A 49,040-nucleotide genomic window follows, 5' to 3' on the forward strand; every position below is an offset into this window, starting at 1 on the left:
CGATGAATATCCTGAAAACCAATGGACGCAGCAAACTTGTTCGTCTGTAATGTTTCGATAGTTACATCGACATCGATTGATATCCGGACATCATCCGGGGATGCATCCCACTCTTACCAGGGCCAAAAAACTCCCATGACTTTCATCAAACGCCTCGGCCTGATCACCACCACTGCTTTCCTGGCCTGTAGCGCGGCGCCGCTGCTCGGCGCCACTCCGAAACCGGCAGAACAATCCGCGCATCCGGCAAAGAGCGCGACGGCGACGCGACAGATGGAGAAGCTGGCCGCCGACTATTACCTCTTCAACGCCCGGTTCGAACCGCTCTATGCAACCTACGCTGGGGATAACCGTTTCGATGACGAGCTTGGACTGGGCATCGCGCCTTCCGAGCGGGCCCGGCGGCTTTCCGCTTATCGTGGTTTTGCCAGGCGGCTCAAGGCCATTGCGCCATCCCGGCTCGGCGCAGCCGACCGGATCAGCTACGACATCATGGCTTACGAACTCCGGACGGCACTGGACATGGCGTCGTTTCCAGATCACCTGATGCCGGTAAACCAGATGGGCTCGATTCCGATGGATCTTGCCGTGGTGGCGGACGGGAAGGGCGCGCTTCCGTTGTCTACACCAAAGCACTACGACAATCTGTTGCGCCGCCTGGTTCAGCTCACGCCATGGATCGATCAGGCCATTGCCAATATGCGCGAAGGAATCGGGGCCGGTGTCGTCCTGCCGAAGTCGCTGATCGTACCGGCACTGCCGCAGTACCGCGACCTGGCCACGACCGACCTTGAAAAAAATCCGTTCTATGCCGGCATCAAGAACCTGCCGGAAAACTTTTCGGACGCCGACAAGGCCAGGATCACCAAGGCGTACCAAAGCGAGATCACCAGCCGGCTCCAGCCGGCACTCGCCAGGCTGGCAGCTTTCCTGGAGAAGGAATACATGCCGGCAGGGCGTGCCACATCCGGCCTCGCCGATCTGCCGGATGGCGCAAAGTGGTACCAGCAAAATATCGTCTATGCGACCACGACGCAGCTGACGCCGGAAGCGATCCATGCGATGGGACTGGCCGAGGTGGCGCGCATCCAGCAGCAGTTCGCCGTGGTGGGTCCAAAGATGGGTTACCAGGGACCCGCTGCCGAATTGCCGAAATGGGTGGCGAGGCAGTCCCGATACATGCCGTTCAAGGACGATCGGGAAGTACTCGAGGTGTATCGCAAGCTCGACGTGGCGGTCGCATCCAAGTTGCCTGCCTTGTTCACGCTGGTTCCGAAGTCGCCGCTGGAGCAGCGCCTGGAACCGGAACTGACGCGGGCGACGGCGTCGGACCATTACACCGGACCCAGCACCGATGGGAAACGTCCGGGCATTTTCTGGTCTGTCGTGAACGACGCGACGGCGTACGACCGTACCAAGATGACCAGCCTTTACCTGCACGAGGGCAGGCCTGGCCACCACTTCCAGATCGCCCTCCAGGTGGAGAAATCCCTGCCGGACTTCCGCCGCTTCGGCGGCAATAACGCTTTCATCGAAGGCTGGGCGCTGTACGCGGAAACCCTGGGTAGCGAGATGGGCCTGTACGAAGAGCCCGACCAGTATTTCGGGCACCTCAACAGTGAGCTGCTGCGCGCGGCGCGCCTCGTGGTCGACACCGGTTTGCACGCGAAAGGCTGGACCCGCGAACGGGCGATCGACTACCTCAAGGAAGTGAACGGTTACACCGACCAGGTTGCAACGAGTGCCATCGAACGCTACATGGCATGGCCCGCGCAGGCGCTCGGCTACAAGGTGGGTGCGCTGAAGATCCAGGAACTGCGCAAGCGGGCCGAGGCAGCCTTTGGCCAGCGCTTCTCGCTGCCGGCCTTCCATGCCGTCGTGATTGGCGACGGTTCGCTTCCTCTTGCCGTGCTGGAGCGTAAAGTGGACCGCTGGATTACAGAGGCCAAGTGAAGCATCCTCAACCACGCCGTCTTGGACGCCGCCGTGGGTAAGGTACGCCGGCCGGTCAGTTGATCAGGCTGTACGAATCCGGATTCGTGGCGCGGTAGGCAGCGAGTTCGGCACGTACCTCGGCGCGGGTCTTGCCTTGTGCACCGTTGTCGATAGGCTGCGCCGGATACTGCTCACCATCGACCAGCTCGCCACGCTGCCGGGCGAGCAACACCTCCGCTTTCACCTGTTCGCGCGTCTTGGTCGAGACCGTCTCGAAATACGTGCCTGCATACAGTTCGCCGTATGGCGAGTTGCCTGCCGCGGCATTGCGCTCGGCTACGACGTGCACATGGGGGATGCTCGCGCCTTCGTGGGCCGACACGGCGGCGGAAGCGGACAAGGCGGCGATAGCGAGGATGGTGGCGATGGTTTTCATGGTGAGGCTCCTTGAATGGTTGATGCAGGTTTGTCTTCGGTGCCGTTTGAGTAGATAGCTACTAAATAGCGCACTACTTATTTACTGCTTGCCGGGCTGTCTGAAGACCGATGAACGTACTTTACATCGTGCGCGATCAAATAGCTAGCTAAATATTACTATGGATGCGATAGCGTTTTCGCAAGGGAGACGCTGTGTCGCGCTGGGATATTTGCTCAGGGAGACGGCATCGGTCGATGCCGTGGGAGGGAAGTGCCTGATGTGAGACAAAGGCGGGTGAAGTGGCGGCGCTTGCACGAACTTCTGGCAAGCGCCGCTTGTCAGCGAAAAACCGGCTCTTATTCCACCGTCACCGATTTCGCCAGGTTCCTCGGCTTGTCCACGTCCGTGCCACGCGCCAGCGCCGTGTGATACGCCAGCAATTGCAGCGACACCACGTGCAGGATCGGCGACAGGCAGCCGTAGTGTTCCGGCATGCGGATCACGTGCACGCCTTCGCCGGAGGTGATGCGCGAGTCGACGTCGGCGAACACGTACAGCTGGCCGCCGCGGGCGCGCACTTCCTGCATGTTCGACTTCAGCTTTTCGATCAGCGCATCGTTCGGCGCGATCGTCACGACCGGCATTTCTTCCGTCACCAGCGCCAGCGGGCCGTGCTTCAGTTCACCGGCCGGGTAGGCCTCGGCGTGGATGTACGAGATTTCCTTCAGCTTCAGCGCGCCTTCGAGGGCGATCGGGTAGTGCATGCCGCGGCCCAGGAACAGCGCATTTTCCTTGCGGGCGAAATCCTCGGCCCAGGCCATGATCTGCGGTTCCAGCGCCAGCACGGCGGAGATCGCGGAAGGCAGGTGGCGCATGTCTTTCAGGTGCGCGGCTTCTTCTTCTTCCGTCAGGCGGCCGTTGACCTGCGCCAGCGACAGCGTCAGCAGGAACAGCGCGGACAGCTGCGTGGTGAAGGCCTTGGTGGACGCCACGCCCACTTCGACGCCGGCGCGGGTGATGTACGCCAGCTTGCATTCGCGCACCATCGCGCTGGTGGCCACGTTGCAGATCGTCAGCGTGTTTTCCATGCCCAGCGAGCGGGCATGCTTCAGTGCGGCGATCGTGTCGGCCGTTTCGCCGGACTGGGAAATCGTCACCACCAGCGTGGACGGATTCGGCACGCTGTCGCGGTAGCGGTATTCGCTGGCGATTTCCACGCTGACCGGCACCTTGGCGATCGATTCGATCCAGTACTTGGCCGTCAGGCCCGAGTAGTAGCTGGTGCCGCAGGCCAGGATCAGCACGCGATCGATTTCCTTGAAGACCTTGTAGGCTTCATCGCCGAACAGCTCGGGCATGATGCCGGTGACGCCTTCGAGCGTGTCGCCGACGACGCGCGGCTGTTCGAAGATTTCCTTCTGCATGTAATGGCGGTACGGGCCCAGTTCGGCGGCGCCGGTGTGCGCGTGCACGGTTTTCACTTCGCGCTCGACCTGCTTGCCGTTCACGTCGACGATCCAGGCGCGGCCCAGCTGCAGGTCGACCACGTCGCCTTCTTCCAGGTAGATGATCTGGTCGGTGGTGCCGGCCAGCGCCATCGCGTCGGACGCCACGAAGTTCTCGCCTTTGCCCAGGCCGACGATCAGCGGCGAGCCCTGGCGCGCAGCCACCACGCGGTGCGGTTCTTCGCGCGAGAACACGGCGATCGCATAGGCGCCATGCAGGCGCTTGACGGCTTGCTGCACGGTCTCGAACAGGTCGCCGGTGTACAGGTGATCGACCAGGTGGGCGATGACTTCGGTGTCGGTCTGGCTCTGGAACACGTAGCCCAGCGCGATCAGTTCGGCACGCAGTTCGTCGTGGTTTTCGATGATGCCGTTGTGCACCAGTGCGATGCGGGCGTTATCCGAGCTCGGCGAGAAGTGCGGGTGGGCATTGTGCGAAGCGGGCGCGCCGTGCGTGGCCCAGCGGGTGTGGGCGATGCCCGTAAAGCCTTGCAGGCCGACTTCCTGCATCTGCTTTTCCAGTTCCGCCACGCGCGACGTGCTGCGCGAACGCTGCAGGCGGCCATCCGTGTGCAGGGCCACGCCGCACGAATCGTAGCCGCGGTATTCCAGGCGTTTCAGACCTTCGATCAGGATCGGGGTGATATTACGTTGCGCTACTGCTCCGACGATACCGCACATGGTGACCTCTACAGTGAATGTTGATGTGACGACATCATAGTTTACCGGTTTAGAAATAAGCTTACTTATTATGCCTGTTTGTGAAACAATATTTCGTCACGTATTCGTCATGATTTTTTAATTCATTTCGTCTTTAAATGTGTATTTTTATTTCAACGTAGGTGAGAAGGGACTGATGGATATTCCGCTGGACGAACTGGACAGGCGCATCCTGAACGCGCTGCAGGAAAATGCCGACATCACGAACGCGGAACTGGCCCAGCTCGTGCATGTTTCCGCGCCCACGTGCCTGCGGCGCGTGAAAGCGTTGCGCGAAGCCGGCATCATCGAACGCCAGGTGGCCATCGTGGCACCGGACAAGGTGGGCTCAAGGCTGACAGCGATCGCGGAGATCACGCTGGACGTGCAGGCGGCCGACAGGATGGCCGAGTTCGAAGCGCTGGTGGCACGGGAATCTGCTGTACTGCAGTGCTACCGCGTATCGCCGGGGCCGGATTTCGTGCTGGTGGTCCAGGTGGAAGACATGCCTGCCTATCACGCGCTGGCGCACCGCCTGTTCACGAGCCATGCGAATGTGCGCAACGTGAAGGCGTATTTCTCCACGTTTCGCAGCAAGTTCGAGACCCGTATCGCCATCTGAGCGGATAGTTATCCACACTCGTCCACAGGCTATGCACCGGCTTGTGCACGGGCTTTTCCACTGCTGATTGGCGGGTTATCTCCAGCTTATACCGGCTTATGCAGAGGGTTATACGGGTTTGATCACAGGCTTTTCCACAAAGTTTTCCACAGCCCCGCAGACCCGTATCGTGCTTGCAAGGCAGCGGCACAGGGTGTTGCTGCAACGGCATGCATGGGAACTCCACATCATGGCATCGGCACTTTTACGCTGTGTACAAATAGGGTGCTTATTCACAGACACTCGCACGGGCTCGCACACACACTCGCACAGACACTTCGCCCTAGCAGGATGCCCCGGCACGGCGCCTTACGGTGCCATGGTCTGTGCCGGCGCGCCGCCGCGGCCCGGCGTGTCCAACGAACGGGCAAGAAGACTGGCACGAGTACGCCAAGGCCGGTTGCCAACACGTTTTACCAAGGCTTTTCCACATAGTTATCCAACGCAGCAGGAACGCTGAAAACGGCGATTTTGACGCTATACAGGGCTATGCACGGCTTATCCATGTCTTATACCCGGAGTTGACCACAACCTTATCCCCAATCGGCCATCAATACGATGCAAGCCGGCGATTCCAGCCCGCGTTTCGAGTTACGCACGTTGTACCCACCGGCTTTACCCAGGCTTGTGCACACGCTTGTCCACAGCGGAGCTTCGCCGGCTGGGGCTAGAATGGCGCATGAACTACCTGGCCCACGTGTACCTGGCCCGGCATACCGACGCGGCGATGGTCGGCGCAATGCTGGGCGATTTCGTCAAGGCGAACGACGTTGCCGCGTATCCGCCGGACATCGCGCGCGAAATCACGCTGCATCGTCATATCGACAGCTATACGGACAGCCATCCGGCCGTGCTGGCGTCGAAGGCCTTGTTCGGCGAAGGCCGGCGCCGCTACGCCGGCATCGTGCTGGACGTGTTTTATGACCATGAATTGAGCCGGCACTGGCACCACTGGTGCGACGTGCCGCGCGCGGCGCTGATCGCCCGCTTCTACGATGCGCTGGCGGCGCACGAACCGATACTGCCGCCGCGCCTGCGCGAGATGCTGCCTTACCTGGTAAAGCAGGACTGGCTGGGTGGCTATGCGACGTTCGAGGGCGTGGAGGGGACGATCGCGCGGGTGTCGCGCCGCCTGAGCCGCAATGGGGAGTTGCTGCGCGACGGCGTGCAGGACCTGGTACGGCACCGCGACGCCATCGCCGAAGGCTTCGAGCGCTTCTTCCCGGACCTGGTGCGGTTCGCGGAAGAACGCCGGATGGAACTGCTCGGGAAGCGCTGATAATTCAGCGCTTCCTCGCTGCTGTCCTTACTTCTTTGCCTTGATCGGGCGCTGCCAGCCTTCGATCGTCACCTGCTTCGGACGGGAAATCGTCAGCTTGCCGGCCGGCGCGTTCTTCGTCAGCGTGGTGCCGGCGCCGAGCGTGGCGCCCGCACCCACCGTGACCGGCGCCACCAGCTGGCTGTCGCTGCCGATGAAGGCGTCGTCCTCGATCGTGGTGCGGAACTTGTTGGCGCCGTCGTAATTGCAGGTGATGACGCCGGCGCCGATGTTGACGCGCGAGCCGACGTCCGTGTCGCCCACGTAGGCCAGGTGGTTGGCCTTGCTGTGCGCGGCCACGTTGCTGTTCTTGATCTCGACGAAGTTGCCGACGTGGACATCCTCGCCCAGCGTGGTGCCCGGGCGCAGCCGCGCGTAGGGACCGATCAGCGATTTCGGGCCGACGACCGCTTCCTCGATGTGGCAGAACGGCTTGATCTGCGCGCCCGCTTCGATCGACGCGTTGACGATCACGCTGTGGGCACCGACGGTGACGCCATCGGCCAGCGTGACTTTGCCTTCGAAGACGCAACCGACGTCGATCGTCACATCGCGGCCGCATACCAGTTCGCCGCGGATATCGATGCGGGCCGGGTCCAGCACCGTCACGCCTTTTTCCAGCAGCGCCTGGGCCAGGTTGTTCTGGTGGATACGTTCCAGCTGCGCCAGCTGCACCTTGCTGTTCACGCCCAGCACTTCCCATTCCGCACCAGGATGCGCGGACACGACTTCGACACCGTCGGCCACGGCGCGTGCCACGATGTCCGTCAGGTAGTACTCGCCTTGCGCATTCTTGTTTTCCAGCGACGCCAGCCACTTCTTCAGGTGGCCGGTGGGGATGCACATGATGCCGGAGTTGATTTCCTTGATCGCGCGCTCTTCTGCCGTTGCATCCTTTTCCTCGACGATGCGCACGATGCGACCGTCTTCGCGAACGATGCGGCCCAGACCGAACGGATCTTCCTGCACCACGGTGAGGATCCCCAGCTTGCCGCTACCGGCCGCATCGACCAGGCGTTGCAGCGAGGCGGTGGTGGTCAGGGGCACGTCGCCATACAGCACCAGCGTGGGCACCGCTTCGTCCAGCACGGGCAGCGCCTGCATCACGGCATGGCCGGTACCCAGTTGCGGTTCCTGCAGCGCGGCCGAGATCTCGACGCCGCCGCGCGCCTTTTGTGCTTCGAGAGCCGACAGCACCGTGGCGCCGCCGTGCCCGTAAATCACACATAATTTGGCCGGAGCAAGGCCACGCGCGGTATCGATCACATGCGACAACAGGGGCTTGCCGGCCAGCGGGTGCAGTACCTTGGGCAGGGCGGATTGCATGCGCTTGCCCATGCCGGCAGCGAGAATGACAACGTTCATAAGCTGAATTCGTTCAGTTAATAATAAGTAAAAGTTTAACATGCATACATCGCCTCTCCGAACCTGGTTTTTCCTCGCCCTGCTGGTGCTGGTCACCGCTTGCAGCTCGCTGAAGCTGGCCTATAACAATGGCGACACGCTCTTGTACTGGTGGCTGGACAACTATGTCGACTTCGACGACGAACAGAGCGACCAGGTCAAGAAGGACATCAACGATCTGTTCCGCTGGCACCGCAAGACCCAGCTGCAGGATTACGTGCACGTGCTGCAGCGCGCGCAGCAGCAACTGCGCGGCAATCCCACGCCCGCCGACCTGCGCGCCGATTACGACGATATCCGTGCCCGCACCCAGGCGCTGCTGCTGAAGGCCGCGCCGGACATCGCCGACCTGGCGCTGTCGCTGAAGCCCGAGCAGCTGGCGCAGATGGAAAAGAAGTTCGCCAAGAATAATGACAAGTTCCGCCGCGAGAACATGAAGGGCGACCGCGAAGACCAGAACGAATTCCGCTACAAGAAATCGATGGAGCAGTTCGAACTGTGGTTCGGCAGTTTTTCGCGCGAGCAGAAGGACATCATCCGCAAGGCCTCCGATGCGCGGCCGCTCGATAACGCGATCTGGCTGGACGAACGGATGCGCCGCCAGCGCAACGTGCTGGCGCTGGCGCGCCGGCTGATGCAGGAAAAGCCGCCGCGCGAACAGGCGGTGGCGCAGATCCAGAGCCTGATCCGGGAAAGCTTCGCGCGCCTGGACAACTCCGAGCGCAAGGCCTTCTATGAAGCCAATACCACGGCATCGATCGGCCTGGTGCACACCGTGATCGGCATCGCCACGCCGGAACAGAAGGCGCACGCGCAAAAGCGCATGCAGGGCTGGATCAGCGATTTCAATACGCTGGCGGCGGAAACGAAGTAGCGCCGGGCGCCTATAGCACCCGGATGCCCAGGTCGCGGCAGGGCGTAGCAATAATCGGCAAGAAAAGATAGGCTGATGCCATTTTTTCTGGAGCTGCCCATGACTACCGACCTGTCCCTGCCGTCTTCCGATCCCGCTACAGCCGCCAACGCGCCGCAAGATGGCATGTGGCTCGGTATCGCGCAGCGCCTGCAGGCGCTGGCGCAGGCCGGGCTGGCCTACGATCCGCACGTGTTCGACGCCGAGCGCTACCAGGAAGTGCTGGCGCTGAGCCAGCAGATGCTGAGTCACCTGACGGGGCAGCCCGTCGCCCGGTTGCAGGATGCCATCGCGCTCGAACGCGGTTACCCGACGCCGAAAGTCGACATCCGCGCCGTGCTGTTCAACGGCACCGACCAGGTGCTGATGGCGCGTGAGAAGCACGATGGCGGGCGCTGGTCGCTGCCGGGCGGCTGGGCCGACGTGGGCTGCACGCCGTTCGAGGTGGCCGTCAAGGAAGTGCGCGAGGAAACCGGCCTGGACAGCGAAGCCGTACGGTTGCTGGCACTGTGGGACAAGCGCGTCCACCCGCATCCGCCGCAGGCGTGGTACGTGTACAAGGCGTTCGTGCTGTGCCGCCCCACCGGCGGCGCGCTTCTGGCGGACACTCCTGAGACAAGCGAGGTGCGCTGGGTGCCGCGGCACGAACTATCGACGCTGGACCTCTCCACCGACCGCGTCACGCTGTCGCAGCTGGAAACGCTGTTCTCTTTCGCCGAAAACCCGGATTTGCCGACCTTGTGCGACTGAATATTCCGGAAACAGCAACGAAAAACGGCTTCATCCCATAAATTACGGCAATATTTCCTAAAACCGGGGTCTGACCCCGGTTTTAGGCAACTATTTCACGTGCTATAGTGCCCGCCTCATTTCCGTACTGCCTTCCCATGCAAAAGAAAAAGCCCGCCGCCAAAGTTCCCGTTCACGGTCCGCAGCACGCCAAGCAGGTACGCATCATCGGCGGGAGCTGGAAGCGCACGCCGCTGCCGGTGCTCGAGGCGCTGGGGCTGCGGCCGACGCCGGACCGGGTGCGCGAGACGGTGTTCAACTGGCTGAATCACCTGCGCGGCGACTGGGGCAACCTGCGCGTGCTCGACCTGTTCGCGGGCAGTGGCGCGCTCGGCTTCGAAGCGGCCAGCCGCGGGGCGCAGCAGGTGACGATGGTGGACGCGAACGCGGTCATCGTGCGCCAGTTGCAGGCGATCCAGGAAAAACTGAACGCGACCAATATCGTGGTACAGCGCGCCGATGCGCTGGCGCTGGCGCAATCGCTGGCGCAGCGGGGCCAGAAGTTCGACGTGATCTTCCTCGATCCGCCGTACCAGGAGGACTTCCTGTCGCGCGCATTGCCGCTGTGCGACAAGCTGGTAACCGAAGGCGGACTCGTCTACGCCGAGTCCGGCCTGCCCCTCGTGTCCGACGACGGCGAGTCCCCGGACTGGCTGGAAAACTGGGAAGTGGTGCGCCAGGACAAGGCCGGCATGGTGCACTTCCACCTGTTGCAGCGCCGGGCGGTATAGCGGCTGCGGCGGGCCCCTGCGGTGAAGAGGGCCACCGTTTCAGGCATAATGCGCGTCTGATTCGTGCAAAAAACAGGGACCCACAATGGTTATAGCCGTTTATCCGGGAACGTTCGATCCGCTGACCCGTGGTCACGAAGACCTGGTGCGCCGCGCATCGGGCCTGTTCGACACGCTGGTGGTCGGCGTGGCCGACAGCAAGAACAAGCACCCGTTCTTCACAGTCGAAGAGCGCCTGGAAATCGCCAACGAAGTACTGGGCCATTATCCGAACGTCAAGGTGGAGAGCTTTTCCGGCTTGCTGAAGGATTTCGTGCGCCAGCACGATGCCCGCGTGATCGTGCGTGGCCTGCGTGCCGTGTCCGACTTCGAGTACGAATTTCAAATGGCGGGCATGAACCGCTACCTGCTGCCGGATGTCGAGACGCTGTTCCTGACGCCGTCGGACCAGTACCAATTCATTTCGGGCACGATCGTGCGCGAGATTGCCCAGCTGGGTGGCGACGTGTCGAAGTTCGTGTTCCCGTCCGTCGACCGCTGGCTGCGCAAGAAAATCGCGGCAAACGAGGCCGCATAGAGGTTTTATCATGGCTTTGATGATCACCGACGACTGCATCAATTGCGACGTTTGCGAGCCCGAGTGCCCGAACGAAGCGATCTACATGGGTCCGGAAATTTACGAAATCGATCCCGACAAGTGCACCGAATGCGTCGGCCACTTTTCGGAACCGCAGTGCCAGCAGGTGTGCCCGGTCGCCTGCATTCCGTTCAACCCGGAATGGCGCGAAACGGAAGAGCAGTTGCGGGCGAAGTACGAACGCCTGGAAGCGGCCAAGGCCGCCTGAAGCGGCTGCCCGAACGAAAGCCTGGAATGGCCAGGCTTCGGTTTCTGGAAACATTTCAAAATAACCGGTGTCTGTCACCGGTTTTCTGGAAACATTTCAAAATAACTGGTGTCTGTCACCGGTTTTCTGGCTGTCTGAAGCGGCGCCGCGACAGAAAAGCATGATCGTGCGTGAACCGGGCAGGGCGGTGGTATAGTGCAACGGCACTTCCACAACACCGATCCGGAGACTCCATGAATCCTTCCCGCAGACTGGTTTTGCACGGCGCCTGTGCGCTGCTGCTTGCCGCCGCCTTGCCTTCCCTGCCAGCCTTTGCCGCGAACGACGTGGCCGGCGTGAAGTTCGACGACACCGCCACCGTCCATGGCCAGCCATTGAAGCTGAACGGCGCTGGCCTGCGCACGAAAGTCATCTTCAAGGTGTATGCGCTGGGCTTGTACCTGCCGGAGAAGAAGACATCGGTCGCCGATATCCTGGCGGTGCAGGGACCGCGCCGCATCCAGATCGTCAGCCTGCGCGACCTGACGTCGCAGGATTTCGGCGATGCGTTCATGAAGGGCCTGAATGCGAACACGGACGCCGCCGAACGCACGCGCCTGCTGCCGCAGACCAAGACGTTCGGTGAAATGTTCGCCGCCATTCCCGGCCTGAAGAAGGGCGACGTGCTGCTGGTGGACTGGATCCCCGGCACCGGCACGGTGTGCACGCTGAACGGCAGGAAGATCGGCGAGACGGTGCCGGACGTGGCGTTCTACAACGCGATCCTGCGCATCTGGATCGGCAACGATCCGGCCGATACGGACCTGAAGCCGAAGCTGCTGGGCGGCTGACGGAACGTCCGCTTTACGGTGACGCTGGCGATAAAAAAACCCGGGACTGCGGCAGGCCGCCGTCCCGGGTTTTTTCATGCCTGGCCGCCTGGAACAGCGTGCCAAGCTCAGGCGTGCAAATCAGGCCCGCGAAGCCAGCGCCTGCAGTTCGGCCGCTTCGCTGGGGGAGGCCCTGTGCGAATTCATCATTCGCTTGAGCATGGCGGCATCGCGCATCTGGCGGCGCTGCAGGCGTTGTTCCTTCGTCAGCTTCGGTTTCACCACCAGCACGGCGGCCAGCGCCAGCCCGCGCAGCAGCGGCTTGAACAGCACCAGGAACCCCACCACCAGCGCACAGGCCAGCAGCACTTGCAGCGCATCGCCTACACTGAGCGGCAAGAATTGGGTTGCGGAAACGAAATTGAACATGTTTTTCTCGGTTTACGTATAGAATCTATCGTAACTATAGTGCAGCGCAACATATCAATCCAATTTCGTTTCCCAATATTAATCATCACTTATCTGAATGACTGAATCATGAGCTTCCTGACACTCGATTTGAACCTGCTGCGTGTTTTCGATGCCGTGATGACGGAGCAAAACCTGACCCGGGCCGCGGGCCACCTGGCGATGACGCAACCGGCGGTATCGAACGCCATCAAGCGCCTGCGCGAAAGCCTGGGAGACGAACTGCTGATCCGCACGGCGTACGGCGTGAAGCCCACGCCGCGTGCGGAAGCGCTGTGGCCGTCGGTGCGCAGCGCGCTGGCATCGCTGGAAGCGGCGGTGGCGCCGGGCTCGTTCGACGTGTCGAAAGCGCACGCGACGTTCCGCCTCGCCATGGCCGATGCGACCGCGGCCTTCTTCCTGCCATCGCTGATGCGCTCGATCGAGGCGGAAGCGCCCGGTATCAATGTGCGCATGGTGCCGCTGACCACCCGCGAACCACGCCCGATGCTGCTGCGCGGCGACATCGACCTGGCGGTCGGCTTCTTCCCCGGCGTGGCGGCACAGCTGTCGTATGAAACGGCATCGCCGATCCGCCATGAGCGGCTGTATTCCGGTATCTACGTGTGCGTGATGCGGCGCAACCACCCGCTGGCCAAGGAAGAGCTGACACTGGACAACTACTGCGAAGCCAATCACCTGCTGGTGAGCTTTTCCGGCCGCGCCCATGGCCTGGTCGACGAGGCGCTGGCGCAGCTGCAGCGCGAACGCCGCATCCTGCTGACGGTCAACCAGTTCTTCACGGCCGGCCGCGTGGTGGCCAATTCGGACCTGATCACGGTGCTGCCGAAACACCTGATCGCCTCGACCGGCATGACCGATGCGCTGGTGTACAAGGAATTGCCGTTTACGCTGCCCGCCGTGCACCTGGACATGCTGTGGCACGAACGCGATGCCCGCAGCCCCGCCCACAAGTGGCTGCGCGCGCAGCTGGAGAGCATGCAGCAGGTGGCCCAGCGCATCGCGCCGGGCACGCTGCCGAAGGCGGATACGCACTGATCACCGCTGCGTTGCCTTAAAAACAGGGGCCACAGGGACTTCGCGGAGCATGCTCCGCGCCTGCCAAGCGGGAATGGCATGCATGCCATTACTCCTTCCCGTCCCTGTTTTTTTTGGCCATCAACAGCACCGGTGCCGCACCCCGGCACCGCTGTCGCTGGCTCCGTTACTTATCTCCCGCCGACTTGTAGCCGATCCGGAATCCGCCCCAGTGCTTGCCATGCACGAGGATCGGCGCCGACAGGTCGTGCATCACTTCGCCCGTATCCCGTTTATAGGTCTGCAACAGGAAGGGCCGCGTGTTGCTGCCGCAGCGCTGGCCGGTCCGGTCGGTGAAGATGCGCTTCGTGCGGTTGTTGACGATGTCCACGTCGTAGTTGCCGGTCAGCGGCTGCGCGTACTTCTTGTTGTGCGTCGGGAAATAACCACCGGCGTCGACGGCCCCGGCGTAGGCCAGCTGCGGCATCGCGGCCAATAATCCTTCCTGCAGTGCCGGCAGTACCCGGTCGGTGAAGGCGTCGAAGCGCGTCGTGTACTTGGCCGGGTTGGTGCCGGGAATCGGTTGGTAGCGCCGGTCGAACAACGCTTCGCGCGTGATCTGGCCCTTGGCGATCGCTTCTTCGAAGATGCGTCCCACTTCGGCCGCCGCGTGCTGCGCTGCGGCGCGCACCGCATCGTGCGATGTCGGCACGTCCGCGTCGGCCAGCGCGCCGGCAATGATCTCGGCGCGGTCGGCCAGCGCCATCGCCGATGCCGCCACGCGCGGCAGCTCGCGGTCGGTGGCCAGCATGCCGTCGCGGATGCGCGCGATCGCGTCGGCGATCACCTGGGCCGTCGCCACCTGCTCGCGCGATGCGCGGGCGATTTCATCGATTTCCTGTTCCGCGCTGCCGGACGATTGCTCGATCGTCGCCAGCAGTCCGTGCACCGTGCGCACATTGCCGGCGGCCGCGGTGACGGCGTCGGCCAGCGACGTCATGCCGGTGCTGGCCCGGTCCGCCTCGTCGTTGATGGCGCGCACCATCTGGCTGATCTCGTCGGTGGCGGCTTTCGTGCGCTGGGCCAGCTGGCGCACTTCGCCGGCGACGACGGCAAAACCGCGCCCCTGTTCGCCGGCGCGCGCCGCTTCGATCGCGGCATTCAGCGCCAGCAGGTTGGTGCGTGCGGAAATCTCGGAAATCGCGTCCGTGAAACCGGCAATGCGGCCAGCCTTCTGGCGCAGCGCGGCCATCGTGTCCGCGGCCGTCCGCGCGGCCGTGCTGGCGCCGGAAATGCGTGCCAGGCCATCGTCCGCCTCGGCGCGGCCGGCCACGGTTTCCTCGCGCACGCGGTGCGCCACCACGGCGGCGCGCTCGGCATTGGCGGCGATCTGCCCCGTGGTGGCGGTATTCTGGTGGGTGGCGGCGGCGATGCTGCCGGCCGTGTCGACATCGTCGCCGATCTTTTTCTTGATGGAGTCGACGAAGTAGGAAGTTTCGGCCGCGCCGATCATGATGGCATCGATCTCGTTGCCGACGGTGGCGGCGAAGCGCCGTGGGCCGTCATCCCGGCCGCGGGCTCCCGCCAGGCGTGCCAGCTGGGGGGCGACTGCCGCGATCAGCGCCGCCAGCAAGGCTGGCCACACTCCCGCCGCGCCGAAAACCAGCCAGGCCGATACGACGCCGGCTGCGATGGCGCCAATGGTCCACGCCGCTTGTTGCAATATTGCGCGCTGCATCTCGTCTCCTCCGGCGCGGCGCCGCGGAGACGGACCGTGCTCATTTGATGGGCAACTTGCTGGTGTTCTTGACTTCTTCCATTACCGCATAAGTATGGGTCTCGCGCACGCCTTTTTGCAACAATGTTTTCCCCAGGAACTCACGGTAGGCCGCCATGTCCTTCACGCGCGCCTTCACCAGGTAATCGAAGCCGCCCGCCACCATATGGCATTCGAGCACCTCGGGAATCAGTTGTACACTATGCTTGAAGGCGTCGAAGACTTCCGGCGTGGTGCGGTCCAGCACCACTTCGATGAACACCAGCAGCGAGACGTCCAGCAATTGCGGGTTCAGTTGGGCTGTGTAGCCCAGGATATAGCCTGAATCGTGCAGCTTGCGCACCCGCTCCAGGCAGGCCGCCGGCGACAGGTTGACCCGCGCCGCCAGCTCCACGTTGCTGATGCGGCCGTCGCTCTGCAGTTCCATCAGGATCTTCTTACTGATCTTGTCCAGCATCGTATATCCCCACCTTAAATTTTATTTGGTTAAATTCTCTCATCAAAAATGTTGTATGGCTAGCCCCCAGCATTACCAGAATTAATCCAGAAGAATCCCGCATACAATCGAATCATTGGCAACAGCCACCAAAACCGACCAGCGCACGCTCCGCAGACATCGTTTGCCGGGCGTGTTTTGTTAGGTGGCCTCCTCAACCTTTGATAGAGATTCCCTCATGAATGCCCCAGTTCCTTTCAGCGCCCTGCAGGCGGAAATCCTGCGCGACCCCACTCCGCTGCGTGCGGCGATCACGGCGGCCTATCGCCGCGACGAGCGCACGGCCGTGCAATGGCTGCTGGCGCAGGTGCGCGACCGTGGCGCCGAGGTGACACGGGAGGCGCAAGCGCTGGCACGCCGGCTGGTGACGGCGGTGCGTGAAAAGCGCACCCGTGCCTCAGGCGTGGATGCGCTGATGCACCAGTTTTCGCTGTCGTCCGACGAAGGAGTGGCGCTGATGTGCCTGGCCGAGGCGCTGCTGCGCATTCCCGACCAGGCCACGGCCGACCGCCTGATCGCGGACAAGATCAGCAAGGGCGACTGGCGCAGGCACCTGGGCGAATCGCCGTCGCTGTTCGTCAATGCCGCCACCTGGGGCCTGCTCGTCACGGGCAAGCTGGTCAATTCGTCGAGCGAGGAAAAGCTCGGTTCGGCCATCACGCGCCTGATCGCCAAGGGCGGCGAACCGCTGATCCGCAAGGGCGTGGACCTGGCGATGCGCATGCTGGGCAACCAGTTCGTGACGGGGCAGACGATCGGCGAGGCGATCAGGAACGGCCGCGACAACGAAGCGCGCGGCTACCGTTATTCGTACGACATGCTGGGCGAAGCCGCGCTGACGGAGGCCGATGCGGCCAACTATTACGCCAGCTATGAACAGGCGATCCATGCGATCGGCCGCGCCGCGAACGGCCGCGGCATCCGCAACGGCCCGGGCATTTCCGTCAAACTGTCGGCACTGCATCCGCGCTACAGCCGGGCGCAGCGCGACCGCGTGATGACGGAACTGCTGCCGCGCCTGCGCGCGCTGGTGCTGCTCGCCAAGGGCTACGACATCGGCCTGAACATCGATGCGGAAGAGGCCGACCGGCTGGAGCTGTCGCTGGACCTGATGGAAGCGCTGGCGTACGACCCGGAGCTGGCCGGCTTCGACGGCATCGGCTTCGTCGTCCAGGCGTACCAGAAGCGCTGCCCGTTCGTCATCGACTTCCTGGCCGACCTGGCGCGCCGCAGCGGCCGCAAGTTCATGGTACGGCTGGTGAAGGGCGCCTACTGGGATGCCGAAGTCAAGCGCGCCCAGGTGGAGGGCATGCCCGGCTACCCGGTCTACACGCGCAAGGTGTACACGGACGTGTCGTACCTGGCCTGCGCGCAGCGCCTGCTGGCCGCCACCGACGTGATCTACCCGCAGTTCGCCACGCACAATGCGCAGACGCTGTCGACCATCTACACGTGGGCGAAGCGCGACGGCATCGACGATTACGAATTCCAGTGCCTGCACGGCATGGGCGAAACGCTGTACGACCAGGTCGTGGGCAAGGACAAGCTCGGCAAGGCCTGCCGCATCTACGCGCCGGTCGGCACCCATGAAACGCTGCTGGCCTACCTGGTGCGCCGGCTGCTGGAAAACGGCGCCAATTCGTCCTTCGTCAGCCAGATCGTCGACGAGAGCATTCCCGTCGATACGCTGATCCAGGATCCGCTCGACATCGCGCGCCGCCAGGGCGGAGCGCCGCATCCGGCGATCGCGCTGCCGCGCGACATGTTCGGTACCGAGCGCAGCAATTCCGAAGGCATCGACCTGTCGAACGAGGATGTGCTGCGCGACGTGTCACAGGCGCTGGCCCAGCCGCGCACGTGGACGGCAGCCCCGCTGCTGGCCGGCCCGGCGCAGGCGGAGCAACCGGCCCAGCAGGTACGCAATCCGGCGCAGCACGGCGATATCGTCGGCCAGGTGACCGAAGCCACCGCCGCCGACGTGGAACAGGCGCTGGCCAGCGCCAGCGCCGCGGCGATGGACTGGCAGGCGGTGGCACCCTCGGTGCGCGCCGACGCGCTGATGCGCGCGGCGGACCTGTATGAAAGCCACAAGCTCGAATTGATGGCGCTGGCGATCCGCGAGGCCGGCAAGTCGCTGCCGAACGCCATTGCCGAGGTGCGCGAGGCGGTCGATTTCCTGCGCTACTACGCGCAGCAGGTGCGCCATGAGCGCAATGTGCTGGCGCTGGGTCCCGTCACCTGCATCAGCCCGTGGAACTTCCCGTTGGCGATCTTTACGGGGCAGGTGGCAGCCGCGCTGGCGGCCGGCAACGTGGTACTGGCCAAGCCGGCCGAGCAGACGCCGCTGATTGCGCACCGCGCCGTCGAATTGCTGCATGAAGCCGGCATTCCCCGCGCGGCGCTGCAATGCCTGCCGGGCCGCGGCGACGTGGTCGGCGCCGGCCTGTGCAACGATCCCCGTGTCAAAGGCGTGATCTTCACCGGGTCGACGGAAGTGGCACAGCTGATCAACCGCGTGCTGGCGCAGCGGGCAGCGGCGGAACACTGCGACATTCCGCTGATCGCCGAAACCGGCGGCCAGAATGCGATGATCGTCGATTCGTCGTCGCTGCCGGAGCAGGTGGTGCAGGATGCGATCTCTTCCGCATTCGACAGCGCCGGCCAGCGCTGTTCCGCGCTGCGCGTGCTGTTCCTGCAGGACGATATCGCCGACAAGACGATCCGTATGCTGAAGGGGGCGATGAGCGAACTGAAGATCGGCAGCCCGGACCGGCTGGTGACCGATATCGGCCCCGTCATCGATGCCGAGGCGCAGCAGAACCTGATGGCGCACATCGAGCAGACCAAGCGTTCGTGCGTCGCGCATTTCTCGCTGGGATTACCGGAAGGACAGCAGGGCACCTTCGTGCCGCCGACCGTGCTGGAAATCCGTTCGCTGGCCGAGCTGACGAAAGAAGTGTTCGGGCCGGTGATGCACGTGATCCGCTACAGCCGTGCCGACCTGCCGAAGGTGGTCGACCAGATCAACGCCAGCGGCTTCGGCCTGACGCTGGGCGTGCATTCGCGGATCGACGAGACCGTCGACTACATCGTGTCGCGCGCTCACGTGGGCAATATCTATGTCAATCGCAACATCGTCGGTGCCGTCGTTGGCGTGCAACCGTTCGGTGGCGAAGGCAAATCGGGGACCGGTCCGAAGGCGGGCGGTCCGCTGTACCTGAAACGGCTGCAGCGTGCCGCGGCGCCGCTCGACACCCATGCGCGGCAGTCGACGCCCAGTGTCGATGCGCTGATCGTGTGGCTGCGGGCCAAGGGCAAGGACGCAGCGGCCACGCTGGCGGAGCAGTACGTGCGCTCGACGCCGCTGGGCGGCGAAACCCTGCTGCCGGGCCCGACCGGCGAGCGCAATACGCTGCGCTACGAGCCGCGCGGTACGGTGGCCTGCTTTGCCGACACGCAGGATGCATTGCTGAACCAGCTGGCCGCCACCCTGGCGACGGGCAACCGGGCCGCAATCGTGGCGCACGCCACGTCGCTGGTGCCGGCCGATCTGCCGGCGGCTGTCCAGGACCGCGTGGAAGTCGTCGGCAGCCTGGAGGCGCTGAAGGAAGGCTTCCAGATCGCCCTGGTGGAGTCGTCGCTGACGGCGCAGGTGAGGGTACCGCTGGCCGCCCGCGACGGCGCGGTGGTCGGCGTCATCGATACGACACCGGAAACCGCGATCCCGCTGTGGCGGCTGGTTGCCGAACGGGCGCTGTGCGTCAACACGACGGCGGCGGGCGGCAATGCCAGCCTGATGACGCTGGGCGCTTAATCGGGCGCTTGATCGGACTCGCAGCATAAAAACGGCGATCTTTTCGCCTCCTCAAACAAAAATGGCGCTCGATGCGCCATTTTTTTTCGCCTGTACCCGTCTGCAGGCAGCTGGAATACCTCCAGGAAGCGTTTTAAGGGGCCGTGGTGGCGTTGCCAGGCGCGGTTCGTTCCCGTGCCAGGGTGGCAGCCTTGAATCGATTACAGCCTCTTCTGGAGGCTTGCCTGGATCTGGCCGCTTGCCGGTCAGGCGGCATGGTTCCGGCAAAATTTTTCAATGATGCCGAACGCATAACGCGACGCGACGGTTTTGACGAATGCCATGAAGTCGGTGGCGGCATCTTCGTTGGCATTGTCCGAGATCGTGCGGATCACGGCGAACGGTATGCCCAGCTCGAAACACACCTGCGCCACGGCGGCGCCTTCCATCTCCACCGCCAACAGCCCCGGCAAGGCACTTTTAAGGGCCGCCAGGCGCATGCCGTCGTTGATGAACTGGTCGCCACTACCGATCAGGCCGCGATGCAGGGTGGCGCCATTCTCGCTGTCCAGGAAGGTACTGGCCGCACCGGCGAGCCGGGAGCTCAGTCCCAGGTCGCTCGGCAGGTGCGACAGCCCGGTCAGCGGCACATCGAAACGGGGAAACAGGGGCGAGGCATCCATGTCGTGCTGGACCAGCGATTCGGCAATCACGACGTCGCCGACCCGGACATTGGCATCGGCGCTGCCGGCCACCCCGGTGAACAGGATGTGGGTAACTCCGAACCTTTCCACAAGCGTGGTCGCCGTCATGGCGGCAGCCACCTTGCCGATACGCGACAGCACAGCCACTGTGTCGACCTTCCACAAGTTGCCAACCGTGTATTCGCGCATGCCGTGCACATGGCGTTCGGCGTGCTGCATGGCCTGGATCAGGCCTTCCTGCTCTTCCGCCAGGGCGGAAATGATGCCCAGGCGAGTGGGCTTGCCGGTAATTTGACTGTTGGTTTTCAATGTCTGCATGGATTCCAGGATACTGGACAGTGCTTGTTCTTGCCCGGTTTTCTGCTTGCGGGTTCTTGCGTTCCTGCGCCTGCGCCGCAGTTCTTCCTGCTTTTGCGCCGTTGGTTTACAAGAATAAGAATAAATATTTAAGCTGGTAGTAGATAGTAAACCAGGCAGTTTCTGTGGATAAGGCTGTTAACATCCACAAAATCAGCGGTTTACGCTTCCTGTAACCGCTAGGACAAGGATTGTATCGGAGCCGGATGAGTTCTGAACAAAAAATCCTCCTTCCCCCTCCCAAGCGGTTTACGCACATCCGATCCTGTGGATATGCAGCACCTTATCCACAGACACCTCGCATTTCGGTGATTTTTCTGCCATCAGACGTCTGCCAGACCGGCAAAAACTTCAAAACTGCTGCTGGCCGTTCCTCCTTCAAAGCGGTTGAGCAGAACTGAACTGTTTGCCGAAACCATCGATCCATCGTGCCGAACGTTTTTTCTGGCTTGCCGGTTTGGCACGTCGATGCATGCCGGCGCTTGTTGCTTTGGATTAATTCACGCGTTTTGCAGTGTGTTCGGCGGCGCGAAGCGTCGTCGGGTTTATAAAGAATAAGTCTGTATACAAGCTAGTGGTAGTTGTTAACAGATCGCGGTTTCTGTGGATAACTGTGTTGCTCACTGAAAAATCAATGGTTTACAAGCTGCACAACCACACGCGTAAACCGTGTATGGTCGAGGAACGGTTTTTGGACAAAAATGGGCGTTCGCACAGACGCGCGGTTTACGCACAAACGATGCCTGTGGATATCCATACGCTTATCCACAGGCGATTGAGGAGGCAAGATGACGTTGCAATCCCTGTTCCCCCATCCCATCATCCAGGGCCCGATGGCCGGCGGATGCAATACTTCAGCGCTGGTGGCTGCCGTGTCGAATGCCGGCGCGCTCGGTTCGCTCGCCGGTTCACTGCTGTCGCCGGACGCGATTCGCCGCCAGGTAGCGGAGCTCCGGCAGCTGACGGACAAGCCTTTCATGCTTAACTTTTTTGTCCAGAACCCGCCAAAGCCCAGTGCGGAAGAGGTCGGACGGGCCGTGGAATTGCTGAAACCTGTCTGGTCCTCACTGGGCTGGTCCGAGCTGGCGCTGCCGTTCAAATGGTGTGAAGACTTTTCCGCCCAGTTCGCGCTGTTACTCGAGCTGAAACCTGCCGTTGCGAGTTTTACGTTCGATATCCTTTCCGCAGAACAGGTGCGGCAGTTGCACGATGCCGGGATCGTCGTGATCGGTACCGCGACCCGGGTGGACGAAGCGCTGGCCTGGCAGAACGTGGGCGCGGATGCGGTCATTGCTTCGGGAACCGAGGCTGGCGGTCACCGGGGCACCTTCATCGGCGACCAGCGCGATGCCACGCTCGATGCGATGGCACTGCTCCGGGCGGTGGTCGCCGAGGTAACGATTCCCGTCATTTCAGCGGGCAATGTCATGACCGGGGCGGATATCCGTGAGCGGCTAAACCTGGGTGCGGCCGCGGTGCAGATGGGAACGGCATTTCTCGTCACGGACGAATCGGGCATCCATCCCGCCTACAAGCAGCGGCTGCTGTGCGCCGGCAGTTCTCCCACGCGCCTGACCCGGGCATTTTCCGGGCGCTACGCGCGCGGCCTGGTCAACCGTTTCATGCAGCAAATGGCGGAGGTCGAAGACCAGCTGCCGCCTTATCCGGTGCAAAACGCGCTGACCGGTCCGATACGGTTCGAGGCCGCCAAGCGGGGCGATACGGAATACATGTCTTTATGGTGCGGGACGGGCGTGGGGCGCGTGCGCCGCACGGGGGCGGCCAGGCTGGTGAACGCCTTGATCGCCGAAATGGCGCGGCCGTAGCGTATTTATCATTTTTATAATTTTTGTGCCGCCGATAAAATGACGCGTTGCACAAATTTATGTAATTCGATATCAAAAATTAGATATTGATAGCACCGGTTGCCATCACGTTGAAGAATGCACCATGCAATTGACCGACGTTAGCTTTGTTGCGCAAAGCACAAATCTACTTCGGTTCAGTAGGCATTCGACAAAAGTTTATGGTAGTTATACGGTATTGTTAGGCAAATTTGTTCTGGGTATGATCGACAAAAATTTTAGCAGTATGTAAAGAATCCTCAGGGAGACGCGATGTCAAACTTCATCTTGGAAACAAGGAATTTGACCAAGGAGTTCAAGGGTTTCACTGCTGTCAGCGACGTGAATCTGCGGGTTCAACGTGGCCATATTCATGCCTTGATCGGCCCCAACGGCGCCGGCAAGACCACCTGCTTCAACCTGCTGACGAAATTCCTGGTGCCCACCTCTGGCCAGATTTTATTCAACGGCAAGGACATCACGTCGGCCAAGCCGGCCGAGATTGCCCGCATGGGCGTCATCCGCTCGTTCCAGATCTCGGCGGTCTTTCCCCATCTCACCGTGCTGCAGAACGTGCGCATCGGGTTGCAGCGCCAGCTCGGCACCACGTTCCATTTCTGGCGCAGCGAACGCACGCTGGATCAGCTGAACGAGCGTGCCATGGCGCTGCTGGGCGAGGTCGATCTCACGCAGTTCGCGGACACGATCACGGCCGACATGCCGTATGGCCGCAAGCGTGCGCTGGAAATCGCCACCACGCTGGCGATGGAACCGGAACTGATGCTGCTGGACGAACCCACGCAGGGCATGGGCCATGAAGACGTGCACCGGGTGACTGAGCTGATCAAGAAAGTGTCGAACGGCCGCACCATCCTGATGGTGGAACACAATATGAGCGTGGTCTCCGGCATCTGCGACCGGATCTCGGTATTGCAGCGCGGTGCGATGCTGGCCGAAGGCAGCTACGCCGAGGTGTCGAAAAATCCCCAGGTGATGGAGGCTTACATGGGCACGGAAGCAACCGAACTGGTGGGAGCGCACTGATGAACGCACCGGCCACTTCGAACGTCCACATGCCGGCCAGCCAGCCGGCCCGCGCGGCACTGGAAATCGCCGACCTGCAAGCCTGGTACGGCGAATCGCACATCCTGCACAACGTGAACATCACGGTGCAGCAGGGCGAAGTCGTGACGCTGCTGGGCCGCAACGGCGCCGGCCGCACGACCACGCTGCGCGCCATCATGGGCCTGACGGGCGCCCGCAAGGGATCGATCCGCATCAACGGCACGGAAGCGGTCAGCCTGCCGACCCACCGGATCGCCCATCTGGGCGTTGGCTACTGTCCGGAAGAGCGCGGTATTTTCTCGTCGTTGTCGACGGAGGAAAACCTGCTGCTGCCGCCAACGCTGAAAACCGGCGAAAAAGGCATGTCGATCGACGAGATCTACGACATGTTCCCGAACCTGAAGGAACGCCGCAACAGCCAGGGCACGCGCCTGTCGGGCGGCGAGCAGCAGATGCTCGCCGTGGCCCGCATCCTGCGCACCGGCGCGCGCCTGCTGCTGCTCGATGAAATTTCCGAAGGGCTGGCGCCCGTCATCGTCCAGGGCCTGGCCCGCATGATCCGCATGCTGAAAGCGAAGGGCTACACGATCGTCATGGTGGAACAGAATTTCCGTTTCGCGGCGCCGCTGGCGGACCGGTTCTACGTGATGGAACATGGCCAGATCGTCGAAACCTTCGCTGCATCCGAACTGAACGCCAAGATGCCGGTGCTCACCGAGCTGCTGGGCGTGTGACAGCTAGAAACAGGCAGGCAAGTGCGCCGCCGCGCTCGCGGCGGCCGTATAAAACCCAGTGTATGGAGACGACAATGAAATCGACTATCAAGCGTAGTGCCATCGCGATGGCAGCCACTGCCATCTGCGCCATCGGTGTGTCCGGTGCCGCATCCGCCCAGGTATCGGGCGAGACGATCAAGATCGGTTTCATTACCGACATGTCCGGGCTGTACACCGATATCGACGGCGCCGGCGGCGCTGAAGCGATCAAGATGGCGATCGCCGATGCCGGTACCGTCATCGCCGGCAAGAAAGTCGAATTCATCTCCGCCGACCACCAGAACAAGGCCGACATCGCCGCGTCCAAGGCGCGCGAGTGGTTCGACCAGCAGGGCGTGGACTTGCTGATCGGTGGCACCAACTCCGGCGCCAACCTGGCGATGGCCAAGGTGGCGGCCGAAAAGAAAAAGATCTTCATCTCGATCGGCGCCGGTTCCTCGCGCCTGACCAACGAGGAATGCACGCCGTACACCGTCCACTATGCGTACGACACGGTCGCGCTGGCGCGCGGCACCGGCGGTGCGATCGTCAAGCAGGGCGGCAAGGACTGGTACTTCATGACGGCCGACTATGCGTTCGGCCAGTCGCTGGAAGCGGACACCGCCGCTGTCGTGAAGACCGGCGGCGGACGCGTACTGGGCTCGGTGAAACACCCGCTGTCGGCCTCCGATTTTTCATCGTTCCTGCTGCAGGCGCAGGCCTCGAAGGCACAGATCCTGGGCCTGGCCAATGCCGGCGGCGATGCGATCAACTCGATCAAGGCCGCCAACGAGTTCGGCATCTCGAAAAAAATGAAGCTGGCCGGCCTGCTGATCTTCATCAACGACATCCATTCGCTGGGCCTGAACACCACGCAGGGCATGTATCTCACGGACGGCTGGTACTGGGACCTGAACGCCGATACGCGTGCGTGGTCGAAGCGCTACTTCGCGAAGATGAAGAAGGAGCCGTCGATGCTGCAGGCGGCCGATTATTCCGCCGCTTCCAACTACCTGAAAGCCGTGAAGGCGGTCGGTACCGACGATTCGGACAAGGTGATGGCACACCTGAAGAAAACCCCGATCAACGACATGTTCACGAAGAACGGCGTGATCCGCCCGGACGGCCGCATGGTCCACGACATGTACCTGATGGAAGTGAAGAAACCGGCCGAGTCGAAGTATCCGTGGGATTACTACAAGGTCGTCGCCACGATTCCCGGCGAGCAGGCGTACATGAAGAAAGCCGAGACCAAGTGCGCGTTGTGGAAATAAGCCGGGGCAGGGGACGCGGACGCCGCTGCGCGACCTGAGCGAACCCGGGCGCGGCAAGCAGGTGCAGTCGTTGTTGAACCGGCCAGCAACGAACTGGCCAGCAACGACTGGCCAGCAACCTGCGCTGCTGTCTCTGCCGTGTACCGTGTTCGCCACCGCCGCAACGCGCCGGGATCAGCGTTTCCCGGTTGCTGCGTACCGCGGCGTTCACGTTGCCGTTCGCTGCCGCCGCCTGCAACTGCCAAGCGCTCCCGCCGTTTACAACGCCGTTCGCGCCTGCCGTAGTACCTGTCTTAGCACCTGTCCTGGCACTTGTCGTTGTACCTGCCTTGCACCAGCGGTTTTCAGCCGCCGTTTAGCATTCACATTATCTGTCACCACTCTTCGAGGAGAAGAAGGCCATGGAAATCTTCGGCGTTCCCCTGCCAGCCATGATGAGCCAGCTGCTGCTGGGACTCGTCAACGGTTCGTTCTACGCGATGCTGTCGCTTGGCCTGGCCATCATTTTCGGCTTGTTGAACGTCATTAACTTCTCGCACGGCGCGATGTACATGATGGGCGCCTTCCTGGCCTGGATGGGCATGACCTATCTCGGCATGAGCTACTGGATGATGCTGCTTGCCGCGCCGATCATCGTCGGTATCCTGGGCGTCGTCATCGAGAAGACGCTGCTGCGCTGGCTGTACAAGCTGGACCACCTGTACGGATTGCTGCTGACGTTCGGCATCACGCTGGTCGTGGAAGGGATCTTCCGTTCGTTCTACGGCGTGTCCGGCCAGCCGTTCGACACCCCGGAACAGCTGCAGGGTGCGACCGACCTGGGCTTCATGATCTTGCCGAACTACCGCGGCTGGGTCGTCGTGGCCTCGCTGGTCGTCTGCTTCGCCACCTGGTTCGTCATCGAGAAAACCCGGCTCGGCGCCTACCTGCGTGCCGGCACCGAGAACCCCAAGCTGGTCGAGGCGTTCGGCATCAACGTGCCGCTGATGGTCACGCTGACGTATGGCTTCGGCGTGGCGCTGGCCGGCTTCGCCGGCGTTCTGGCGGCACCGATCATCCAGGTCTCGCCGCTGATGGGCTCGAACCTGATCATCGTCGTGTTCGCCGTGGTCGTGATCGGCGGCATGGGTTCGATCCTCGGCTCGATCGTCACCGGGCTGGGACTGGGCGTCATCGAGGGCCTGACGCGGGTGTTCTATCCGGAATTCTCGTCGACGGTGGTGTTCCTCGTGATGGTCATCGTGCTGCTGCTGCGTCCCGCCGGCCTGTTCGGCAAAGAAAAGTGAAAGGCTACCCATGAACAAGCAAATCGGCTACGGACTCCTGCTGGTGGCGGCACTGGCGGCGCCATTCATCGGCTACCCCGTGTTCCTGATGAAATTGTTGTGCTTCGCGCTGTTTGCCAGCGCCTTCAACCTGCTGATCGGTTTTACCGGTCTGCTGTCGTTCGGCCACGCGGCATTCTTCGGCACGGCCGGCTATGTCGCCGGCAATGCATTGAAGAACTGGGGCATGCCTTTCGAGCTCGGCCTTCTGGCCGGCGTAGTGGGCGCGGCGCTGGTCGGCCTGGTGATCGGTGGCCTGGCGATACGCCGTGCCGGTATTTATTTCTCAATGATCACGCTGGCATTGGCGCAGATGGTGTACTTCTTCGCGTTGCGCTACACCGGCTTTACCGGTGGCGAAGACGGCCTGCAGGGCGTGCCGCGGGGCCGGCTGCTGGGCACCGTCGACCTGTCGAACGACCTGACCCTGTACTTCGTCGTCCTGGCGTTCTGCGTGGTGGCGTTCGCACTGATCGTGCGCACCGTGCACTCGCCATTCGGCCAGGTACTGAAGGCGATCAAGGAGAACGAACCGCGTGCGATCTCGCTGGGTTACGACGTGGACAAGTACAAGCTGATGGCGTTCGTACTGTCCGCCGCGCTGGCCGGACTGGCCGGTGCATTGAAGACCGTGGTGCTGGGATTCGAGACGCTGACGGATGTGCACTGGACGATGTCCGGTCTGGTCATCCTGATGACGCTGGTAGGTGGCATGGGCACGCTGGCCGGCCCCTTGCTCGGTGCCGTGATCATCATCGCGCTGGAAAACAAGCTGGGCGACTTCGGCACGATGATCGCCAGCGGTACCGGGATCGAGTGGTTCAACACGCTGGGCGAAGCGGTCAGCATGGTCACCGGCCTGATCTTCGTGGCCTGCGTGCTGCTGTTCCGGCGCGGCATCATCGGTGAAATCGTGGCGGCGCTGGGCCGAAGAAATCCAGCGTGAGGTGCAGATGACGACGCCGGAGTTTTCCGGCGTTGTTCTTTCTAACGGGGATTTTACCCAGCAAGCTGTTTCCAACGATTCCAGAAAGAGGTAACCCACCATGCAGATGACGACATCGAAAACCGCGATTGCCATTGCCGTGGCACTGCTGCTCGGCGCCTGTGGAAGCGACGATGACGACGACGAACCGGAAGTGCTGAACCAGAAACCCAGCTGGCTCGGCACGATCTCGACCGCCAGCTACGACGGCACGTCGGACGACTTGCTGACGGCAGGCCTGGGGACCAGCGGGCTGGCCGCCGCCGCGCCGCCGGCCTACAACGATCCGGCCAACCCCACGGCGCGGGAGCTGCGCCGCAATGCGATCTTCGCCAACTACCGTGCCGTGCTCGACATTGCCGCGAACAGCGGCTACGGCACCCTGTACGGCCCGAACGTGAACGCGGCGGGCGTTGCCACCAATGGCAGCGGCATGGTCGCGGGTACGGAATACCTGGCGTACACGGACGACGGCACGGGCCGGCAAAACGTGACGCTGATGGTGCAGGTACCGAACGGCTTCGATCCCGTCAACCCGTGCATCGTCACCGGTACCTCGAGCGGTTCGCGCGGCGTTTATGGCGCGATCGGCAGTGCGGGCGAATGGGGCCTGAAGAACAATTGCGCGGTCGCCTACGCGGACAAGGGCAGCGGCACGGGCCTGTACGCGTTCGAGGACGACAGCGTCAACGGCTTGAACGGCGTGCGGACATCGCGTACCTCCGCCGGCAAGGACGCGCTGTTCGCGCCCGAATTGACGGATGCGCAGCGCACCGCCTTCGCCCAGCAATACCCGGGCCGTGTCGCATTCAAGCATGCGCACTCGCAACTGAACCCGGAGAAGGATTGGGGCAAGGTCACGCTGCAAGCCGTTGAATTCGCGTTTTACGTGCTCAACGAGAAGTACGGTGTCGTCGCCCGCGACAACACGAATCGCATCGTGCGCTTCACGCCCGCCAATACGTTGACGATCGCATCGTCGATTTCCAACGGTGCCGGCTCCGCCTTGCTGGCCGCCGAACAGGATACGACCGGCCTGATCGACGCCGTGGCGGCCACCGAACCGCAGATCCAGCCGAACCGGACAAGCGGCTATACGGTCCGGCAAGGCGGGGTCAATGTGGCATCGCAAGGGCTGCCGCTGCTCGATTACTCGAGCTACGCCGCGCTGTACCAGCCGTGTCTCGTCGCCGGTGGGGCAGGGCGCTGCGCATCGCTGGTAGCGAAGGGACTGTTGACCGGAAACGACCTGGCATCGCGCCAGGCGGATGCGCGGGCCAGGTTGCGCGCGTACGGCTGGACGGCGGACGCCGAACCGCTGCAGGCTTCTCACGCGCTGACGAACATCCTCGTGGCGGTGACGTACGTGAATGCGTACGGCAAGTTCTCCGTGACGGACAACGTCTGCGGTTTCAGCTGGGGCACGGCCGATGCGACCGGCTCGCCCATCCCGCTCACGGCGGCAACGCTGGCATCGAGCTTCGCCACGCAGAACGGCATCGTCGGCACGCCGATCTATGAACAGTCGGTGGGCGGCGCCAAGCTGTACAGCCTGGGCGTGTCGCCATCCACCGGTGTCGAAGACCAGGCGCTCGATGGTTTCCTGTGCCTGCGCTCGCTGGCTACCGGCATCGATCCGGAGACCGGTGCCGCACTGACCGGCGACCAGGCGGCGCAGAGCGCGCGCGTGCGTGCCGGCATGGCCGAGGTACAGGCGACCGGCAACCTGCGCGGCAAGCCGGCACTGATCGTGTCCGGGCGGTCCGATGCACTGATCCCGGTCAACCATGCGTCGCGCGCGTATGTGGGGTTGAATGCCGCCGTCGAGGGTTCGTCCAGCAAGCTGCGTTATGTGGAAGTCACCAACGCCAATCACTTCGACAGTTTCTCGAATGCGTTGCCGACCCTGGTCGTACCCCTGCATCCTTATCTGTTCCGCGCACTGGACGCTGTTTATGCGAACCTGAAAAACAGTGCGACGGCGCTGCCGCCATCGCAGGTCGTGCATACGGTCACGCGGGCCAGCAATGCGGTGCCGATCACGGCTGCGAACCTGCCGCCCTTCGCCGCTGCGCCGGGTGCCAGTGCGATCACGGTCAGTAGCACCACGGTGAACGTGCCGGACTGAAGCGGAGTGCTGTTGGTTGAGTCTGGACAGTGATCCCGACCATAAAAAGGCGGACCAGATGGTCCGCCTTTTTATTTCCGGAACCGGCTACAGCGCCGCCCCATAAATGGCTCGGGCATCGTCCCGCGTGACTTCGCGCGGATTGTTGCCCAACAACCGTGTCTGCAACATCGCGTCGTCGGCAAGGCGGTCCAGGTCTTCTTCGCGAATCCCGACTTCCCGCAGCGTGCCGGCGATACCGGTTCGACCTGCCAGTTCCGCCATCGCGACAGTGAACGCTTCCGCCTTCGCCTCGGCCGTACCGTGCGCACCGGGCACGACGATGGCGGCCAGTTCCGCATAACGCTCGGCTGCCGCCGGCGCGTTGAAGCGCAGAACATGCGGCAGGACCAGCGCATTGGACAAGCCGTGCGGGACATGAAATATGCCGCCGATGGGATAGGCGAGGGCGTGCACGGCAGCGACGGGCGCATTGGAAAATGCCTGGCCGGCCAGCAGGGCGCCCAGCAGCATCGCTTGCCGTGCCGCCAGTTGGACGGCGCGATCCGCCCTGGCTTCGCAGGCAACGTGAAGATTTGCCCACAACAGTTGCAGCGCTTCGCGCGCCAGGATATCCGACAGGGGATTCTTTTTATGCCGGCTCGTGTACGCTTCGATCGCATGCACCATCGCATCGATGCCGGTGGCGGCGGTCACGTGCGGCGGCAAGCCGAGCGTCAGTTCCGCATCCAGGATAGCCATGTCGGCATACAGCTGGGGCGCCACGACACCCATCTTCGTGGTGGACCCGGTAGTCACGATCGCGATATTGGTGACTTCCGAACCCGTGCCGGCGGTCGTCGGGATTTGCACCAGCGGCAGCCGGTTGCCGCGCACGTTGCCGATCCCGTACGCTTCGGCCAGCGGCTGGCCGCTGCCGGCCAGCACCGCGATCAGTTTGGCGACATCCATTGAACTGCCACCGCCGAGACCGATCACGATGTCCGTGGCGTGCTGGCGCGCGGTATCGACGGCGGCAAGCACCACGTTTTCCGGCGGATCGGCGATCACATCGCTGCAGGTTTTCACGTGAAAACCGGCATTCGCCAGGCTGGCGATCGGCGCCGCAGCCAGGCCGGTAGCGAGGAATCCCGCATCGGTCACGACCAGGGCGCGATGGGTGTCGGGAAAGCGGTCTCGAACAAGTTCGCCCAGGCGGCTGCTGGCGCCGATGGCCGATACGATGTGGGGCACGGTGCTGAAGGAAAAATCATTCATGGTGTCTCCCTGTATGTGGGTGAGTCCAGCATACATCAGCCGTGAGGTGCTGGACCAACCCACCCGGCAGAGCGTAATGTTCTTCCGTACAATGTCGGGTTCAATGATGTGACGACAGGTGGGGGCGGGATGCTGGATATTGCGGTTTTGGGCGTGGCTGCCTTTGCGGCCGGCCTGGTCGATGCGGTCGTCGGCGGTGGCGGGTTGATCCAGATTCCCGTGCTTTTTTCCACCTTCAGCACTACCGCACCCGCGACGCTGCTGGGTACCAGCAAACTGGCCGGGATTTTTGGTACGGCCGCCGCCGCGGTCAATTACGCGCGGCGTGTCTCGATTGCCTGGACGACGGCGGCTCCGGCCGCCTTTGCCGCATTCCTGTTCGCGTTCTTCGGCGCCTACACGGTGACGAAGATCCCTGCCGATTTCATGCGCACCCTGTTGCCCTTCGTGCTGATCGCAGTGGCCATCTACACGTTCCGGCGCAAGGATCTGGGCAGCATCCATGCACCGCTGCATAGCGGCTTGAAGGAGAGGGTGCTGGCGGTCGTGATCGGCGCGTGCATCGGGTTCTACGATGGCTTCTTTGGGCCAGGGACGGGCAGCTTCCTGGTGTTCCTGTTTGTGCGCCTGTTCGGATTTGATTTCCTCGGCGCTTCCGCCGTCGCCAAGGTGGTCAACGTGGCGTGCAATCTGTCTGCGCTAATGTGGTTCGGCTACAGTGGGCATCTGCTGTGGCAGCTGGGTTTGATGATGGCGGTCTGCCAGGTGGCGGGGTCGCTGATCGGAACCAAGCTGGCCATGCGGCACGGCAGTGGTTTCGTTCGACGGGTCTTCCTGGTCGTGGTGACGATCCTGATCGTCAAGACGTCATGGGATGCATGGCAACGGTGGTGATTGTTCCACGTGGAACATCCCATCCAGGAGGAGCACCAAGCCCGGCATTGCCGGGTTTTTTGTTCCACGTGAAACACCCGATCGTGATCAGGCCAGCCCGGTAATAGAACGTTCCACGTGAAACAACGCGGGAATATTTCTGCCTAAAAAAGTCGCAGCGCGCAAAAAACTCTATAATCTGAGGTTCATCCCTCTGCTTCTCTTTCCACCATGCTATTTCCTACTGAATTCGACGTCATCGTCGTTGGCGGCGGCCATGCCGGCACCGAAGCTGCACTGGCGTCGGCCCGGATGGGTCAGAAGACCCTGCTGTTGACCCATAACATCGAAACCCTTGGCCAGATGTCGTGCAATCCCTCGATCGGCGGCATCGGCAAAGGCCACCTCGTCAAAGAGGTGGACGCGCTGGGCGGCGCAATGGCGATCGCCACGGACGAAGCCGGCATCCAGTTCCGCATCCTGAATTCATCGAAGGGCCCGGCCGTGCGCGCAACGCGTGCCCAGGCCGACCGCATCCTGTACAAGGCAGCGATTCGCGCGCGGCTGGAAAACCAGCCGAACCTGTGGCTGTTCCAGCAGGCGGTCGACGACCTGATGGTGGAGGGCGACCGTGTGGTCGGCGCCGTAACGCAGATCGGCTTGAAGTTCCGGTCGCGCGCCGTGGTCCTGACCGCGGGTACCTTCCTCGACGGGAAGATCCACGTCGGCCTGCAAAATTATTCGGCCGGCCGCGCCGGCGATCCGCCCGCGCTGTCCCTGTCCGCGCGCCTGAAGGAACTGAAGCTGCCGCAAGGCCGCCTGAAGACGGGCACGCCGCCGCGCATCGATGGCCGCAGCATCGACTTTTCCCAGATGACGGAACAACCGGGCGACCTCGATCCCGTGCCCGTGTTCTCGTACATGGGCAACACGGCAATGCATCCGAAGCAGCTGCCATGCTGGGTTACGCACACGAACCAGAAAACGCATGACATCATCCGTGGCGGCCTGGACCGCAGCCCGATGTACACCGGTGTCATCGAAGGTGTCGGCCCGCGCTACTGCCCGTCGATCGAAGACAAGATCCACCGTTTTTCCGGCAAGGAATCGCACCAGATCTTCCTCGAGCCGGAAGGGCTGACGACGCACGAGTTTTACCCGAACGGCATTTCCACGAGCCTGCCGTTCGATGTGCAGATCGAACTGGTCCGTTCGATGAAGGGTCTCGAGCAGGCGCACATCCTGCGCCCCGGCTATGCGATCGAATACGACTACTTCGACCCGCGTGGCTTGAAGGCGTCGCTGGAAACCAAGGCCATCGGCGGCCTGTACTTTGCCGGCCAGATCAACGGCACCACCGGTTACGAAGAAGCGGCGGCACAAGGCTTGCTGGCCGGTTTGAATGCCGCGCTGCAGACCCAGGGCAGGGAAGCGTGGACGCCGGCACGGTCGGAAGCCTACCTTGGCGTGCTGGTGGACGACCTCGTCACGCAAGGCGTGCAGGAGCCTTACCGCATGTTCACCAGCCGTGCCGAGTACCGGCTGTCGCTGCGGGAAGACAACGCGGACATGCGCCTGACGGAAATCGGCCGCAAGCTGGGCGTCGTCGGCGATGCGCAGTGGGAAGCCTTCGAGCGCAAGCGCGATGCTGTCGCCGCGGAACTCGAACGCCTGAAGGCGACCTGGGTAAATCCACGCATCCTCGAAGCGGCAGAGTCCGAACGCGTGATCGGCCAGGCCATTGAACGCGAATATTCGCTGGCCGATCTGCTGCGCCGCCCGAACGTCGACTACGACAAACTGGTGACGCTGACGGGCGCGGACGGCCGTAATCTGGGCGGTCCGGGCGTGACGGACGCGGCCGTCCAGGAACAGGTGGAGATCCAGCTGAAGTATTCCGGCTATATCGAGCGCCAGTTGAAGGAAGTGGAACGCCACGAACACTACGAAAACCTGAAGCTGCCCGAAGGCTTCAACTACCTGGACATTGCCGCCCTGTCGGTCGAAGTCCGGCAGAAGCTGAACAAGCACCGCCCTGAAACCCTGGGCCAGGCATCGCGCATTTCCGGCGTTACCCCGGCGGCGATTTCGCTGCTGCTGGTGCACCTGAAAAAGGCCGGCTTTGGCGGCTTTGTCACGCTGAAAGACGAGGCAGCCTGATGGCCGGTTTCGATCGTACCGTGCTGGGCCAGGTACTGGCCGACGGCGTCGCGGAACTGGACCTGGCGTTGTCGGCCGCGCAGCAGGAGCAGTTGCTCGACTACCTGGCGCTGCTGAACAAATGGAACCACGTCTACAACCTGACCTCGGTGCGCGACCCGCTGCAGATGATGACGCTGCACTTGCTGGATTCGCTCGCTGCCGTGCCGGCCTTTGCCGGGGCAAAGAACGTGCTTGATGTAGGGGCGGGAGGAGGGCTGCCCGGTATTGTGCTGGCCATCGCGCGGCCCGACATGAAAGTGTCGATGATCGACACCGTGCACAAGAAAACCGCGTTCCTGACGCAGGTGAAGGTCGAACTGGGTCTTGCGAACGTGACCGTGTACACGAAGAAGGTGCAGGAACTGACGGTCAAAACGCCGTTCGACGTGATCACGTCGCGTGCGTTTGCCGACCTGTCGGACTTCGTCGAATGGTCGCACCATCTGCTGGCCGACGATGGCAAGTTCATCGCGTTGAAGGGGACCGCACCGCAGGATGAACGCGAACGCCTGCCGGGCGACTGGAAAGTGGGCGCCTTGCAGCCCTTGCGGGTGCCCGGACTGGACGCCGAACGGCACCTGGTTTTCGTCGAACGCGGAGAAACGGTATAAACTGTTTATATCGTATAAACTATATAAATTGTTTATTCTGTATAAATCATATAAATCATATAAATTATATAAATGGTATAAATCGTATAAATCGTATAAATCGTATAAATAATATAAACGATATAAACCTAAACCGAACCAAAACTGGAACAACAAGAAAAAGCCGATGGCAAAGATATTCTGCGTAGCAAACCAGAAGGGCGGGGTGGGCAAGACCACTACCACGGTGAACCTCTCCGCCGGCCTTGCCAAACTGAACCAGCGCGTGCTGCTGGTCGACCTGGACCCGCAAGGCAATGCGACGATGGGGGCGGGCATCAACAAGGCCGGCCTGGCCGCTTCCACCTATGAAGTACTGCTGGGCAGCGCCGACGTGGCCTCGGCACGCCAGCGCTCCGAATCCGGCCGCTTCGACGTGCTGCCTGCCAACCGCGAGCTGGCCGGCGCCGAAGTGGAAATGGTCGAACTGGACAACCGCGAGAAGCGGCTGAAGGATGCGCTCGCGCTGGTCGACCAGGATTACGACTTCATCCTGATCGATTGCCCGCCCGCGCTGTCGATGCTCACGCTGAACGGCCTGTGCGCCGCACATGGCGTGATCATCCCGATGCAGTGCGAGTACTATGCGCTGGAGGGCTTGTCCGACCTGGTCAACACGATCAAGAAGGTACACGCCAACCTGAACCAGGACCTGAAGATCATCGGCCTGCTGCGTGTGATGTTCGATCCGCGCATGACGCTGTCGCAGCAGGTGTCGGCCCAGCTGGAACAGCATTTCGGCGACAAGGTGTTCAAGACGATTATTCCACGCAATGTGCGGCTGGCCGAAGCGCCGTCGTATGGCATGCCCGGGGTGTCGTTCGATCCGTCTTCCAAGGGTGCCCAGGCGTATATCGCCTTCGGTGCCGAGATGGTGGCGCGCATCAAGACGATGTGATCACAATGAAAACCGGTGCCAGGCACCATGGCCGGCCATCGCCAGGCCGTGGTGCCTGTCACCCTGCAAACGCAAACTATGGCAACCAAAAAACTCAAAGGCCTGGGTCGCGGCCTCGATGCGCTGCTGGGCGGCGCGGACGACTCTCCCGCTCCCGCCGAGCAGGGCAATCCCTCCGAACTGCCGCTCGGCCAACTGCAACCCGGCAAATACCAGCCGCGCACGCGGATGGACGAGGGCAGCCTGAACGAGCTGGCCGCGTCGATCAAGGCGCAAGGCATCATGCAGCCGATCCTGGTGCGGCCGCTCGAAGGCGCGCAGGGCGAGACGAAATATGAAATCATCGCCGGCGAGCGCCGCTTCCGCGCCGCACTGATCGCCGGCCTGGACACGGTGCCCGTGCTGGTGCGCGAGGTGGACGACACGTCCGCCGCGGCCATGGCGCTGATCGAGAACATCCAGCGCGAAGATCTCAATCCGCTCGAAGAAGCACAAGGCATCCACCGCCTGATCACCGACTTCGCCTTCACGCATGAGCAGGCAGCCACCGCCGTCGGGCGGTCGCGCTCCGCCGTGTCGAACCTGCTGCGCCTGCTGAACCTGGCGTCACCGGTGCAGACGATGCTGATGGCAGGCGACATCGACATGGGCCATGCCCGCGCGCTGCTGGCGGTCGACGCCGCCACGCAGATCACACTGGCCAACCTGGTCATCGCGAAACGCCTGTCGGTGCGCGAAACGGAAAAGCTCGTCACCCGCACGCAGGAAGAGCAGAACGCGCCGCCGGAAGCCCGGGTGCGGGAAAAATCCGGCGACATCAAGCGCCTGGAGGAAGAGCTGTCCGACAGCCTCGCCACGCCGGTCACCTTCCGCATCGGCGCCAGGGGCAAGGGCCAGATGATCATCGACTTCGCCGACCTGGATATCCTGGAGGGCGTGCTGGCCAAGCTGCGCGAGCCGGTGCGCGAGTGACCTGCCGGCCGGTGGCGGTTGCCTGAACAGTGCGAGAAACGTCCGGCGTAGCGGCTAGACCTGCAGGTGGACGGTCGCGCACGGCCGGTTCACCTGCCAGGCACGGCACAGTCCCGGACACCTGCCGATGACGTGCATTATTTACGCCCATTCCCTCATTCACATAATGGATGACGGTTATTGGAAAATGCATGAATGGTTGAGTTATTCACGAAACGACAGTAGATTTCCGATTAATAAATAATTCCAGTGATAATGCGGCCATTGCCCTAATTACGAATTCGAAAAAAACCTCTAAAAAAACCGCATCGGCAATAACGTATTGTCATTGTGCGGCGCCGAGCCGCCCAGATATGGCGTGGAGACGGAGAAAGGCGGTTGCGCAGAAGGCACTAGCGTTGCGCAAAAGACACGGTTTCTTACGGGTCAGGGGCTTTAAGGCCCGGTTAAGGCTGCCATGCGTGCGCTATCTGCACCACAGCGGTGCGGGGGCTTGACGGATTAGTCACAATGTTGCCTGATTTGCTCCCGAGAGGTGCATCACGTTTGACGCAGCTCACGTAACAGTCCTATAATCCCGTGTCTTTGGGTCTCAAAGCTACGTTAAGAAGGTTGGCAAGTGAGTGATTCTGCAGCAAGTATCGCCCGGCCGGTCTTCCGCATCGTTGCCCTGCAATTAACAATCGCCGTCCTCTTTTCAGCCCTCGTCGCGCTCTTCGCCGGGGTGGGAAAAGGCTGGCCTGCGGCCATGGGCGGCGCGATCGCGGTGCTCGGCAGCCTGGTCTACGCGCTGATCGTCACGCGGGCCAACAGCGACCCGAAAGCCATTTTCAGGCGCCACTTTCGCGCCGAGATGGTCAAATTATTTATTACAGCAGTGCTGTTCATTGCGGTACTGGTGCTGTTTCCATCGGCCGCGTCGGTTTGGCTGATTTTAGGTTTCGCGGTGACGACCCTGGCTTACTGGTTTTCATTGCTCGCAGTTTAAATGCCGGTTGATGCCCTTCGAGATTTGAAGGATGCGGACAAAGTTTCTAAATTCAATACCAACTTCACTATGACGACTGAACACGCGGGGGGCCACGCAGGCCCGGCAAACGCCACTGAATACATCCAGCACCACCTTTCCCACCTGCAAACCGCAGATGGTTCGTTCAACCTGGACACGTTCTGGATCTCCGCGGTCCTGGGCCTCGTGTTCCTGGGCGTGTTCTCGATGGCGGCCAAGCGCGCCACGCCGGGCGTGCCGGGCAAGCTGCAGAACTTCGTCGAATGGATCATGGAACTGGTCAACGACACCGTCAACAGCGCCTTCCACGCGAAAAGCGCCGTGATCGCGCCGCTGGCCATCACGATCTTCGTGTGGGTCTGGCTGATGAACGCGATGGACTTCCTGCCGGTCGACCTGCTGCCGCGCTTGCTGGAATTCTTCGGCGTGTACAAGCTGCGTGTCGTGCCGACCGCCGACGTGAACCATACCTTCGGCATGTCGTTCGGCGTCCTGCTGTGCATCATCGGTTTCTCGATCAAGGCCAAGGGCGTCGGCGGCTGGGGCAAGGAGCTGTTCACGGCACCGTTCCACGCACATGGTGTTGCCGCGATCGTGCTGGCACCGGTCAATTTCGTATTCCAGATGATCGAGCTGATCGCCAAGCCGATCTCGCTGTCGCTGCGACTGTTCGGCAACATGTATGCCGGCGAACTGATTTTCATCCTGATCGCGCTGCTGCCATGGTGGGCACAGTGGCTGCTGGGTGGTCCATGGGCAATCTTCCACATCCTGATTGTGACGCTGCAGGCCTTCGTGTTTATGGCCCTGACAGTTGTGTACCTCAGCCTAGCGGTCGAGAAACACTAATAAGGAGTCCCGCGAGGCCGGGTACGGCCGGGCGGGAATCCGAGCGGTTTGTAGTAAAAAAGAGTTTTTTAAATCTGGTATCTGTCGTTTTTTTAAATCTTAGGAGAAATCTAAATGCAAGCTCTGATCGCACAAGTACAAAGCATGACCGTTCTGGCAGTGGCTATCATCATCGGCCTGGCCGCAATCGGTACCGCTCTGGGCTTCGCTATCCTGGGTGGCAAGTTCCTGGAAGCTTCGGCACGTCAGCCTGAACTGATGCCGCAACTGCAAACCAAGCTGTTCGTTATCGCCGGTCTGCTGGACGCGATCTCGATGATCGGCGTCGGTGTTGCCCTGCTGTTCACGTTCAACAACCCGTTCCTGACGGCCCTGGTCAACGCAGCAGCTCAGTAATCGACGCTCCAACCGGGGAAACTTTTTAGGAGCAAGGTATGAACATCAATATGTCTCTCATCGGTCAGATGATCACCTTCGCGGTGCTTGTCTGGTTCTCGATGAAATTCGTATTCCCGGCGCTGAATGCTGCGCTGGATGAGCGTGCCAAGCGTATCGCGGACGGTCTGGCTGCTGCCGAGCAGGGCCAGGCTTCGATGGCAATCGCTGAAAAGCGCGCCACGGAAGCCCTGACCTCCGCGCGTGACGAAGCTGCGTCGCGCGTCGCGGACGCTGAAAAGCGCGCTCAGCTGATCGCTGAAGAAATCAAGGCCAACGCCAGGGCCGAAGCGGATCGCATCATTGCCACCGCCAAGGCCGAAGCCGACCAGCAGGTCACCCAGGCACGCGAGCAACTGCGTGCCCAGGTTGCCGACCTGGCAGTCAAGGGCGCCGAGCAAATCCTGAAGCGCGAAGTCAACGCGTCGGCCCACGCCGACCTGCTGAACCGCCTTGCGACCGAGCTGTAATCATGGCTGAACTCGCAACCGTCGCTCGTCCTTACGCGGAAGCCCTCTTCCGCGTAGCCCAGGCTGGCAACCTCGCGCAGTGGTCCGATCTGGTGTCCGAACTGGCCCAGATCGGTTCGCACGAAGAGGTGCTGGCATATGCCCGCAACCCGAAGGTGACGGACAGCGAACTGCTGGCCACTATCACCTCCCTGCTGAAGTCGCCGCTGACCGCGGAAGCGAACAATTTTCTCTCGACGCTGATCGAAAACGGCCGCCTCGCATTGCTGCCGGAAATCGGTGCCCAATTCCACGACCTGAAGAATGGCGTGGAAGGTGCGGCGGATGCCGAAATCACGAGCGCATTCGATCTCGATGGCGCGCAAACCGCCAACCTGGTCGCCACGCTGGAAAAGAAATTCGGCCGCAAGCTGAACCCGCAAGTCACGGTCGATCCATCGCTGATCGGCGGCGTGCGCGTGGTGGTCGGTGACGAAGTGCTGGACACTTCGGTACGCGCCCGGCTCGAACAGATGCGCGTAGCGCTGACGTCGTAATCGGGCAGTATCGCGTCCGCCGCGGCAGACCCTTATACCCTCGCGCAAGCTGAGAGAACACAATTAGGAGTTACCATGCAACTCAACCCATCTGAAATCAGCGAGCTGATCAAGAGCCGGATCCAAGGCATTGACAGTGGCGCTGAAGTGCGCAATCAAGGCACCGTCATCTCGGTTGCCGACGGTATCTGCCGCATCCACGGTCTGTCCGAAGTGATGCAAGGCGAGATGCTCGAATTCCCGGGCAACACCTTTGGCCTGGCCATGAACCTGGAGCGCGACTCCGTCGGCGCCGTGATCCTGGGTGCCTACGAGCACATCTCCGAAGGCGACACGGTGAAAACCACCGGCCGCATCCTGGAAGTGCCGGTCGGTCCGGAACTGCGCGGCCGCGTCGTCAACGCACTGGGCCAGCCGATCGACGGCAAAGGTCCGGTCGATGCCAAGCTGACCTCGCCGATCGAAAAGATCGCCCCGGGCGTGATCGCCCGTGAATCCGTGTCGCAGCCGATGCAGACCGGCCTGAAGTCCATCGACGCGATGGTGCCGATCGGCCGTGGCCAGCGCGAGCTGATCATCGGCGACCGCCAGACCGGTAAATCGGCTGTCGCAGTCGACGCGATCATCAACCAGAAGGGCCAGGGCATGACGTGTATCTACGTCGCCATCGGCCAGAAGGCTTCCACGATCAAGAACATCGTCCGCTCGCTGGAACAGCACGGCGCGATGGAATACACGATCGTCGTCGCAGCCACGGCGTCCGAATCGGCCGCCATGCAGTACATCTCGGCCTACTCGGGCTGCACGATGGGCGAATACTTCCGCGACCGCGGCGAAGACGCGCTGATCGTGTACGACGATCTGTCGAAGCAAGCTGTCGCTTACCGCCAGATCTCGCTGCTGCTGCGCCGTCCGCCGGGCCGCGAAGCGTACCCGGGCGACGTGTTCTACCTGCACAGCCGCCTGCTGGAACGCGCAGCCCGCGTGAACGCCGACTACGTGTCCGCCTTCACCAACGGCGCCGTGACCGGCAAGACCGGTTCGCTGACCGCACTGCCGATCATCGAAACGCAAGCGGGCGACGTGTCCGCCTTCGTGCCGACCAACGTGATCTCGATTACCGACGGCCAGATCTTCCTGGAGACCTCGCTGTTCAACGCCGGCGTGCGTCCTGCGATCAACGCCGGTATCTCGGTGTCCCGCGTCGGTGGTGCCGCGCAGACGAAAGTCATCAAGGGCCTGTCCGGCGGTATCCGTACCGACCTGGCGCAGTACCGTGAACTGGCTGCGTTCGCGCAGTTCGCTTCCGACCTGGACGAATCGACCCGCAAGCAGCTGGACCGCGGTGCCCGCGTGACGGAACTGCTGAAGCAGCAGCAATACTCGCCGCTGTCGACCTCGCTGATGGCCGCGTCGCTGTTCGCCGTGAACAAGGGCTTCCTGGACGATATCAGCGTCAAGCAAGTGCTGCCGTTCGAAGCGGGCCTGCATTCGTACCTGAAGTCGAAGCAAGCTGCCCTGCTGTCGAAGATCGAAGAAACCAAGCAACTGGACAAGGATAGCGAAGCAACGCTGTCCGCGGCCATCGCTGATTTCAAGAAATCCGGCGCATTTTAAGCGGCACGGCGGTTCACCCTGGTGAACCGCCATTCGCGCAGAAGGAGTAAGGACTCATGGCAGTAGGCAAAGAGATACGTGGCAAGATCAAGAGCGTAGAGAATACGAAGAAGATCACGAAGGCGATGGAAATGGTCGCCGCATCGAAAATGCGCAAGGCGCAGGATCGCATGCGCGCCGCCCGTCCCTACGCGGACAAGATTCGTAATATCGCCGCGAACCTGGCTGGCGCCAATCCCGAGTACACGCACCCGTTCCTGGCCGATGCCCAGGGCACGCAGGCAAAAGCCGTTGGCTTCATCATCATCACGACCGACAAGGGTCTGTGCGGTGGCATGAACACCAACGTGCTGCGCGCGGTGACGAACAAGACGAAGGAACTGGAAGCGGCCGGCAATAAAGTCGAAGCGGTTGCCATCGGCAACAAGGGCTTGGGTTTCCTGAACCGCATCGGTGTGCCCGTGGTGGCGCAGGCGACGCAGATCGGCGATACCCCGCACCTGGAAAAGCTGATCGGCCCCGTGAAAGTCATGCTGGAGAAGTTCCAGGAAGGCAAGCTGGACGCGGTTTACCTGTGCTACACCAAGTTCATCAACACGATGAAGCAGGAGCCGATGGTCGAGCAGCTGCTGCCGCTGACCGCTGAAAAGCGCGCGGCGGACAAGGGTGGCATCCAGTGGGATTACATCTACGAACCGGACGCAGCGACCGTCATCGACGAACTGCTGGAACGTTACGTGGAAGCCCTTGTGTACCAGTCCGTGGCGGAAAACCTCGCGTCCGAGCAGTCGGCGCGGATGGTGGCGATGAAGGCCGCCAGCGACAACGCCGGCAGTGTGATCGGCGAACTGAAGCTGGTGTACAACAAGACCCGTCAGGCAGCCATTACCAAAGAACTCTCTGAAATCGTGGCCGGTGCGGCAGCGGTTTAAAAACGAATTTAACTATATTTGAAGGAACGAAAATGGCTGATGGCAAAATCGTTCAGTGTATCGGCGCCGTGGTGGACGTGGAGTTCCCGCGCAACGCGATGCCTAAGGTTTTTGACGCGCTGAAAATGGCTGGCTCCGAGCTGACCCTGGAAGTTCAACAGCAGCTGGGCGACGGCATTGTCCGTACCATTGCGCTGGGTTCTTCCGACGGCCTGCGTCGCGGCATGACCATCCAGAACACGGGCAACCCGATCATGGTGCCGGTGGGTAAAGGTACCCTGGGCCGCATCATGGACGTGCTGGGCAACCCGATCGACGAACGTGGCCCTGTCTCGCAAGAGCAGACCGCATCGATCCACCGCACGCCGCCGGCCTACGACGAGCTGTCGCCGTCGCAAGACCTGCTGGAAACCGGCATCAAGGTGATCGACCTGGTGTGCCCGTTCGCCAAGGGCGGTAAAGTCGGCCTGTTCGGCGGCGCCGGCGTGGGCAAGACCGTCAACATGATGGAACTGATCAACAACATCGCCAAGGCGCACTCGGGTCTGTCCGTGTTCGCCGGCGTGGGCGAGCGTACCCGCGAAGGTAACGACTTCTACCACGAAATGGCCGATGCCAAGGTCGTCGACCTGGACAACCTGGGCAACTCCAAAGTGGCCATGGTGTACGGCCAGATGAACGAACCGCCGGGCAACCGCCTGCGCGTGGCACTGACCGGCCTGACCATCGCGGAATCGTTCCGTGACGAAGGCAAGGACGTGCTGTTCTTCGTCGACAACATCTACCGCTTCACGCTGGCCGGTACCGAAGTGTCCGCACTGCTGGGCCGTATGCCTTCCGCCGTGGGTTACCAGCCGACGCTGGCCGAAGAAATGGGCCGCCTGCAGGAACGCATCACGTCGACTAAAACCGGTTCGATCACGTCGATCCAGGCCGTCTACGTCCCTGCGGATGACTTGACCGACCCGTCGCCTGCGACGACCTTCGGTCACCTGGATTCCACCGTCGTTCTGTCGCGTGACATCGCCTCGCTGGGTATCTACCCGGCAGTGGACCCGCTGGACTCGACCTCCCGCCAGCTGGACCCGCTGGTCGTCGGCCAGGACCACTACGACACGGCGCGCGCCGTGCAGGGCACGCTGCAGCGCTACAAGGAACTGCGCGACATCATCGCCATTCTGGGCATGGACGAACTGGCACCGGAAGACAAGCTGCTGGTCGCTCGCGCACGTAAGATGCAGCGTTTCCTGTCGCAGCCGTTCCACGTCGCCGAAGTCTTCACCGGCGCACCGGGCAAGTACGTTTCGCTGAAGGACACGATCAAGGGCTTCAAGATGATCGCTTCCGGCGAACTGGATCACCTGCCGGAGCAGGCGTTCTACATGGTCGGCACGATCGAAGAAGCGATCGAAAAAGCCAAGAAGCTGGGCTAATTCGATGCGTCGCCCCGCCTCCTGAGGCGGGGTCGTTGAATCCGATAGGATAACTATGGCAAACACTATTCACGTCGATGTGGTCTCCGCGGAAGAGCTGATCTTCTCCGGCGAAGCCACCTTCGTCGCGTTGCCGGGCGAGCAGGGCGAGCTGGGTATCTACCCGAAGCACACGCCGCTGATCACCCGTATCCGTCCGGGCGCGGTGCGCATCCAGGTGCAGGGCAAGTCGGAAGAAGAGTTCGTCTTCGTCGCCGGCGGCCTGCTGGAAGTGCAGCCGAATGCCGTGACGGTCCTGGCCGACACCGCGATCCGCGGCGGCGACCTGGATGAAGCCAAGGCGCAAGCCGCCAAGAAACTGGCGGAAGAAAGCCTGGCGAACAACCAGACCGGCATCGACTACGCGAAAGCGCAGGCGGAACTGGCAGCGGCCATTGGCCAGCTGGCAGCCATCGCCAAACTGCGCCAGAACAAGCACTGATCTGGATGCATCCCAAGAAAAGCAGCCTTCGGGCTGCTTTTTTTATGCCCCTGGCAACGTGAACCGCACCCACTTCAATTCCGGAAAATATTTCCTGGAACCGGGGTCTGACCCCGGTTTCAGGCAACACTCGGCTGTTGTAAAAAAATGGGGACTGTCCCCGAATTTTTACAACAGTTGGGTTAGCGGAGCGAAGAGGTTCAGCGGCACAGCCCGTAGGCTTTGCGTTCCGGGAACCAGCGATAGGTAAAGGTGCGCACCGGGTAGCGCTCGTCGTCGATGATGACGTCCGACAGCACCAGGTCGAACCGGTCCGGCAGGTCCCTGTCGACACCCAGCCGGATGCGCCACTGCGTGACATCGGCGGTGGCCACCGGCAGCAGCAAGGCGGGGATATTCGTGATGACTTCCACCATTTCGGCGCGGTTGTTGGTGCCGCGCTGGTAGTAGCTCAGCACTTTCGCCTTGGCGATGGTCGCGCCTTTGGGTTGCGTGATGTTGAAGGCGCGCGTGACGAACTGCACCCTGCCGCCTCGCGGCACGAGGTAGACGACGCCGAACTCCGCGCTGCCTTGCTTCAGCGTGACAGGGCTGGTGGCGGTCACGCTGACGCCTTCGGGCAGGTTGAACGTCGACCCGTCGGCCCACTCCCGGCATTCGGGCGTGGCGGCCATGTACAGCTGTTCGGGCTGGTAATCGTTGCCGCAGCCGGTGACAGCGAACAGCAGGGGAATGACAGGAAGCGCGAGTCGACGCATGTTCGGTTTCGATGATGAAGGCAGCCGACAGTGTAACCGAGCGCAAGGCCTTGCAACAACGGCATCGCGGCACGAATAATTGTCGTGTGGAAACAACAATATGGCACGTTCCTATCATCTTGGAGACAAGGCTCTTTTTCGTCCGGATGACTTCCTAGTATCCTTGAGCCCGCGGCCCCACCCCTGCCGCGCCACATCCATCTGCGCCCCGTCCCTGCCTGAATTCCGCCCGCCCATCCGGCCGGCTATCGATCGTCATTTCAGAGGGACACCATGCCAATTACCACCGTATCCGTTTCGTTCGCCAACGGTTTCGTCGGCAACGCCGTCCGGAACAATGAAGCCGGAAACGCTTCCCTGACGTCATCGCTCGGCTGGTCGAAACTGCAGTTCGAGCAGGCGACGGACAACGGGCAATTCGGCGGCGCTCAGGGCAACGACCTGTCGGGCACGATCCTGGTGACCGATGCGGCGGGCGTGCAGCATCGTATCGAGGGCGTCATCAACTGGCGGGCGCCCAGCGGCACCGTCAGCACGATGGTCTTCTACGCCAAGGGCAGCGGCCACACGCTGGCCACCACCGGCGGCGGCACCTATTACATCGATCCCTGGACGGAGGCCAACGGCGATGCGCGCAGCTTCGTCGGTCTCACGTTCAATGGCCAGGCGCTGTCGATCTCGAACGGCGCGGTGTCCGGCAACGCCGCCACCCAGGGCCTGCTCTCCGCCCTGAACACTTACCTGAACAACCAGCCGAAGCTGACCGTCGGCGACGCGACCGTCGATGAAGGGGCCGGCACGGCCACCGTCACCGTCACGCTCAGCCGGACAACGACCGATACCGTCACGGTGCGCTATACGTCGGCCGACGGTACCGCGACTGCCGGCAGCGACTATGCCGCGGTCACCGGCACGCTGACGTTCGCGCCTGGCGAGACCACGAAGACGATCACGGTGCCGGTCACCGATACCGCGGCGATAGACGGCGCCCGCAACGCGTCCATCATCCTCAGCGACAGCACGTTCGCGGCGATCACGGACAATACGGGCGTGGTGACGATCAACGACAACGATGCCACCGTTCCGGTCCCTGCCACGGTTGCCAGCGTGGTCGCCGAAGACGGCGCGTATCCGGGCGCGATGCCGGTCGACAGCACCGTCGGCGAAGGCGGCTCGCTCGTCTACACGGTGGTCCTCAGCGGCACCGGCGGAGAACACAGCCTGGTACGCGGCGGCACCGCGGCAACGGCCGACCTGGGGACGCTGGCATTCAGCGACGGCGTGGCGTGGAAAAACGGTAATCCGGCATCGGGCATCGTCGTCGTGCCAAACGGCGTGGGCAGTTTCAAGGTCACGCTGCCGACGGCCGACGACAGCGCCATCGAAACGACGGAAACGGCCGTGCTGACGGTCGGGGACGTCTCCGCCACCGGCACGATCACCGACAACGACAGCCAGTCCGTCGCCACCGTCATCGCCGAAGATGCCGCGCATACCGGCGCCACGCCTGTCGACAACGCCGTGATCGAAGGCGCGGCGCTGGTGTACACGGTAGCGTTGAACAGCGCCAGCCCGGCAGCCGTCGAGTACTCGCTGGCCCTTGGCGGCACTGCTGCCCCTGGCGACCTGGGTACCCTGTCCTTCAGCGATGGCGTGACGTGGAAAAATGGTAACCCGGCCAGCGGCACGGTCGTCGTGCCCGCTGGCGTGGCCGCCTTCACGGTGACGCTGCCGACGGTCGACGATGCGCTGGTTGAAAACGCCGAGAGCGCCATGCTGGCGGTGGGCGGCGTGTCCGCCACCGGCACGATCACGGACAACGACAGCCGCAGCATCACGGCCATCGTGGCCGAGGATGCCGCGAACATCGGCGCCAATCCGGTCGATAGCGCGGTGGTCGAAGGCCATACGCTGCGCTACACAGTCAGCATGAACGCCGCCGGCGTAACGGACGGAGAGTATGCACTCACGCTGTCCGGCAGCGCCGCCACGGCCGACCTGGGCGCGATCGCGTTTTCAAATGGCGTGACGTGGAAGAACGGCGATCCCGCCACGGGCATCGTGATCGTGCCGGCAGCTGTCACGAGTTTCACGGTCGATGTCGCGACGTCGGACGATACGCTGGTCGAAACGGCGGAAACCGTCGTGATTACGCTGGGCGGCATCGTTGCTTCCGGTACCGTGACGGACAACGACGCGCCGGCAATTGCCACGGTGGTCGCTTTCGACGCGACGCAACCGGCCAGCGGTGCCACCAGCGTCACGGAGGGCGTGGCGCTGGCGTACGCAGTGACACTGAACACGGCCGGCGTCAGCCCGGTCGAATTCACGCTGGCTCTCGGCGGTACGGCGGCGGTTGGCGACCTGGGCAGCCTGTCGTTCAGCGATGGCGTGACGTGGAAAAATGGTAACCCGGCCAGCGGCACGGTCGTCGTGCCGACGGGCGTTGCAGCCTTCACGGTGACGCTGCCGACGGTCGATGACGTACTGGTCGAAAGCGCCGAGAGCGCCGTGCTGGCGGTGGGCGGGGTGTCCGCCACCGGCACGATTTCAGACAACGACAGCCGCAGCATCACGGCCGTCGTGGCCGAGGATGCCGCGAACATCGGCGCCAATCCGGTCGACAGCGCAGTAGTCGAAGGCCACACGCTGCGCTACACGGTCAGCATGAACGCAGCCGGCGTAACGGACGGAGAGTATGCACTCACGCTGTCCGGTAGCGCCGCGACGGCGGACCTGGGCACGATCGCGTTTTCAAATGGCGTGACGTGGAAGAACGGCGATCCCGCCAGTGGCATCGTGATCGTGCCGGCAGCGGTCACGAGCTTCACGGTCGATGTCGCGACGTCGGACGATACGCTGGTCGAAACGGCGGAAACAGTCGTGATTACGCTGGGCGGTATCGTTGCTTCCGGTACCGTGACGGACAACGACGCGCCGGCGATTGCCACCGTCGTCGCTTTCGACGCGGCGCAACCGGCCAGCGGCGCCACCAGCGTCACGGAGGGCGCGGCGCTGGCGTACGCGGTGACGCTGAACACCGCCGGCGTCAGCCCGGTCGAATTCACGCTGGCTCTCGGCGGCACGGCGTCGTCCGGCGACCTGGGCAGCCTGTCGTTCAGCGATGGCGTGACGTGGAAAAACGGTAACCCGGCCAGCGGCACGGTCGTCGTGCCGGCGGGCGTTGCAGCCTTCACGGTGACGCTGCCGACGGTCGATGACGCACTGGTCGAAAGCGCCGAGAGCGCCGTGCTGGCGGTGGGCGGGGTGTCCGCCACCGGCACGATCACGGACAACGACAGCCGCAGCATCACGGCCATCGTGGCCGAGGATGCCGCGAACATCGGCGCCAATCCGGTCGACAGCGCGGTGGTCGAAGGGAACACGCTGCGCTACACGGTCAGCATGAACGCCGCCGGCGTAACGGACGGCGAGTATGCACTCACGCTGTCCGGCAGCGCCGCCACGGCGGATCTCGGCGCGATCGCTTTTTCAAATGGCGTGACGTGGAAGAACGGCGATCCCGCAATGGGCATCGTGATCGTTCCGGCAGCCGTCACGAGTTTCACGGTCGATGTCGCGACGTCGGACGATACGGTGGTCGAAACGGCGGAAACGGTGGTGATTACGCTGGGCGGCATCGTTGCTTCCGG

The 49,040-nt window shown here is 62.4% G+C and carries 42 protein-coding genes; 33 read left to right on the plus strand and 9 right to left on the minus strand.

Going from position 1 to position 49,040, the window contains the following annotated elements:
* Positions 1 to 135 precede the first annotated feature (135 nt).
* Positions 136 to 1,953: a DUF885 domain-containing protein gene (locus FHS02_RS15905; protein ID WP_137315441.1), complete on the plus strand. Its 1,818-nt coding sequence runs from the start codon at positions 136 to 138 to the stop codon at positions 1,951 to 1,953.
* Between the two features lie 55 nt (positions 1,954 to 2,008).
* Here FHS02_RS15905 and FHS02_RS15910 read toward each other — a convergent pair whose 3' ends face one another.
* Entirely contained in the window at positions 2,009 to 2,371 is a 363-nt protein-coding gene (locus tag FHS02_RS15910) for a DUF4148 domain-containing protein (protein ID WP_137315442.1), read from the minus strand.
* A 338-nt stretch (positions 2,372 to 2,709) separates the two neighbouring features.
* Positions 2,710 to 4,539 (minus strand): glutamine--fructose-6-phosphate transaminase (isomerizing), encoded by a 1,830-nt coding sequence (glmS, locus tag FHS02_RS15915; protein ID WP_137315443.1) that lies wholly within the window; start codon positions 4,537 to 4,539, stop codon positions 2,710 to 2,712.
* 175 nt (positions 4,540 to 4,714) lie between these two features.
* On the opposite strand from glmS, the gene FHS02_RS15920 reads away from it, so the two are divergent.
* Both FHS02_RS15920 and FHS02_RS15925 read left to right on the plus strand, forming a co-directional pair.
* Entirely contained in the window at positions 4,715 to 5,179 is a 465-nt protein-coding gene (locus tag FHS02_RS15920) for an Lrp/AsnC family transcriptional regulator (protein WP_137315444.1), read from the plus strand.
* A 718-nt stretch (positions 5,180 to 5,897) separates the two neighbouring features.
* The gene (locus FHS02_RS15925) at positions 5,898 to 6,497 is read left to right on the plus strand and encodes an acyl carrier protein phosphodiesterase (RefSeq protein WP_137315445.1); all 600 of its coding nucleotides are present in this window, start codon (positions 5,898 to 5,900) and stop codon (positions 6,495 to 6,497) included.
* 27 nt (positions 6,498 to 6,524) lie between these two features.
* Here the strand turns inward: FHS02_RS15925 and glmU are convergent, their stop codons facing one another.
* A complete protein-coding gene (glmU, locus tag FHS02_RS15930) occupies positions 6,525 to 7,901 on the minus strand; it encodes a bifunctional UDP-N-acetylglucosamine diphosphorylase/glucosamine-1-phosphate N-acetyltransferase GlmU (RefSeq protein ID WP_137315446.1) in 1,377 nt (458 codons plus the stop codon).
* A gap of 40 nt (positions 7,902 to 7,941) precedes the next feature.
* On the opposite strand from glmU, the gene FHS02_RS15935 reads away from it, so the two are divergent.
* The 6 genes from FHS02_RS15935 to FHS02_RS15960 all read left to right on the plus strand — a co-directional run bounded on the left by FHS02_RS15935 (position 7,942) and on the right by FHS02_RS15960 (position 12,048).
* Positions 7,942 to 8,814, plus strand: a complete 873-nt coding sequence (locus tag FHS02_RS15935) for a DUF6279 family lipoprotein (RefSeq protein ID WP_137315447.1) — start codon at positions 7,942 to 7,944, stop codon at positions 8,812 to 8,814.
* Positions 8,815 to 8,913: 99 nt separating this feature from the next.
* Positions 8,914 to 9,603 (plus strand): NUDIX hydrolase, encoded by a 690-nt coding sequence (locus tag FHS02_RS15940; protein ID WP_217496847.1) that lies wholly within the window; start codon positions 8,914 to 8,916, stop codon positions 9,601 to 9,603.
* A 137-nt stretch (positions 9,604 to 9,740) separates the two neighbouring features.
* Positions 9,741 to 10,373 carry a 16S rRNA (guanine(966)-N(2))-methyltransferase RsmD gene (gene rsmD, locus FHS02_RS15945; protein ID WP_137315448.1) on the plus strand — a complete coding sequence of 211 codons (633 nt, stop codon included), beginning with the start codon at positions 9,741 to 9,743 and terminating at the stop codon, positions 10,371 to 10,373.
* An 85-nt stretch (positions 10,374 to 10,458) separates the two neighbouring features.
* On the plus strand, positions 10,459 to 10,950 hold the full coding sequence (gene coaD / locus FHS02_RS15950) for a pantetheine-phosphate adenylyltransferase (RefSeq protein ID WP_137315449.1): 492 nt from the start codon (positions 10,459 to 10,461) through the stop codon (positions 10,948 to 10,950).
* 10 nt (positions 10,951 to 10,960) lie between these two features.
* On the plus strand, positions 10,961 to 11,218 hold the full coding sequence (locus tag FHS02_RS15955) for a YfhL family 4Fe-4S dicluster ferredoxin (RefSeq protein WP_137315450.1): 258 nt from the start codon (positions 10,961 to 10,963) through the stop codon (positions 11,216 to 11,218).
* A 233-nt stretch (positions 11,219 to 11,451) separates the two neighbouring features.
* Positions 11,452 to 12,048 (plus strand): chalcone isomerase family protein, encoded by a 597-nt coding sequence (locus FHS02_RS15960; RefSeq protein WP_137315451.1) that lies wholly within the window; start codon positions 11,452 to 11,454, stop codon positions 12,046 to 12,048.
* Positions 12,049 to 12,168: 120 nt separating this feature from the next.
* Here FHS02_RS15960 and FHS02_RS15965 read toward each other — a convergent pair whose 3' ends face one another.
* Entirely contained in the window at positions 12,169 to 12,456 is a 288-nt protein-coding gene (locus FHS02_RS15965; RefSeq protein ID WP_137315452.1) for a hypothetical protein, read from the minus strand.
* Positions 12,457 to 12,564: 108 nt separating this feature from the next.
* Between FHS02_RS15965 and FHS02_RS15970 the strand changes: the two genes are divergently transcribed.
* Entirely contained in the window at positions 12,565 to 13,533 is a 969-nt protein-coding gene (locus tag FHS02_RS15970) for a LysR family transcriptional regulator (protein ID WP_137315453.1), read from the plus strand.
* A 166-nt stretch (positions 13,534 to 13,699) separates the two neighbouring features.
* Here FHS02_RS15970 and FHS02_RS15975 read toward each other — a convergent pair whose 3' ends face one another.
* Together FHS02_RS15975 and FHS02_RS15980 are read right to left on the minus strand one after the other, a co-directional pair.
* Positions 13,700 to 15,250 carry a methyl-accepting chemotaxis protein gene (locus FHS02_RS15975; protein WP_137315454.1) on the minus strand — a complete coding sequence of 517 codons (1,551 nt, stop codon included), beginning with the start codon at positions 15,248 to 15,250 and terminating at the stop codon, positions 13,700 to 13,702.
* Positions 15,251 to 15,290: 40 nt separating this feature from the next.
* Complete coding sequence (locus FHS02_RS15980) at positions 15,291 to 15,746, minus strand: Lrp/AsnC ligand binding domain-containing protein (protein ID WP_130186877.1); 456 nt, start codon at positions 15,744 to 15,746, stop codon at positions 15,291 to 15,293.
* 217 nt (positions 15,747 to 15,963) lie between these two features.
* On the opposite strand from FHS02_RS15980, the gene putA reads away from it, so the two are divergent.
* Positions 15,964 to 19,599 (plus strand): trifunctional transcriptional regulator/proline dehydrogenase/L-glutamate gamma-semialdehyde dehydrogenase, encoded by a 3,636-nt coding sequence (gene putA / locus FHS02_RS15985; RefSeq protein ID WP_137315455.1) that lies wholly within the window; start codon positions 15,964 to 15,966, stop codon positions 19,597 to 19,599.
* Between the two features lie 245 nt (positions 19,600 to 19,844).
* On the opposite strand, the gene FHS02_RS15990 is transcribed toward putA, so the two are convergent.
* Positions 19,845 to 20,600, minus strand: a complete 756-nt coding sequence (locus FHS02_RS15990; protein WP_137315456.1) for a 5'-methylthioadenosine/adenosylhomocysteine nucleosidase — start codon at positions 20,598 to 20,600, stop codon at positions 19,845 to 19,847.
* An 827-nt stretch (positions 20,601 to 21,427) separates the two neighbouring features.
* On the opposite strand from FHS02_RS15990, the gene FHS02_RS15995 reads away from it, so the two are divergent.
* The 7 genes from FHS02_RS15995 to FHS02_RS16025 all read left to right on the plus strand — a co-directional run bounded on the left by FHS02_RS15995 (position 21,428) and on the right by FHS02_RS16025 (position 30,015).
* The gene (locus FHS02_RS15995) at positions 21,428 to 22,465 is read left to right on the plus strand and encodes an NAD(P)H-dependent flavin oxidoreductase (protein WP_137315457.1); all 1,038 of its coding nucleotides are present in this window, start codon (positions 21,428 to 21,430) and stop codon (positions 22,463 to 22,465) included.
* A 291-nt stretch (positions 22,466 to 22,756) separates the two neighbouring features.
* Entirely contained in the window at positions 22,757 to 23,527 is a 771-nt protein-coding gene (locus FHS02_RS16000) for an ABC transporter ATP-binding protein (protein WP_137315458.1), read from the plus strand.
* A complete protein-coding gene (locus tag FHS02_RS16005) occupies positions 23,527 to 24,282 on the plus strand; it encodes an ABC transporter ATP-binding protein (protein WP_229422289.1) in 756 nt (251 codons plus the stop codon). The genes FHS02_RS16000 and FHS02_RS16005 overlap by 1 nt, the downstream gene beginning before the upstream one ends.
* Before the next feature lie 86 nt (positions 24,283 to 24,368).
* The gene (locus FHS02_RS16010; RefSeq protein WP_137317590.1) at positions 24,369 to 25,577 is read left to right on the plus strand and encodes an ABC transporter substrate-binding protein; all 1,209 of its coding nucleotides are present in this window, start codon (positions 24,369 to 24,371) and stop codon (positions 25,575 to 25,577) included.
* 401 nt (positions 25,578 to 25,978) lie between these two features.
* Positions 25,979 to 26,863 carry a branched-chain amino acid ABC transporter permease gene (locus FHS02_RS16015; protein WP_137315459.1) on the plus strand — a complete coding sequence of 295 codons (885 nt, stop codon included), beginning with the start codon at positions 25,979 to 25,981 and terminating at the stop codon, positions 26,861 to 26,863.
* Positions 26,864 to 26,873: 10 nt separating this feature from the next.
* A complete protein-coding gene (locus tag FHS02_RS16020) occupies positions 26,874 to 27,848 on the plus strand; it encodes a branched-chain amino acid ABC transporter permease (protein ID WP_137315460.1) in 975 nt (324 codons plus the stop codon).
* Between the two features lie 100 nt (positions 27,849 to 27,948).
* Complete coding sequence (locus tag FHS02_RS16025) at positions 27,949 to 30,015, plus strand: 3-hydroxybutyrate oligomer hydrolase family protein (RefSeq protein ID WP_175424879.1); 2,067 nt, start codon at positions 27,949 to 27,951, stop codon at positions 30,013 to 30,015.
* 87 nt (positions 30,016 to 30,102) lie between these two features.
* Here FHS02_RS16025 and FHS02_RS16030 read toward each other — a convergent pair whose 3' ends face one another.
* Positions 30,103 to 31,272, minus strand: coding sequence for an iron-containing alcohol dehydrogenase (locus FHS02_RS16030; protein ID WP_137315461.1), 1,170 nt, complete (start codon positions 31,270 to 31,272; stop codon positions 30,103 to 30,105).
* Between the two features lie 129 nt (positions 31,273 to 31,401).
* Between FHS02_RS16030 and FHS02_RS16035 the strand changes: the two genes are divergently transcribed.
* The 14 genes from FHS02_RS16035 to FHS02_RS16100 all read left to right on the plus strand — a co-directional run bounded on the left by FHS02_RS16035 (position 31,402) and on the right by FHS02_RS16100 (position 44,629).
* Positions 31,402 to 32,166 carry a TSUP family transporter gene (locus FHS02_RS16035; protein ID WP_137315462.1) on the plus strand — a complete coding sequence of 255 codons (765 nt, stop codon included), beginning with the start codon at positions 31,402 to 31,404 and terminating at the stop codon, positions 32,164 to 32,166.
* 210 nt (positions 32,167 to 32,376) lie between these two features.
* Positions 32,377 to 34,305 carry a tRNA uridine-5-carboxymethylaminomethyl(34) synthesis enzyme MnmG gene (mnmG, locus tag FHS02_RS16040; RefSeq protein WP_137315463.1) on the plus strand — a complete coding sequence of 643 codons (1,929 nt, stop codon included), beginning with the start codon at positions 32,377 to 32,379 and terminating at the stop codon, positions 34,303 to 34,305.
* On the plus strand, positions 34,305 to 34,958 hold the full coding sequence (gene rsmG, locus FHS02_RS16045) for a 16S rRNA (guanine(527)-N(7))-methyltransferase RsmG (protein WP_137315464.1): 654 nt from the start codon (positions 34,305 to 34,307) through the stop codon (positions 34,956 to 34,958). Before mnmG ends, rsmG begins: the two co-directional genes overlap by 1 nt.
* Positions 34,959 to 35,124: 166 nt before the next feature.
* Positions 35,125 to 35,895, plus strand: coding sequence for a ParA family protein (locus tag FHS02_RS16050; RefSeq protein WP_137315465.1), 771 nt, complete (start codon positions 35,125 to 35,127; stop codon positions 35,893 to 35,895).
* Between the two features lie 78 nt (positions 35,896 to 35,973).
* The gene (locus FHS02_RS16055; RefSeq protein WP_137315466.1) at positions 35,974 to 36,867 is read left to right on the plus strand and encodes a ParB/RepB/Spo0J family partition protein; all 894 of its coding nucleotides are present in this window, start codon (positions 35,974 to 35,976) and stop codon (positions 36,865 to 36,867) included.
* 619 nt (positions 36,868 to 37,486) lie between these two features.
* Positions 37,487 to 37,855 (plus strand): ATP synthase subunit I, encoded by a 369-nt coding sequence (locus FHS02_RS16060; protein WP_137315467.1) that lies wholly within the window; start codon positions 37,487 to 37,489, stop codon positions 37,853 to 37,855.
* A gap of 69 nt (positions 37,856 to 37,924) precedes the next feature.
* Complete coding sequence (gene atpB, locus FHS02_RS16065; RefSeq protein ID WP_137315468.1) at positions 37,925 to 38,725, plus strand: F0F1 ATP synthase subunit A; 801 nt, start codon at positions 37,925 to 37,927, stop codon at positions 38,723 to 38,725.
* Between the two features lie 114 nt (positions 38,726 to 38,839).
* Entirely contained in the window at positions 38,840 to 39,121 is a 282-nt protein-coding gene (gene atpE / locus FHS02_RS16070; RefSeq protein WP_137315469.1) for a F0F1 ATP synthase subunit C, read from the plus strand.
* Between the two features lie 38 nt (positions 39,122 to 39,159).
* Entirely contained in the window at positions 39,160 to 39,630 is a 471-nt protein-coding gene (locus FHS02_RS16075) for a F0F1 ATP synthase subunit B (RefSeq protein WP_137315470.1), read from the plus strand.
* A gap of 2 nt (positions 39,631 to 39,632) precedes the next feature.
* Positions 39,633 to 40,166: a F0F1 ATP synthase subunit delta gene (locus tag FHS02_RS16080; protein WP_137315471.1), complete on the plus strand. Its 534-nt coding sequence runs from the start codon at positions 39,633 to 39,635 to the stop codon at positions 40,164 to 40,166.
* Positions 40,167 to 40,241: 75 nt separating this feature from the next.
* The gene (gene atpA / locus FHS02_RS16085) at positions 40,242 to 41,783 is read left to right on the plus strand and encodes a F0F1 ATP synthase subunit alpha (RefSeq protein WP_131148402.1); all 1,542 of its coding nucleotides are present in this window, start codon (positions 40,242 to 40,244) and stop codon (positions 41,781 to 41,783) included.
* 56 nt (positions 41,784 to 41,839) lie between these two features.
* A complete protein-coding gene (gene atpG / locus FHS02_RS16090) occupies positions 41,840 to 42,715 on the plus strand; it encodes a F0F1 ATP synthase subunit gamma (RefSeq protein WP_137315472.1) in 876 nt (291 codons plus the stop codon).
* Between the two features lie 32 nt (positions 42,716 to 42,747).
* Positions 42,748 to 44,148 (plus strand): F0F1 ATP synthase subunit beta, encoded by a 1,401-nt coding sequence (atpD, locus tag FHS02_RS16095; RefSeq protein ID WP_137315473.1) that lies wholly within the window; start codon positions 42,748 to 42,750, stop codon positions 44,146 to 44,148.
* A 55-nt stretch (positions 44,149 to 44,203) separates the two neighbouring features.
* Positions 44,204 to 44,629: a F0F1 ATP synthase subunit epsilon gene (locus FHS02_RS16100; RefSeq protein ID WP_131148399.1), complete on the plus strand. Its 426-nt coding sequence runs from the start codon at positions 44,204 to 44,206 to the stop codon at positions 44,627 to 44,629.
* A gap of 200 nt (positions 44,630 to 44,829) precedes the next feature.
* Here FHS02_RS16100 and FHS02_RS16105 read toward each other — a convergent pair whose 3' ends face one another.
* Entirely contained in the window at positions 44,830 to 45,387 is a 558-nt protein-coding gene (locus FHS02_RS16105) for a hypothetical protein (RefSeq protein ID WP_137315474.1), read from the minus strand.
* A 273-nt stretch (positions 45,388 to 45,660) separates the two neighbouring features.
* Here FHS02_RS16105 and FHS02_RS16110 point away from each other — a divergent pair.
* Positions 45,661 to 49,040: beta strand repeat-containing protein (locus tag FHS02_RS16110; RefSeq protein ID WP_221403867.1), on the plus strand; the 3,380-nt coding region annotated here is incomplete at its 3' end.

The organism is Pseudoduganella umbonata, from assembly GCF_014192225.1.
Taxonomy (GTDB): domain Bacteria; phylum Pseudomonadota; class Gammaproteobacteria; order Burkholderiales; family Burkholderiaceae_D; genus Rugamonas; species Rugamonas umbonata.

Bases quoted from the DNA above. Each gene is read 5' to 3' on its own strand.
- FHS02_RS15905 (WP_137315441.1), top strand. From the start codon at position 136: ATGACTTTCATCAAACGCCTCGGCCTGATCACCACCACTGCTTTCCTG.
- FHS02_RS15910 (WP_137315442.1), bottom strand. From the start codon at position 2,371: ATGAAAACCATCGCCACCATCCTCGCTATCGCCGCCTTGTCCGCTTCC.
- glmS (WP_137315443.1), bottom strand. From the start codon at position 4,539: ATGTGCGGTATCGTCGGAGCAGTAGCGCAACGTAATATCACCCCGATC.
- FHS02_RS15920 (WP_137315444.1), top strand. From the start codon at position 4,715: ATGGATATTCCGCTGGACGAACTGGACAGGCGCATCCTGAACGCGCTG.
- FHS02_RS15925 (WP_137315445.1), top strand. From the start codon at position 5,898: ATGAACTACCTGGCCCACGTGTACCTGGCCCGGCATACCGACGCGGCG.
- glmU (WP_137315446.1), bottom strand. From the start codon at position 7,901: ATGAACGTTGTCATTCTCGCTGCCGGCATGGGCAAGCGCATGCAATCC.
- FHS02_RS15935 (WP_137315447.1), top strand. From the start codon at position 7,942: ATGCATACATCGCCTCTCCGAACCTGGTTTTTCCTCGCCCTGCTGGTG.
- FHS02_RS15940 (WP_217496847.1), top strand. From the start codon at position 8,914: ATGACTACCGACCTGTCCCTGCCGTCTTCCGATCCCGCTACAGCCGCC.
- rsmD (WP_137315448.1), top strand. From the start codon at position 9,741: ATGCAAAAGAAAAAGCCCGCCGCCAAAGTTCCCGTTCACGGTCCGCAG.
- coaD (WP_137315449.1), top strand. From the start codon at position 10,459: ATGGTTATAGCCGTTTATCCGGGAACGTTCGATCCGCTGACCCGTGGT.
- FHS02_RS15955 (WP_137315450.1), top strand. From the start codon at position 10,961: ATGGCTTTGATGATCACCGACGACTGCATCAATTGCGACGTTTGCGAG.
- FHS02_RS15960 (WP_137315451.1), top strand. From the start codon at position 11,452: ATGAATCCTTCCCGCAGACTGGTTTTGCACGGCGCCTGTGCGCTGCTG.
- FHS02_RS15965 (WP_137315452.1), bottom strand. From the start codon at position 12,456: ATGTTCAATTTCGTTTCCGCAACCCAATTCTTGCCGCTCAGTGTAGGC.
- FHS02_RS15970 (WP_137315453.1), top strand. From the start codon at position 12,565: ATGAGCTTCCTGACACTCGATTTGAACCTGCTGCGTGTTTTCGATGCC.
- FHS02_RS15975 (WP_137315454.1), bottom strand. From the start codon at position 15,250: ATGCAGCGCGCAATATTGCAACAAGCGGCGTGGACCATTGGCGCCATC.
- FHS02_RS15980 (WP_130186877.1), bottom strand. From the start codon at position 15,746: ATGCTGGACAAGATCAGTAAGAAGATCCTGATGGAACTGCAGAGCGAC.
- putA (WP_137315455.1), top strand. From the start codon at position 15,964: ATGAATGCCCCAGTTCCTTTCAGCGCCCTGCAGGCGGAAATCCTGCGC.
- FHS02_RS15990 (WP_137315456.1), bottom strand. From the start codon at position 20,600: ATGCAGACATTGAAAACCAACAGTCAAATTACCGGCAAGCCCACTCGC.
- FHS02_RS15995 (WP_137315457.1), top strand. From the start codon at position 21,428: ATGACGTTGCAATCCCTGTTCCCCCATCCCATCATCCAGGGCCCGATG.
- FHS02_RS16000 (WP_137315458.1), top strand. From the start codon at position 22,757: ATGTCAAACTTCATCTTGGAAACAAGGAATTTGACCAAGGAGTTCAAG.
- FHS02_RS16005 (WP_229422289.1), top strand. From the start codon at position 23,527: ATGAACGCACCGGCCACTTCGAACGTCCACATGCCGGCCAGCCAGCCG.
- FHS02_RS16015 (WP_137315459.1), top strand. From the start codon at position 25,979: ATGGAAATCTTCGGCGTTCCCCTGCCAGCCATGATGAGCCAGCTGCTG.
- FHS02_RS16020 (WP_137315460.1), top strand. From the start codon at position 26,874: ATGAACAAGCAAATCGGCTACGGACTCCTGCTGGTGGCGGCACTGGCG.
- FHS02_RS16025 (WP_175424879.1), top strand. From the start codon at position 27,949: ATGCAGATGACGACATCGAAAACCGCGATTGCCATTGCCGTGGCACTG.
- FHS02_RS16030 (WP_137315461.1), bottom strand. From the start codon at position 31,272: ATGAATGATTTTTCCTTCAGCACCGTGCCCCACATCGTATCGGCCATC.
- FHS02_RS16035 (WP_137315462.1), top strand. From the start codon at position 31,402: ATGCTGGATATTGCGGTTTTGGGCGTGGCTGCCTTTGCGGCCGGCCTG.
- mnmG (WP_137315463.1), top strand. From the start codon at position 32,377: ATGCTATTTCCTACTGAATTCGACGTCATCGTCGTTGGCGGCGGCCAT.
- rsmG (WP_137315464.1), top strand. From the start codon at position 34,305: ATGGCCGGTTTCGATCGTACCGTGCTGGGCCAGGTACTGGCCGACGGC.
- FHS02_RS16050 (WP_137315465.1), top strand. From the start codon at position 35,125: ATGGCAAAGATATTCTGCGTAGCAAACCAGAAGGGCGGGGTGGGCAAG.
- FHS02_RS16055 (WP_137315466.1), top strand. From the start codon at position 35,974: ATGGCAACCAAAAAACTCAAAGGCCTGGGTCGCGGCCTCGATGCGCTG.
- atpB (WP_137315468.1), top strand. From the start codon at position 37,925: ATGACGACTGAACACGCGGGGGGCCACGCAGGCCCGGCAAACGCCACT.
- atpE (WP_137315469.1), top strand. From the start codon at position 38,840: ATGCAAGCTCTGATCGCACAAGTACAAAGCATGACCGTTCTGGCAGTG.
- FHS02_RS16075 (WP_137315470.1), top strand. From the start codon at position 39,160: ATGAACATCAATATGTCTCTCATCGGTCAGATGATCACCTTCGCGGTG.
- FHS02_RS16080 (WP_137315471.1), top strand. From the start codon at position 39,633: ATGGCTGAACTCGCAACCGTCGCTCGTCCTTACGCGGAAGCCCTCTTC.
- atpA (WP_131148402.1), top strand. From the start codon at position 40,242: ATGCAACTCAACCCATCTGAAATCAGCGAGCTGATCAAGAGCCGGATC.
- atpG (WP_137315472.1), top strand. From the start codon at position 41,840: ATGGCAGTAGGCAAAGAGATACGTGGCAAGATCAAGAGCGTAGAGAAT.
- atpD (WP_137315473.1), top strand. From the start codon at position 42,748: ATGGCTGATGGCAAAATCGTTCAGTGTATCGGCGCCGTGGTGGACGTG.
- FHS02_RS16100 (WP_131148399.1), top strand. From the start codon at position 44,204: ATGGCAAACACTATTCACGTCGATGTGGTCTCCGCGGAAGAGCTGATC.
- FHS02_RS16105 (WP_137315474.1), bottom strand. From the start codon at position 45,387: ATGCGTCGACTCGCGCTTCCTGTCATTCCCCTGCTGTTCGCTGTCACC.